Origin of the sequence: Haloplanus sp. XH21, from assembly GCF_023276355.1 — an archaeon.
Lineage (GTDB): Archaea > Halobacteriota > Halobacteria > Halobacteriales > Haloferacaceae > Haloplanus > Haloplanus halobius.
In genome coordinates this window covers 1,560,517-1,615,337 of record NZ_JALLPL010000001.1, presented here as the reverse complement: position 1 = coordinate 1,615,337, position 54,821 = coordinate 1,560,517, and the positions used below count along the sequence as shown (strand labels likewise).

The following is a 54,821-nucleotide window of genomic DNA, read 5'->3' as shown; positions in this document are numbered from 1 at the left end:
ACGAGTACAACCCCGAGATACTGAGTTTCGCGCACGAACCGCGGTCGGCCCAGGAACTCAGCGACGAACTCGACATTCCGATCGCTACCTGCTACCGGCGGATCGAGGAACTGACGGACGCGGAGTTGCTCGAACACCACGACCGCGTCCTCTCGGACGAACGACGCCGGGTCAACGTCTATCGCCGAAACGTCGAGGAAGTGGTCGTGGATTTCACGGACGACGAGATATCCGTCACCGTGGAGGAACGCCAGGAAGTCACCAGCCGTCTCGACGAGGCGTGGCGGACGCTTTCGCAGTGATCACTCGGGGAACGGGTCGTTCTGCTGGCCCATCATCGAGAACCCGGCCGCGCGTTCGTGGACGGTGATGCCACCCTCGTCGATATTCATCGGGAAGATGTCCGTCTCGATCTGTTGCTTTCGCATCTTGGCCACCCAGAGATACCGATTGACGCCCGACTCCGTGGGCGTCTGTATCAGGTAGATGTTACCGTCGGTGAGGAAATTCTCAAGACCGATATCTTGCTCCGGGAACACCGCGGACTGCTCGGCGATGAGCAGCGATGTCAACCCGTTCGCCTTCAGGATGTCGGAGAACTTGAGCAGGTACGTCCGCTTCTCCTTCTCGTCCTCGAAAAACAGTTCGAACATCGTCAGCGAGTCGAGCACGAGCCGTTCGTACTCCGTCTCCTCGAAGGCCGCCAGCAGTTGGTCCAGCGTCGCGTTGAAGTCGTTGTGACGGAGGAGTTCCTGCTTGTCGTAGACCAGGATCTGTCCGTCGTCGACCAGTTCCCGCCAGTTCTCGAAGCCGATGGAGTCGGCCGCCTGCGCGATGTCTTCGGCGTTTTCCTCGAAGGAGAGATAGATGCCCTTCTCGTCGAAGCGCGTGACGCCGTTGTAGATGTACTGGAGCCCCAGAATACTCTTGCCAGTTCCCGGATTCCCACTGATCAGTACGGTCGCGTTGTTGACGATGCCACCGCCGAGGATCGAATCCAGCCCCTCGATGCCGGTTCGTGTCAGCTCCGTCATTGCCCGTAGTTGCGGGGACGGACTGAAATAGGTTCCCAACGGGTGTCGAATCGCACCCGCTCAGACGGGTGCGGTAACGGACTGATCATCAGTCGGCCGCGGGCAGGTCCAGCGCTCGCCCGGAGCCGCTGGAGACGTGACGATCCCACAGGACGAGCGTCGTCGGCAACACGAGGATCGAGGCCAGATACGAGTAGAGCACGCTCAGCGCGATCAACAGCCCGAACTGCCCGAGGATGGGCGAGATGGCGAGCCAGAGGACGCCGAGCCCCGAGACGGTGGTCAGCATGCTTCCGGTGAGCGCGCCGCCGGTACCACGGACGGTGGCGAGCAACGCATCGTCGACATCGGTCGCGGCGTCGTACTCCTCGACGAAGCGATGGAGGAGGTGCGCCGAGTAGTCGATTCCCAGCCCGATGGCGATAGAGAGGCTCGTCCCCGTGAGCACGTTGAACGGGATGTCGAGATAGCGCATCGTCGAGGCGAGGGCGGCGACGGTGACGAGGATCGGCAGGACGTTCACCAGGCCGAGGGAGGGGCGCCCTTCGAGCGCCCCATACACCAGCACCAGAAACGCGGCCGCGGCGACGAGCGCGACCACGAGGCTCCGGAACGCCGACTCGCCGATCACGTCCGAGACGGCCTTCAGGACGATGACGTTCCCGGTCGCCGTCGCCTCGAACCGCACCCGGTCGGCCACCTGTCGGGTGTCGTCGGTGACGGCCTCCTGGCTCGCGTCGGCCTCGACCGAATACTGGATGCGCGCGCTGGAGTAGTCGTCGGTGATGTAGTTCAGCGCCTGCCCGCGTGCGGGCGAATCCAGGAGCGCGGCGTAGACGGTCCGGAGATTATCGTCCGGAATCCCGTTGTCGTTCCGGTCGTTGCGCGCGACCAGGGCCGCGAATTCGGGGTCGCGATCGGCGTAGTCCCGAATGACGGTCACGATGCTCGTTTCCCGGGCGTGGCCGTCGTCAGCGACGAAACTCGACGGTGGGTCGTCGCCCGCCCGCCACAGCGCCTCCAGCGCGTAGTCCTGATGTAACGGCCCCTCGACGTACACCGTCGTGGTGTCCTGCTCCCCGGTCTGGAAGTTTCGCTCCAGGAAGTTCGTCGTCTGGGTGACGGTGTAGTCGCCGGGACGGAACGGTTCGGGCACGTAGTCCAGGTACGCGGGCGGCTCCTCGGGCGGGAGGAAGTCGTCCTGGGTGAACCGGCTGTCGACGCCGGCGCCGTACTGGCCCATGACCGCCGTCGAGACGAGGACGACGACGAGAAAGAGCTTCGGCGCCGCGCGGGCGACGTGGACGCCCACGGGGAGGACCCGGCCGAGCAGGGACTCCTCGTCGCCGAGCGCCGCGGAGCCGAACTCCGGGATACCGAGGCGTTCGCGCCACGTGTCGGCGACGACTTTTGTCGCCGGCAGGAAGACACCGAACACGAAGAAGGTGAAGACGATCCCGACCGCCGCGACGATGCCGAGTTCGCGAATCGAACTCAGCCCGCTGCTCAGGTTGGCCGCGAAGCCGAGCACTGTCGTTCCCGTGACGATGAAGAAGGCGACGACGAGCTGATCCGTGGTGATGCGCATCGCCTCGCGAACGCTCACGTCGTCGACGTGTTCCTCGCGGTAGCGGTTGATCGCGTGGATGCCGAAGTCGATGCCGACGGCGAGCAGCAGCGGCGGAATCGCGATGAGCAGCTGCGAGAACGCGATGCCGGCGAGTCCCATGAAGCCGAAGGTCCAGAGCATCGTCATCGCGAGAGCGATCAGGCCGAGCAGGAGGTCGACCGGGTCGCGGTAGGCGACGATCAGGAAAAACAGGATCAGCGCGATGGCGGCCGGGATCACCAGCGCGAGCGAGTCGTTGATGACGTTGCCGAGTTCCTCGGAGATGATGCCGCTCCCGAAGACGGTGATGTCGCCGCCGACCGAAGAGACGACGTATGCGGCCTGGAGCTGGATCGACGTGAGCGGGCTGGTGCCGCTGGTTCCGGCGCCTTCGCTCCCGCCACCTGGCAAGCGGTGCGAGACCGTGCCGATAGTGGCCGACGCCGACGCCGACCGGGCGTTGTAGTCGTCGCTGAGCAGGGACCGTAGCCGGGGGTTGCCAGCGACCGTCTCCCGGACCGCGCGGTCGATTTCCCCGGGCGTCGACCGTTCGACCGCCCGAATCTCGTCGGCGAGGGAGTCCGCCTCGGGGTCGAGCGTGCGAGCGACCGACCGCGCGACACTCGCCGTCCCCGACACCTGCAAGTCGTCGTGGTCGGTGAGGCGGTGCTGTGCCCGGAGCATCCGCAGGAGTTCGGGCTTCGAGAGGACGTTCGTCCCGGAGTGGATCAACTGCGTCGTCCCGCTGCCGTCGTCGAAGGTGGTGCGCTCGAAGTTGTCGTTCACCTCCTGTAGTGCTTGCTCCGCGGGGACGTCCTCGGTGAACTGGTCGGTGCCGGAGTCGGTGCCGCCACCGCCGAGGCCGACGACGAACAGCCCGGAGATGAGGAGAAAGAGCAGGATAACGCGGCCGGGACGGTCGACGATCCACGCGTCGAGCGCGTCGACGTACCGCTCGGCGTCGATTCGGAAATCGGGACGGGACACGTATCGGTCAGTTGCCCCCGTCGCGCCGGCGATACCAGACGGACAGGCCGAGAACGACCGCGAGCGCACCGACGGTGAGCGGGACGACCGGCGGGCCGCGTTGCGCCGGCGGTTCGGCGGTGATCGGCAGCCGATACGTCCGCGAGACCTGCGTGTCACCGTCGGGGAGCGCGTACTGGAAATCCAGCGAGACCGGGTACGCCTTCCGGAGGGCGTTCGGACTCGTGCTCAACCCGATGGTGATCGTTCGCGTCTCGCCGGGCGCGAGCGTCGAGACCAGCGCCTCGTCGTCGCCGCTGCTCAGCGGCGCCTGGACGAAGGCCTTGGCCTCCACGTCGCGGAGGGGTTCGTCACCCTGATTGGTCACGCGGATGTCGAGTGTCGTGGTGCCGCCGGCGACCACGGTCCGGTTGACCGCCTCGACGACGAACCGATCACGCTGGGGCGCGATGGCGACGCGTTGCTCCAGCGCGTCGCTCCGGCGGATGTCGTCGCGCTGGTTGCGATACCGCACGGAGACGTTGAACTGCTGGGTGCTGGCGCTCGCTGCGTCGCTGACCGAGACGTCGAAGTCGAACTCGCCGGCTGCTCCCGGCTCGAGCGTGTCGAGGGCGTACTCTCGGGACTCGATGTCGATGTTGGGGTTCGACGAATGGAACACCACCACTGGCTGGCGGGCCACGTCCGGCCCCTGGTTGACGACCGTGCCGGTGAAGGTCCCGTCCTCGCCGACCCGGAGCGTCGCGTTCGCGTCGCGGAGCGCGAAGGTCTGTTCGCGCGCGGGGCGGAGGCCGACCGCGATGGGTTCCGACGTGCGCGCGATGCCGTCAGTGTCCTCGTGTTCGACGCGCGCCGTCAGACTGTAGTTGCGCAGTGTGGCGTCGTTGGCGACGGCGACGGTGTAGTTCACCATCGCCTCGGTGCCGGGATCCCATTCGCCGACGTAGCCGGTGGAGGCAGTCGACTGACTCCCCAGCGTGAGTTCGTCGGTCGACGACGAGAGCACGACGCTCGCGTCGCGTGCCGGGCGCGTGCCGTCGTTTTCGAGCGTCACCGAGAGCGTGCCCGTATCGCCGACCTGGGCCGTCGTCTCGGAGTTCACGAGGTCGAACTGCGCCTGGTCGCGCACGCGAACCGTGATATACTGCGTCTCCTCGCGGGTGAGATCGTTGTACGTCGGTGCGCTGATGGCGTCGTACTCCACGCTGACGGTGTAGCCGTAGGAGACGGTGACGGGGATGCGGTACCGCCCCGGTTCGACATCCTCCGGGACGGTGAGCGAAATGGGGCCGACGGGCGTCGTCCCCTGCGGAACGTCACCGACGGCGACGCGGCCCGTGTTGACTTCGAACGGCGTGCGACCGGCCTCGACTTCGACCGACGCGCCACGGGCGGTCGTGACTCGCTGTTCGTACTCCGCGGGACCGCCACGGGTCAGTTGGCCGTCGTTCGAGAGCACCAGATCGAGTTCCGTCCGGGTACCGGGTTCGACTTCGGTCGTCGAACTGTACAGATCGATGTCGGGACGACCGATGACGGTCCCGGACGACGACTGGCCGGCGGCGATTCCGGTCGCGGCGACGGTGGCGGTGACGACGAGGACAACGAGGAGGGCGTTCCGGTGTGGTGCGGTCATGGATTGAGCGGCGCAGGGGCGCTGATGTTCGCATAGATAGACGGAATGAACTATATAGCTTGTGAATGAACGTTCATTCACCGTGGCATTCGATCACCCCTTTCGCGACGACGCCGACGAGACGCGGACGGCGATCATGCGGGCGACCTACGCAGCGCTGATCGAACACGGGTACGAGAACCTCACGATCCAGCGGATCGACGAACAGTTCCCGAAAAGCAAGTCGCTCATCTACCAGCACTACGACGGCAAAGACGAGGTGCTGGTCGAACTCCTGGAGTATCTGCTCGACCATTTCGCCGCACAGATGCCACAGCCGGCGACCGAGAACGCCCACGACTGCCTCCGGAACGTGCTCGATTTTACTCTCGCGCCCGATCCCGAGCCGGAGCGCGCCGAACTCACGAACGTCATGGTCGAACTCCGGGGGCAGTCGCCCCACAACGAGACGTTCCGAACGTATTTCACGGCCAACGACCGGCGGTTCCGCGAGCAGTTCACCGACATCATCCAGCGCGGTATCGAGGAGGGCGTCTACCGGCCGGTCGACCCCGAACCGGTCGCGGAGTTCATCCTGACGGCGATCACGGGTGCCACGAGTCGGCGCGCGACCACCGACGACGGCGCCGATACGGCGGCCGTGCGGGCGGAACTGGACGCCTACCTCCGCGCGCGGCTACTCCGGGAGTCGGGGTCGAACGAGGATCATTGACCTCCTCCCACCCCTGAAGGGGTGGGATTCCCCGATGGGGATATTAGGGTTGCGCGTTTCCTCGGCGGCTTAAATACGCTTTCGCGTGGCCAGCGTCAACGGTCACTGCCCAGTTGTTACCAAGGGCGTGTTTTCCAGCGCGTGTAGCTCGGTCAAACGAGCCTTCCCACCTGCACGTGGCAGGCGATCGCGAAGCGGTCGGCAGGGTGTTCAGCCTGCTGGGCCGCACGGTTTGCGTCACCCGAAGTGTTACGCCGTGCATGGGTCACCCTCTCTCTGACTGATGTTCTCCGCCGCGTTCAAATCCGCGTGCCGCACATAGCCACAGTGCTGACACTCGAACTTGCTCCCGTCACGACCCACAAGTTCACCACACTGACTACACTCCTGACTTGTGTTCTCAGGGTCAACCTTCTCGACACGAATCCCTTCTTTCTCGGCCTTGTACGTGATGAACTGTTGGAGCTCGTAGAACGGCCACGAATGAACGCCGTACCACTCGCTACCGTCACGGATGTTTTCGAGGTCTTCGAGTTTAATGAGGGGATTCTCGAACTGACTGGCATATTCGACAAGCCGTTTCGAGAGGGTGTGGTTCATGTCTTGGATGCGACGGTACTCCTTGTTACCCACGCGAGTTCGGGCGCGATGCGCCCCAGTTTCCTGTAGGGAGTCGCGCAGGGAACGGTAGTACCGCCGCACAAACTTGTGTTCCTTGCCACTCACAAGGAACGAGTCAGCACTCGCATCGTCTGGCGTTGCAGCGAGGATGTAGTTGTGGCCAACGTCAACACCAATGGGTGTTTCCTCCCCATCTTGTCGCTCGTCGTATTCAATGGTGAACGAGCAATGCCAGTCGTCACCTTCACGCCAGACACTGAGTTTCGTCTTCTCAGCGTCGCCATCAAGTAGGGCTTGGACGGGTTCTTGGATGCTGTCGTGTACGTGAATTGGCGTGTACCACCAATCACTAATGCAGGGAAATCCAATGATAACAGAGTCGTTCTCTGTCGTGTGGATTTCCCAGTTTTGGTTGTTGACTTCGATAGGCTGTTCGCCCGTGTACTCGATGGGTTCGTCGTCGTAGTCGCTTTTCGCGTTGCGGATGGCTTGGTTTTGGAGTGCTGAGTAGAGTGGGTTGTCGATGTCGCCAGTTGTCACGGACGGGGGGAGCGTGCCGTCTTCCCAGCCGTCTACAAGCCGTTGTTTGCATTCGCGGAGGATGTGGGTGACGCGTTGCCACTCTTGACGGCGAGAGCGGCTGGGATTGCGGAACGTGGTTTCCACGCTTACCTCGACCATTACACGTGTAACGGGACGCGGACGGCCGAACCGAAACGTATCCGTCGCTGGCGCTCGTGTGTCGAGGTATCGATGGACGTCCTGATCTACGGCGCCGGGAGTCTGGGGAGTCTCGTCGGGGGACTGCTCGCGCGCGTCCACGACGTGACGCTCGTCGGTCGTGATCCCCATATCGCCGCAATACAGCGGTCAGGCCTCCGAATCACGGGCGTCGAGACGCTCGACGTCCGGCCGGCAGCGACGACGGCGGGCCGAGACGCCAGCGCGGACCTCGCCGTCGTGACGGTGAAAGCCTACGACACGGAGACGGCGGCCCACGACCTCGCGACCGGCGATGTCGGCGCCGTCCTCTCCCTGCAGAACGGCATGGGCAACGAGGACATCCTCGCGGCGCACGTCGACGCACCGGTGCTAGCGGGGACGGCGACCTGTGGCGCCCGCCTCGCGGAACCGGGCCACGTCGAGTGGCTCGGCCGGGGGACGGTCACGGTCGGCGCCTGGCGGCCGCCGGACGCGTCCGAACCCGTCGCCAGGGTCGTCGAGGCGTTTCGCGCGGCCGACGCCGACGCGTCGGTCACGACCGACGCGCGGAGTCGCCTCTGGGAGAAGTTGGCGGTCAACGCCGCGATCAACCCACTCACAGCGCTCGCGCGCGTCGAGAACGGGGCCGTGGCGGAGACGGACGCGCTCGCCGAGCTCGCGGCGGCGACGGCGACCGAGACGGCCCGCGTCGCCCGCGCCGACGGGGCCTCGCTCACCGACGCGGCGGCGGTCGAAGCCGTCGAGACCGTCGCCCGCGAGACGGCGCGAAACCGGTCGTCGATGTACCGCGATATCGCGCGGGGGCGGCGCACGGAGATCGACGCGATCAACGGCTACGTGGTCGACCGGGCGGCCGAGGCGGATCGCGCGGTGCCGAGCAACCGAACGCTCGCGGCGCTGATCCGTGGCTGGGAGGTCGGTGCGGGACTCCACGAGGGCTAGGATTAATTCCCCGGCGTGCGAGTCGCCGACGATGCCAACGGTACAGGAGATACGGCGGGCGTCGGCGGGGGACGAACCGCTGACGATGTTGACGGCGTACGACGCGCCCACGGCGTCGATCGTTGACGCGGCCGGGATCGACGTCATTCTGGTCGGCGATAGCGTGGGCAACGCGATGCTCGGCTACGACTCGACGCTCCCCGTGACGCTCGAGGAAATCGAGAGCCACACCGGCGCGGTGGTCCGCGCGACCGAGGACGCCCTCGTCGTCGCCGACATGCCGTTTTTGAGCTACGGAACGACCGAGGGAGAGGGAATCGAGAACGCGGGCCGACTCGTCAAGGAGGCAGGCGCCAACGCGGTGAAACTCGAATCCGGTCCGCACACCGTCGATCTCACCGAGCGACTGGTCCAGCTGGGGATTCCGGTGATGGCGCATCTCGGCTTGACGCCGCAGCGACGCAATCAGATGGGGTACGTCCGTCAGGGGACGACCGACGCTGCGGCGGCGGAGATTCGCGATCTGGCGCGGCGCCACGAGGCGGCCGGCGCGTTCTCGCTGGTGCTCGAACACGTCCCCGCCGACCTGGCCGCCGACGTGACTGCAGACCTCGACATCCCGGTGATCGGTATCGGGGCCGGCCCCGAGACTGACGGGCAGGTGCTCGTCGTGACGGACGTCATCGGGCTGTCCGACTCCAGTCCCCCGTTCGCGGAACAGTTCGGCGACGTGCGCGGGGAGATGGAAGCGGCGGTGGACGCGTTCCGGGAGGCCGTCGAGGACGGCGACTTCCCCTAGTCCGGGCCGCGGATCGCCGTCGCGAGAAGCGGTCGCATCAGTCCGACGACGGGCGCGTCGGCGCTGTCGGTCCAGATGGCGCGGTGATTGCGAACGCCCGGGAGGTCGGAGGCGGCGTCGGCGCTGACGAGGAGGGCGTCCCCGTCGACCATGAGGACGCTCGTGACGGCGCCGGTCTCGATGGGGTAGGCGTCCCACCAGGTCCAGGTTTCGACGACATCGGCGTCGTCGAGGCAGTCACGGAGGCGGTCACGGATCGGCTCGCCCGGCGACCCGACCACCACCGTCACGCCGCGGTCGGCCGCGTCCGTCAGCGCGTCGACCAGTTCGTCGCCGAGCAGTGCCTCGACGCCGACGGCCAGCAACACCTCATGTTCGGCGTCGTCGACGAGCGTCGCGAGCCGCTCCGAGACGGCGGCTTCCCCCTCCATCGACCAGACTTCGCCCGCGCCGGTCGAGCGGTCAGGTGAGCCGAGGCGCGGGAGGACAGCGCCGAGACGGTCGAGGCGACTCCGGCACTCGCGTTCGAGCAGGTCGACCGCTTCGTCGGGTGAGACGGCCCGGAAGCGCCGAGGTTTCGACTCTTGGACGCTGACCAGTCCTCGGTCCTGCAGGGCGTCCATGCTGTCGTAGATGCGTGCGCGCGGTACGTCCGCCACTTCGCTCACTTCCTTTGCCGTCCCCTCGCGGAGGCGCATCAGGGCGACGAACGACTTCGCCTCGTACTCCGTGAGTTCGAACGTCCGGAGCGTGCCGACTGCCTCTTCGACGAATGAGTCGCTTTCGGCGTCGGGTGATGGGTTTTGCGTCACTACGAGTCTCCCGTGTCGTCCCCGAGTTGGGATGACACCACCAAAAAGAGTCGGGTCAGACAGTGGCCTTCGTTGGCACGGCACGCGAGTTGTTTCTATTGGAATCAAAACATAGGAGAAACTATTAAGATACTACCAGTACAACCCGCAACTGAAGCGCGACCGACTGCCACGCGCCGCTGACCCCAATCATGAGCCAGGAGTTCCGAACCCTCCGAGAGACCGGCGGGGCACAGCACACCACGACCGAGAGCCGGACCGACCAGCGCGTCTGCCCGGAGTGTGACGCATCGCTCGTCGTCGAGGAAGACGAGATCGACCACGGCCCCGAGTGGCGCGCCTTCGACTCCAGCGAACGCGCGGAGAAGAGTCGCGTCGGGGCGCCGACGACGAAACTCCTGCACGACGACGGCCTCTCGTCGGTCATCGACTGGCAGGACCGGGACGCGAACGGGCGCACTATCGACGGGAGCAAGCGTCGCAAACTCCAGCGACTCCGGACGTGGGACGAGCGGTTCCGCTCGAAGAACGCCCAGGAGCGCAACCTCAAGCAGGCGCTCGGCGAAATCGATCGGATGTCGTCGGCGCTCGGACTGCCGGAGAGCGTCCGCGAGACGGCGAGCGTCGTCTACCGTCGGGCGCTGGAGGACGACCTGTTGCGCGGGCGGTCCATCGAAGCGATGGCGACGGCGTCGGTGTACGCCGCCGCCCGCCAGGCGTCGGTCCCCCGGAGCCTCGACGAGTTCGAACCCGTCAGCCGGGTCGACCGCAAGGAGTTCTCGCGGGCCTACCGGTACATCGTCCGCGAACTCGGTCTCGCCATCGAACCCGCCAACCCCCTGGAGTATCTGCCGCGGTTCGCGTCGGACCTCGACCTCGACGGCGAGACGAAGGCGCGGGCGCGCTCCCTGCTCAAAGAGGGGATGCAGAACGACGTCCACAGCGGCAAGAGTCCGGTCGGCCTCGCGGCGGCGGCGCTCTACGCCGCCTCGATTCTCGAGGGGAAGAAAGTGACCCAGAAGGAGGTGTGTTCGGTGAGCGACGTTTCGGAAGTCACCGTCCGCAACCGTTACACCGAGTTGCTGGAGGCCGGCACCGACCCGGACGCCGCCCGCGGCGCCGTCTAGGGGCTGATCGCCGTCTCGACATCGGCCCCGACCCGGACGCCGCCCGCGGCGCCGTCTAGGGGCTGATCGCCGTCTCGACATCGGCCCCGACGATCGCATCCCGGAGTCGCGCCGCTTCGGCGCCCGCTTCCGCGACGTTCTCCATCAACACCGTCTCGCTCGGGAAGAGGTCCTCGCCGACCACGAGGCCGTGTTCGCGGGCCGTCGACCCCGTTCGCGTGAGATAGACGCCCAGTCCCGCGTCGGCGATGGCGGCTTCCTCCGTCATCCCTGGCTCGGGATGGGTGAACTCGACGTTCTCGACCGCTTTCGTCCCCAGAATCGCCTCGACGAGGCGTTCGTATCGGGGCGAGATACAGAGCGGGCCGGCGTAGTCGGCGACGAACGCGCGGTCCAGATCGGTGCCGGGCGGGACCACCTCCGGCGTCGCGAGCAGGGTGTGATACACCGTATCGCCGAGGCCGCTCACGACCCGAACGTCCGTCTCCCGGGGGTCGATCCGGTCGTTGACGTCGGCGATGGATTCGACGCCCGTCTCGCCGAGCGTGACCACCTCCTCCAACACGAGGTCGGCGCTGTCGAATCCGAGCGCGAACTCGTGGGTGCGGAGCGCCCGAAACGGCTCCTCCCGGCCGATCAGTTCCACCCGAACGCCGCCGATGTCGAGCGCGGCGCTATCGAAGACGATCCGGCGTGGCTTCCCCGCCCGGTCGTCGCGCAGGAGGGTGTACTCCGGCGCGTACGGATCGGTGACATCGCTGTACGCGGCGAGTCGGTCGTAGACGCTGCGCTCGGCCATCGCGCTCTCCTTGGTGATCGCTTTCTCGTACCGGAGCGTCGAGGAGACGTCGTCGGCGAGTTCGTCCGCGCCGGCGACGGTCGCGAAGCGTTCGAGAACCGCCTCCAGCGGCCGTCCCTTGCGGGGGACGGCGATCCGAACCGTCTCGGTCATTGTGGACTGAACGAGGGCGCGGGCTTTACCGATTGCGCTTCGCGCGTCGCGGCCGCAGTCACTCCTCACCCGGCCCGAAGGCGCTGTTGAGCCGTTCTCGGAACGTCTGGACGTCGGACAGTTCGTCCTGGATCTCGTCCAGTTCCGACTCGATGTCGTCGATGTCCGACCGGAACGACTCGACCGTCGTCAGTCGGTCGTCGACGTTCTCCATCCGCGTCTCGACACCCGATAGCTGGTCGTCGACCGAGTCGATCCGATCGGAGAGCTCGGCGGTGGTGTCTGACAGCGCCGTCAGTTCGTCGTGGAGGTCCTCTCGGTCGTCGTCGGCCGCCGCCAGCGACTCCTCCAACGATGCGACGCGATCTGCGAGGGCGCTTACCTCGTCGGACACCTCGTCGACCATCTCCTCTGCCGTGCCCTTCTCGTCGAGGAAGTCGGCGAGCGCGTCGCGGTAGGCCAGCAGGTCCTCGATCTGTGACTGGAGGCGACTGATTCGGGCGTCGGCGCTCGTCGGCAGTTCCCCGTCGAACGCGTCCTGCAGGACGGCGAGGTCGTCGTCGTCGACGTCGCCGGATCGGAGCTCGGCCGCGAGCGTGGCCGCCACCGAGCCGGCCGCGGCACCCTCAGCGGCGCCCACTCCTGCGTCCGCTTCCTCGGCATCGGCCGTTTCCGCCTCGGCGTCGACACCGTCCCGCGGATCGAGCGCCGCGGCGGCCTCGGCCGAACTGACGGTGTCGTCTTCCTCCTCCGTCTCGACGGCGGAGACGTCTTCGTCGCGAGCGCCCATCACGGTCTCGAGGCCCTCGTCGCGGGATCGGGGTTCGGGCGCGTCGTCGAGAATGGAGTCCGGTTCGCTCTCCAGCCCCGACAGCTCACCGTCCGACTCCCCGGAGAGCGCGTCGCGGACGACCTGGGTCGTCTCGCGGCCGAGGACATCACCCGCGTCGTCTCCGTCCTCGACTTCGACGAGTTCGACCGTCGGTTCGCCGAGGAAGGCCGCCGCCTCCTCCGGGTCGTCGATGCGGATGCCGTACACCGTGAGCACGTCCTCACCAGGATCGAACGTGCGTTCGTACGCGACGCGATGGTCGCGGTAGGCCGTCCAGTGGTCGCTGTCGTAGTCGGGGTGGAATCCGACCCCTTCCATCGCGAACGACTCGGGGATCTGATCCACGAGTCGGATGCGAACCGGGTAGTCGACGAGCGACTCGATTTCGAACGCGATGGCCGGAACCGGGAACCGATCGGCTTCGAACGTCTTCTCGACGCGCACCTCCCCCGTCGACACCGACACCTGGGTCTCGGGGTCTGGATCGTTCGCCATGCCCGATGACAGTCGGAGTAGTAGCATAAAACAACCGGCGGATCGAACGGACTACAGATCGACTCGGTCGCCGATTTCGACGATGTCCAAGCGCTTCGGATGGGGAAAACTGCGCGCGTGGGGGTGGAGGACGGTGGGGTCGGCGGTCAGCCCCTTCCACATGTCCCAGTGACTCGGGAGGAGGCGATCGAGTTCCAGCGCCTCGGCCGCGCGGATCACGCCGTTCTCGTCGGCGTACCACTGCGTTCGCTTCGGGGTCCCCGTCTCCTTGTCGGGGATCATGCCCGCAGACCCGAACGCCAGGATTCCGAGGTCGATGTCGAAGCGTTCGGCGAGCTGGGAGAACGTATCGGCATAGCGGGTATCGCCGCCGTGGAACACCGTCCCGGTCGGGTGTTCGATGACGTAGCCGACGGGATGGTCGGCGTCGGGATCGTTCACCGGGGCAACGTGGACCGTGAACTCGCCGATGTCGAACTCGTCGCCCTCGGCGACGGTCACGAACTGGTCGGCGACGACGCCCCACTCGTCGGTCCAGGCCTCGCGTTCGACGACGGCCATGCTGGCGTCGGGGGCGTAGTAGTCGGCCCCTGTCGACGCGAGGATGGGTGCCTGCGTCGGCCCGTGGACGTGATCGGAGTGTTCGTGCGTGGCCAGGACGGCATCGGCCGACGAGACGTCGCTGGGGTCGAACGGGACGGGGAGCATCCGGACCGTGCGTGGCGGATCGCCCAGGCCGAGGTAGGGGTCGATGAACAGCGTCGTGCCGTCGCGGCCCTTCAGGACGAACCCGTTGCAGCCGAGATACCAGATGGCCACCGTCTCGGGGTCGGCGTCGGCCACGGCGGTCGGGAGCCAGTCGTCCCAGTCGCTCTCGCCGAGTTCGTGTGACATGGGTGGTGGTCCGTCCGGTCGGCGTCTAAGCGTTGCGGTCGTGTGAGGGTGCCGCATTCCGACCAGACGCGCCAAGGGCAAACGGTAAATCAGTGGCATGCGCGTGGGGGTGTATGGAGAACGTAGCGATCATCGGCGCGTCGATGACCCAGTTCGGTCAGCGGGACGGGTGGATCCTCGACCTGCTGTCGGAGGCCGGGACGGCGTGTCTGGACGACGCCGGCGTCGCACCCGATGCCATCGACCACCTCTACGTCTCGAACATGGCGAGCGGCGAGTTCGAGGGGCAGACGGGGATCATGAACGCGCTCACGCACGACCTGGCGGCGATGCCGGCGTATGCGGCCCGCATCGATCAGACGAGTTCGAGCGGCGGGGCGGGCGTCAAACACGCCTGGCAGTCGGTCGCGAGCGGGGCCAGCGACATGACGCTGCTCGTCGGCGGCGAGAAGATGACCCACCGAACGACCGCCGAGGCGACGGACGTCATCGCCTCCATCACCCACCCGGCGGAGTACAAACACGGCGTGACGCTCCCGAGTTTCGCGGGGCTGACGGCGCGTCTCTATCTCGATACCTACGACGCGCCGCGCGAGAGTCTGGGGAAAGTCGCGGTGAAGAACCACCGCCACGGCGTCCACAACTCACACGCCCAGTTCCAGAAAGAGGTCGATCTGGAGACGGTACTGGAGTCGCCCATCGTGGCCGACCCGCTCCGCCTGTACGACTTCTGTCCCATCACGGACGGGAGCGCAGCGCTCATGTTCTGTCCGGAGTCCGTCGCCAAGGAGTACACCGACGACTACGTGCTCGTCTCGGGCGTGGGCGGCGCGACGGACACGCACGTCGTGCACGAACGCGCGGACCCGACGACGATGCGCGGCGTCGTCGAGTCGAGCGACATCGCCTACGACATGGCGGACCTCGGCCCGGAGGACATCGACGTGGCCGAACTCCACGACATGTTCACCATCCTCGAGTTCCTCCAGAGCGAGGACCTCGGGTTCTTCGAGAAAGGCGAGGGCTGGAAAGCCGTCGAGGAGGGGCGCACCGAAATCGGAGGCGACCTGCCGATCAACACTTCCGGCGGGTTGAAATCCAAGGGCCATCCGCTGGGCGCCAGCGGCGTCGCCCAGGTGTACGAAATCTACGAACAACTGCTCGGTGACGCAGGGAAACGACAGGTCGACGACGCCGACACCGGCCTCGCCTGCAACGTCGGCGGGTTCGGGAACTGCGTCATCACCACCATTCTGGAGGCAGCATAATGATGGAAGCATACCGCTACCCCGACGGCAGCATCACGTACCCCGGCCATCCGATCGGCCCGGGCGGCAAGAAACCGGTCGACTCGGTGGACCTCAGCGAACACACCGCCGAAGTCATCACGTGGACGACGAGCATGGCCACGCCGCCCGGCGTGCGCGAACCGAACACGCTCGCCATCGTCGAGTTCGACGTCGACGGCGAACCCGTGCGCGCCATCGGCGGCGTCACGACCGACGAGATAGAGATCGGCGACGAGGTGCGGCCGGTGTACGTCGAGGAACTGCGCGACCCCGAGGCCGGCATCCGCGAACCCGACGCCATCGACTGGGACGGCTACCGGTTCGAGCCGATCTGAGGAAGGAAGAGAGCGCCCGATTTTTCCGCGCGATACGCTCGATTACTCGTCGGCTTCGGGCAGGTCGTCGATGAGGACGATGGCTTCGCCGTCGATGACCGTCTCGCCGTCTTCGTCTTCGACGACCGTCGTCAGGCGGTACCGGCCGTCGCCGAGATCCTCGACGACTTCACAGATGGCGGTGACCGTCTCGCCGATGTCGACGGGGCCGAGGAACTGGAGATCTTGGGAGAGATAGATGGTCAGCCCGGGCAGGCGCGCGAGGGCGGCGCTGATGAGGCCGGAGGCGAGCGTTCCGTGAACGATCTGGCGGCCGAATCGCGTCTCCTCGGCGAAGTCGGCGTCGAGGTGGAGGCGGTTCGTGTCACCGCTGGCGTCGGCGAAAGCCTGAATCTCCGCCTCGCTGAGCGTCTTCGAGAACTCGATGCGGTCGCCGACGCTGACGACACCAGCCTCTTCGTCGTCGGTGTGTTCGAACGACCACTCCGCCTTGGAGTAGGTGAGTTCCGGCGACGGCGCCGGCTGCCGGTCCTCGTCGTCATCGTCCGTATCCGACAGCATCGCCTGGTTGGCGGCCATCACGCTGTTGTAGAAATGCTCCACGCTGTTCGAGAGGTGCTTCTGGGACTGCAGCCACGCGTCCGCGAGGTCCGTTGTCGACGTTCGTTCTGTCATTGGGTATCGTTGTGCGTCCGTGGTTAAAGACTGGTCGCTTCCCGCGACCGGTGGATCCGGTCGTGAGCCTGTGTGGCCGGCCTGACCATCAGATGTCTTTGAATGGTATAGAGTGGTAAACAAAGTAACGCTTATACCTCTGGGACGCGTTGGATGTGATAAGGATGACAGAAGACGAGGACGATGGATCGCCGATGTGGCCGCCCATGCCGTTCGGACAGCAGTTCCAGAACGCCGGCGAAGACGCCGTCGAGCAGCAGATGGAGCTGTTCAAACGCTTCATGTCGGGTAGCACCGGTGGTGGCTTCGACGGCTTCTCCCAGCTCGGCGCGATGAGCATGGGAACGGCGATGTTCAAGACCCGTGTGCAGAGCGGTGGTCGCATCAGCATCCCCGACGCCGAGCGCGAAGCGCTCGACATCGAGGACGGCGACATCGTCCAGACGATCGTCATCCCAGTCAAACAGAATTCGGAGTGAACTCCAATGAGTGCTAACAACCCCTTCAGTTCGGCGTTCGAGTTGCAGCGTACGATGATCGACCAGACCCGCCGTGCCGCCGAGACCAGCCTCGACGTGCAGCGGACCGCCACCGAGACCTGGTTCGACGCCGCCGAGTCGTTCCAGTCGGTCCAGCAGAGCGGCGTGACCCTCTCGAAGACGGCAATCGAGGCCTACCTCGACGGCCTGAAGTCGGTGCTCCCCGAGGAGTCCGTCGTCGAACTCGAAGCCGCCGTCGACGAGCAGTTCGAGGCTGTCGACGAGATCAACGAGGACGCCTGGCAGTCGTTCCTGCAGAGCCTGGAGGAAGCCGAGGCGTCCCTCGACGAGCTGAGCGAGACCCAGCGCGAACTGCTCACGGACAGCTTCGACGCGATCGAACAGCTGCAGGCCGAAGCCGAGGAGACGGCCGAAGACGCCGTTGCCTCCGCCGAAGAGCTGACCGAGTCGGCCTGACCGGAGTCTTTTCCCACCCGCTTCCTATTTGCATACAATGACCAACGACACCAACAGCACGTTCGACGGACAGATGGACGCGTTTCTCGAACGCATGACGGAGACGTATATGAACGCCCTCGACCAGAACCTCGACGCCCAGTCGGCCTTCCTCGAATCTTGGATGGATTCGATGGAGGACAGCCTCTCCGAGGAGCGCGTTCGAGAGGGGTACGAAGGGTCGATGCGCGCCTACGAGGCGTGGATGGACGCCGCCGAGACCTCCTTCGAGCGCATGGGCCAGTCGTTCCAGGGCGAGGACGTCGAGCCCGAGGAGTTCCGTGACATCTGGCTGTCCTCGGCCAACGAGGCGTTCAAGGAGATGATGACGACGACGGCCTTCGCCGCGGCGACGGGCCAGACCATCGACGAAGCGATGGACATGCGCCAGAACATCGACGAGGCCTCCGAGGAGACGCTCCACGCGCTCAACTTCGCCACCGTCGGCGACGTGCGCGAGGTTGGTGAACGGCTCGTCGAACTCGAGCGCCGCCAACACACTATCGAGCAGAAACTCGACCGCATCATCGACGAGCTATGAACCCCTTTACCTTCCCGCTGGACGCCCAGCGCGACCTCTGGAAGCGGTCGGCGGACGAGGCGGAGACCGTCGGCGCCATCCCCGATGGCCTCGAACGGATGACCGAGGTCGAGGTCGGCGAGACGCCGAGTGAGGTGGTGTACCGCGAGAACAAACTCGAACTCCACCACTACGAGCCGATGGTGCCGGAGGAGGAGCGCCACGACGTGCCCATCCTCTTCGTCTACGCGCTCATCAATCGGCCGTACATCCTGGACCTCCAGCCGGATCGGAGCGTCGTCCGCCGGATGCTCGAAGCCGGCTTCGACGTCTACCTGATCGACTGGGGCGAGCCCTCCGAACTCGACACGTCGCTCGCGCTGAACGACTACGTGAACCGCTACATCGACAACTGCGTCGACGAGGTTCGCGAGCGGTCCGGACAGGACGCGATCAACCTGCTCGGCTACTGTATGGGCGGGACGATGAGCGTCATGTACGCCGCGCTCCACCCCGAGAAGGTCCGCAACCTCGGCCTGATGGCCGCTGGGCTCTGTTTCGACGACACCGGCGGCATCCTCGAGATGTGGGGCGACGAGGAGTTCTTCAATCCCGAACGGATCGTGGACACCTTCGGCAACGTCCCTGCGGAGTTCTTAGACGTGGGCTTCGCGCTGATGGATCCCGTCCACAACTACGTCACCAAGTACGGCAACCTCTACGACAACATCGACGACGAGGAGTTCGTCGAGAACTTCGCCCGGATGGAACGGTGGCTCAACGACCCCATCGACGTCGCGGGCGCCGTCTTCCGGGAGTTCATCCAGGACATCTACCAGGAGAACAAGCTCTATCGCAACGAACTCGAACTGAACGGGGAGCGGGTCGCCCTCGACGAGATCACGATGCCCGTCGTGCAGGTCGTCGGCGAGTACGACCACCTCATTCCGCCCGAGGCGAGCAAGCCCTTCAACGAGAAGGTCGCCAGCGACGACACCGAGATCATGGAGTACTCGACGGGACACATCGGGCTCTCGGTGTCGAGTTCGAGCCACGAGAACCTCTGGCCCGCGGTGGCCGAGTGGTTCGCCGAACGCTCGGAAGCGGAACCCGGCTCGGAGCCCGTCGAGACCGAAACGGAGACGGCGCGGCCGGACGCCGCCGTCGCCGAAGACGTCGAGACGACGCCCGAAGACGCCACGAAGACGGACCTGCAGGAACTCGACGGCATCGGCCCCGCGTACGCCGAACACCTGCATACAGCGGGTGTCGTCTCGGTCGAGGATCTCGCAGACGCCGAACCCGCGGAACTCTCCGTCGATACCGGTATCGACGAGGGGCGGATCCGGCGCTGGATCGAGGCCGCCCGCGAACGCACCGACTGAGACGGAGTGCTGTACGTCAGTTCCACATCGACCGCCCGCAGTCGGACAGTCGTCGGGGTAAACAGTCACAGCAATCCGTATGAGATCGACGTCGACGGCGGCATCGATCTCTGAGCGGAACTAGAGGTGTATAATCACATATGCACGATTTCCATACTCTAGTGCATATGTTGGAAGCGTTTATTACTTAGTTCGCCAACAGTTAGGATGTCCATGAACTCACGGATGATCTCCCAGTCCACCGAACGGTTCGACATCCCCGAGCAGATCGCCGCCGCCGAATCCAAGCTCGTCTACCTCTTTCTCTCCGTCTCCGACGGCGCGACCGTCGACGAACTGCAGGCCTCGCTCGACATCCAGCAGATCACGCTGTTGCCCGTCCTCGACACCCTGTCGGAGCGCGGCCTCGTCGAACGCGTCGACGGGCAGTACGTCGCCGCGTAGTCTGCGGGCACCGATACTGTGATTACTCGGGCGCGGCACCCGCCTCATCGCCATTCTCGTCTGCGCCCTCGTCCTCTTCGCTCTCAATCGACTCCCGTATCGATTCCAGTTCGGCGTCCACGTTCACGGCCGCCTCGTCGTCCGTCTCGTCCGGTTCGGCGGCCGCTCCCTCTTCGCGCACGTCGATAGCGACCCCCGCCGAGCGCCGGCGCCGACGATCACGCTGCTCGTCCGCCGGCGACTCCGCTCGGTCACTGCGCGCTTCCGCCAAGCGGTCGTCGATTTCCGCCGTCAGGTCCTGCGCGTCCGCGAGCACCGATCCAGCTGCGGAGTCTTCGGGGAGGTCCGCGCCCGTCAACGCCGTGCGCAGATCGGCCAGGGCGTCGCGGAGCGTCTCGGTGTCGGGCGCGTCGGCGTCCGCCAGTCGGTCCCGAAGATGCGGACGGGTCTCGGGGCTCGATCGCTGGGACCCGGGACCGGCCAGGCGGAGCAGCGCCCGGAGGAGTTCCAGCGACCGCACCGTCGCTTCGAGCAACGCGATGAGCGTCGGGATCGTGTGTGACTCGGTGAACCGGAGGAGTTCACCGGGCGTCGGCGGTCGCGCCCGTCGCTGGCGGACATCCTCGTCGATGGCGGCCCGCAGATCCGTCAGCGTCCGTTCCAGGTCGGCGAGCAGGACCGCCAACTCCTCGTCGTCGCGGTTCGACATGCACGACTGTTCGGGACCGAGGGGCATATACTGTCGGTCCCACAGCGATATCAGTCACGGCGAACGGTCACCAGCGCCGCGACCAGCAGGGTCACGACGGCGACGACGACGCCGAACCCGGAGCCGGACGATTCCGTCGGCGTCGGAGTCCCCGTCGGCGTCGCCGTGGGCGTCACAGTCGGAGTCGGGGACGCCGTGGGCGTCGCGGTGGGGGTCGGCGTGGGCGTCGTCGTAGCAGTGGGCGTCGCCGTCGCCGTTGCGGTCGCCGTCGCCGTTGCGGTTGCCGTCGCCGTTGCGGTCGCCGTTCGCCCACCCGCGACGGTCACGGTCGTCGTCGCGGCGCCGGCCTCGATGTTGCTCCCCTCGACGGCGATACGATAGGTTCCGGAGTCGGCACCGCTCGTGTCGACGGTGACGCTATCGCCGCTCTCGGTGAGACGGCGGTTCCCAGCGAGGTCGACGCCATCCGGCGACTCTACGGTCACGTCGAGGCGGTCCGCCTCGGCGAAGTTGTACTCGACCCTGATCGTCACTTCCTCGAAGTCGTTCGCGTCGACCGTGTCGCCTTTGATGTTGACGCCTCGCTCGTTGCGCACCTCGAACTCGGTGACTCGCGGGCGCACGACGAGCAAATCGGCTTCGTCGTCCCCGTCGGCGTCGTACGATCCGGGGTCGATGCCGTCGAAATCGGCGTCTGCGGGAGCGACGCTGAACACCTCGTCGCCGTGTATCGAGACGAACGTCGTCTCGTCCGTGCCGACCGTGCCGCCGCCCGTGAGTTGGGCGTCGGAGATGTCGAGCGTTTCACTGACGTAGACGCGAACGGGTGGGCTCGTGTCGGCGGGTTCGTCTCGCGGTTCTTCGACGGCGACGCCGACGCTCGCGACGGTCCCAGCGACGAGAAGACCGATCACGACCGTGATGAGGGCCGAGCGGGTGACCGAAACGGGTGCCATACGGCTATCGTAGAGCAGCCGGACTAATGGATGCCGGGGATAACCAGTTTCCCCGCGCCCGGCGAATGGAAACGCTCTTTTGAGCGTCACACGGAACATGCCCGTATGACCGACGGGGACGACGAGACAGACCTTCCGGCCGAGACCCTCGACTCCCGCCTCGACGACGCCGCAGAGGCGCTGGAGGCTGCCGAGACCGAAGACGACCTCGACGCGGTCGAGGAGCGGCTGGACGACATCGCCGAGGACCTCGAGGCCGCCGACTTGCCAGCCCCCGAGGACGAAGACGAGGACGACCCCGATCCCCGCGAGGAACTCACCGACCGCCTCGACGACCTCCGGGCCGACCTCGAAGCCGCGCGCGGGCCGTACGCGTCCGATGTCGTCGACGCCATCGAGAGCGCGAGCGAGACGCTGACAGACACCCGCTGGACCGAGGACGGCGAGGGCGGGGCCGCGACGGCCGTCGCCGACTTCGTCGACAGTGCGAGCGAAACGCTCGCCGCCGACATTTCGGGCGACGACGCGGACGCCCTCGACGCCGTCGCCGAGGCTGTTGCGGATGCCGGTCTCGATCCCGACGAGGACGCCGAAACGATCGAGACGCTGCTCGACGCCGCCGACGCGCTGGAGTCCGGCCTCGAGGAAGCCGAAGAATGGGACGATCTGGAAACCCACGAACAGCTCCGCGCAGAGGGGTTCTACGACGTACTCGGCCACTACAAGGACTACCCGCCCGAGTGGGCCGCGCTCAAGGAGTGGGAACAGCGCGGCAACGTCGAGATGGTGTTGCTCGCGCTCGACAGTTTCCAGTCGGACTTCATGGAGCGCCACTGCCTCGAAGCCATCACCCGGATGAACGACGAGGAGGCCTTCGACGCCATGCACCAGCGCGCCGGCAAGCGCGACAAGCCCGGTATCAAGGCGCTCGGGAAGATGGGCGCCGAGGAGGCCGTCGACACGCTCGTGGAGTACATCGAAGGCGACGGCGACCCCGGGCTCCAGAAGGTGACGCTCAAGGCGCTCGGCGAAATCGGGAGCGAGGAAGCGACGCCCGCCGTCGCGGAGCGCCTCGCCGCAGAGAACGACCAGATTCGGCCACACGCCGCTCGCGCACTCGGCCTCATCGGCGACACGCGCGCCATCGACCCGCTCGCCGACGTGCTGGCCGACGACGAGAGCGACGAGGTCCGCGCCGCCGCCGCGTGGGCGCTCCGACAGATCGGTACCGAGCGCGCGCTCTCGTCGGCCGCCGAATTTGCCGACGACCGCGCGTATCTCGTGCAGCACGAGGCCGCGCAGGCCGACGAGGCACTGTCGGCCGAACAGGCGGCCTGAGAACCCCAGCAACCGAGAGCGGTCGTCGCGCCCGGACTCACTCCTCCGGCGGATACGACTGCCGCCCACCCGTCGAGTTGCGCCCGACGAGCGTCGCGACCGCGAGCGTCCGCCCCTCGTCGTCGGTGCGCGTCCGCTCCCGATAGTCCAGGATCGTCAGGTCGAGACACGCCCGCAGCAGGTCGTTCGCGCGGAACCGGTAGCGGTCGGTCGACGGCCCCATGTCGATTGGGTCGCTCGACCGCAGATGGTGTTCGTAGACGAGGACGCCACCCGGCGCCAGCGCCTCCTTGATGTCGGGCAGGCGATCCAGCGCAGCGAAGAAACTCACCGCGATGACGTCGTAGGCCGACTCCTCGAACGCGAAGTCGGCGATGTCCGAGCGGATCCAGTTCACGTCGACGCCGCGCGCCTCCCCGGCCCGCTCCGCGCGTTCGAGAGCCGCGTCGGAGACATCGACCGCGTCGACATCGTAGCCCGTCTCGGCCAGGAACAGCGCGTTCCGTCCGGTGCCGGTCGCCACGTCGAGTGCGCGACCCGCCGGGAGCGTCTCGATCCGGGACTGGAGCGCCGGTATCGGGTCGTCGGGTAACTCGAACTCCTCGTCGGTGCGGTACGTCTCGTTCCACCGCTCGCGGTCGTCGCTCACGTCTTGAGTCAGCGTCGCGGCGGTGTTAACGCCTCGGACCGCATCGAACCGACACGCCCATCTACCGCCGGGGAGAACGTCGACCGTGCCCGTCGGTCGCTACCGAAACGTCGGTCTGTTCGTCCTCCTCAGCGTGTTGTTCGGCTGCTCGTTCGTCGCGATTAAGGCCGGTCTGGGCGCTCTCCCGCCGGTCTTTTTCGCCGCCCTCCGGTTCGACCTGGCGGCGCCAATCCTTCTCGGCTACGCCGCATGGCGCCACACCGACTGGCGGCCGCGGTCCCGCGCGGACGTGGCCGGCCTCGCCGTCGGCGCGGTGACCATCGTCGCCGCGAACAACGGCCTCCTCTTTCTCGGCCAGCAGACGATCACGCCCGCAGCGGCGTCGGTGATGTACGGCCTCAACCCGATCCTCTCGCCCGCGTTCGCCTTCCTCCTTCTCGGCGACCGCCTGGATCTGCGCGGGCTGCTCGGCATTCTGCTGGGACTGGTGGGCGTCGTCATCATCGTCCAGCCGTCGCCGGAGACGCTCACCGCGGGGTCGACCGTCGGCCAGTTGCTCGTCCTCGGTGCGGCGGCGGCCATCGCCCTCGGGAGCGTGCTCATGCGACGCATCAACGCGACGATGGACAGCGTCCCGCTGACCGCCTGGGCGATGGGGCTCGGCGCCGTACTTCTCCACGCCTGGAGTTACGCCATCGGCGAATCGGTCGCCGGGACGACGCCGACGCCGACCGTCGTCCTCACGGTGATCGTGGTCGCCATCCCGTCGACGGCCTTTGCGTACCCCATCTACTTCACGCTCATCCGGCGGGTCGGCCCCGTCCGTGCGAACCTGGTGGCGTACGTCGTTCCCATCGTCGCCGCCCTCACCGGCTGGATCCTGCTCGACGAACCCGTCACCGTCGCGACGGCGGTCGGGTTCTGTGTCGTCGTCGCCGGCGTCGCGCTCCTCGAGCGCCGGATCGTCGCCACCGAACTCGCTCGGCTTCGGCGCGCGTGGGGGTAATGATCCAACAGCGCCCCGTCCACAACCCACGGGACACCGTTACAACAATCCATATAAGTCGCCCCAGCGGGCAGAGAAACGAGATGTCTCGACCACCCGCCGACGAGCGTCGACACTGGCTGTCGCTCCGGCGAGCGTACCGCTGGCTCCTGCTCGACGGGGACCGGGTCGTCGTCGCCGGCGTCGCGCTGGCGGTTGGCTTCGCACTCGTCGGCGTCGCGGGACATACGATCAGCGCCACGCTGGTCGGTGAGTCCAGCCACCAGCACACGACGGTGCCGCTCGTCGGCGCGCTGCTGAGCGGGAACTTCCTGCTCTTTTCGATCGTCGTCTCGGTGAACTCCCTCTTCGTCACCCAGGAGGAGTCGGCGCTCGATCGGGAGTTCGGCCGGATTCAGAGCATCGTCGAGTTCCGCCGACAGTTAGAGGACGTGCTCGATGTCGAGCACGTTCCCGCGGCCCCCGTGCGGTTCGTCCGACTGCTCTCGGCGGAGATACTGAGTCTCGCACAGGCCATCGACGACGACGTCCACGCCGCAGAGTTCGAACTGCGGGCCGACCTGGACGAGTATCTCGACTCCCTCGCCGAGGAGACGGGCGAGATGAACCGACGGCTCCGGGTGTCGTCGACGAACGCCGACATCGTCATCGCGATGATGGATTACAACCACGACCGGCAGATAAACGACCTCCGGCGACTGCGCTCGGCACACAGCGACAACCTCCCGTCCCGGACCGAGGAGTCGATCACCGAGCTTCTGCAGCTCCTGCAGTATTTCGCGACCGCCAGATCCTACTTCAAATCGCTCTACATCCGACAGGAGTTCGCGAACCTCTCCCGAAACCTCGTGTTCACGTCCGTACTCTCGGTGGCGACGACGGCGTCGTTCATGCATTTCTTGGGCGCCATCCCCACGACGCACCTGCTGGTCGCGACCGTCGAGGCCATCGCGCTCGCGCCGTTCGTCCTCGTCGGCAGCTACGTCCTTCGGGTGTCGGCAGTGAGCCGGCGCACGCAGGCCGCGGGGCAGTTCGTCGTCAGCGACAGCGCGACGGGGGATATCGAGGGAATCTCGCCGCCGGAGCGAGGCGAGTGAGACGGTAAGCCAGCACCGGTGGTCGCCCAGACGGGTCGGCGGTCCACCAGACAATAACCCGTATGAGGCGATCCAGATCTCATTCCGGGCGCACGTTTAAGTCGATTCCTCGCGTAGCGCTCACGTCCTACGATGTCAGGTGACGCGGCGTCGCAGGCCGACCGGGCCTTCGATCGATTCCGCCGGCAACTCGTCCGCACGTACGAGATGCTTCGGGGATCGACCGTCGACGCTCGCCCGTTCCGACCCGGGGAGGACGGCCCACTCGGAAGTTTCGACTGTCCGTCGGACGAAAACGAACTCGACCGGTACTGGGTGAACGCGCCCTTTGCCTACGTCGTCATCACCTACGACGCCGAGGAGAGCAAGCACCGCTACCACGCCGTCGAACCCGACCTCTCGACGTTCCAGTCGTCGCTTCTCGACCGCGTCAGAGAGGACATCCGCGATCCGCTCCTGTTTCGCGCCGAGGGGACGGAGATCGACGAGTCGGTGCTGTCGGCCGAACTCGAGTCGCTACTCGAGGAGTACGGTCTCGACGTGGACATGGAGACGTTTCACGCCCTCCGATACTACCTGGTCCGGGACTTCCGAGGGTTCGGTCGACTCGACCCCCTGATGCACGATCCGCACATCGAGGACGTCTCGTGTGACGGCTACGACCTGCCCATCTTCGTCTATCACGACCAGTACACCGACATCGAGACGAACGTGATCTTCGAGGAGCCGGACGAACTCGACAACTACGTGGTGCGGTTGGCCCAGCAGTCGGGGCGCCACATCAGCGTCGGCGACCCCATCGTGGGCACGACGCTGCCCGACGGCTCTCGGGTCGAACTCGCTCTCGGCGAGGAGGTGACGCCCCGTGGGTCAGCGTTCACGATCCGGCAGTACGCCGACGACCCGTTCACGCCGATCGATCTCATCGACTACGGCACGTTCAACGTCGAGCAGATGGCGTATCTGTGGCTGGCCATCGAACACAACAAGTCGCTCATCTTCGCCGGTGGGACGGCGTCCGGGAAGACCACCTCGATGAACGCCGTCTCGATGTTCATCCCGCCCCGATCGAAAGTGCTCTCGATCGAAGACACCCGCGAACTCTCGCTGTACCACGACAACTGGCTGTCGAGCGTGACGCGGGAACGCCTCCACGAGGGCGCCGACATCGACATGTACGACCTGTTGCGGTCGGCGCTTCGCCACCGCCCCGAGTACATCATCGTCGGCGAGGTGCGCGGCGAAGAGGCGGTGACGCTGTTTCAGGCGATGAACACCGGCCACACGACGTTCTCGACGATGCACGCCGACAGCATCGAGACGGTGATCAATCGCTTGGAGAACGAACCGATCAACGTGCCGCGCGCGATGATCCAGTCGCTCGACCTGCTCTGTGTCCAGCGATTGACCCGTCTCGACGGCGAGCGAGTGCGCCGGTCCAGCGCGATCAGCGAGATCGGCGGGATCGATCAGCGGACCGGCGAACTCGACTACTCCAACACGTTCACCTGGGACCCCGACACCGACACGTTCGACCGCTACGACAGTTCCCTCCTCGACGAGATTCAGGACGACCGCGGCTGGACGCGAACCGAGCTGTTGGAGGAGATCCGCAACCGGCGGCGGTTCCTCACCGCCCTCCGAGACCGCGGCATCACCGACTACCGGCAGTTCACCGCGCTCGTCAACGAGTATTACGCGGACTCCGAGCGCGTCCTCGAACGGATCCAGGGACTCGGGACCGACGCGTGATCGCACACCTCATCCCCCTGCTCGTGGTCGCCGTGCTCGTGTGCCCGCTCGTCCTGTCGCCGGTGAGCGAGCGGGCGAGCCTGCTCGTCTCGCGGATCGCCGTCCCAATCTTCGGGGACTACGTCGCCCGAAGTCCCCGCCGCTCCTGGCAGCAGTCGCGGTTGCAAGCGACCCACGTCGGCGCCACCCACCGGGTGTTCGCCTCGCGGACGCTGTTGATCAGCGGCGTCGCCGGCGTTGCCGGCGCCATCCTCGGGGTGTACACCGCCGTGTGGCTGGTCGATCTCTTCGCAATCAGCCGGGACGCCATCATCGCGTTCGTCCCCGCGCCCCTGTCCTTTCTCGGTGGCCTCACTCGACTGCAGGACCTGACGCTGCTCGGCCTGTTCGTGCTCTTTCTCTTCTTCGGGGCGACGATCGGTTCCGTCCTGGCGCTCGGAACGTACTGGGCGCGGTGGACGTATCTCGACCAGTTGGCCAGTGCTCGCGCGAGCGAGATAGAGGCCACCCTGCCCCGGACCATCGCCTTCGTCTACGCGCTCTCGCGGAGCGGGATGCCGTTTCCCGACACGCTCGACACGCTCGCTGAGAACGACGAGATCTACGGCGAGGCGGCCCGCGAAGTCGGCGTCGCCGTCCGGGAGATGAACACCTTCTCGACCGACATCCTGACCGCGCTCCGGAACACCGCCGAGCGGACGCCCAGCGAGGGACTGGAGGAGTTCTCGGACAATCTCGCGAGCGTCCTCGGGAGCGGCCGCAACCTCTCCTCGTTCCTCCGGGATCAGTACGAACGCTACCAGGAGGAAGCGGAGGCCCAGCAGCGACAGTATCTCGAACTCGTCGCGACGTTCGCCGAGGTGTACGTGACCGTCCTCGTCGCCGGCCCGCTGTTTTTCATCACCGTCCTCGTCGTCATCGGCCTCGTCATCGAGAACACGCTCCCGATCGTTCGGTTCGTCAGCTACGCCGGGATTCCGCTGGCGAGCGCCGGCTTCGTCGTCTACATCGACAGCCTGGTGCAACACGACACGGCGATGACGGACGTGGGACAGGATACGGCCGGATCGACGGCGATCGCCGGGCAGAACGCCGAGGGTGGCGGGACGAGCGCGCTCCCGCGCTCCGACGGTGGCGCAGTCGCCGACGCCGACCTCCCGAACGTCGAGCGTCTCGTCGCCTACGACCGCTTCAGCGCCGTCCGTCGGTGGCTGAACAACCCCCTTCGGAAGGTCCTCGAACGACCGAGGCTCAGCCTCGTGATCACGATCCCGCTCGGCGTCGTCTGGGTCCTGATCCGGGCCGCGCCGATCCCGCTCGGCCCGTCCGCGCTCCAGACGCTGGATCATCCCGTCATGGAGGCCACCCTCGCTATCATGGCGGTGTTCGCCCTCCTTCACGAGACACACAAGCGACGGATCCGCCGCGTCGAAGAGGCGGTGCCGGACTTCCTCGACCGCCTGGCGAGCGTCAACGAGGCGGGGATGACCGTCGTCGAGAGCATCGGGCGAGTCGCCGGCAGCGACCTCGGCGGCCTCGAAGACGAAGTGAACCGCACCTGGCGGGATATCGAATGGGGCGCAGACGCGACGACCGCCCTCCGCCGGCTTGCGGCCCGTACCCGGGCGCGGATGGTGTCACAGGCCGTCACGCTCATCACGAACGCCATGAACGCCAGCGGCGACATCGCGCCGGTCCTCCGCATCGCCGCCGACGAAGCTACCGAGACGCGGCGCCTCCGCCGCGAGCGCCGGCAGGAGATGCTCACGTACGTCCTCGTGATCTACATCTCGGTGTTCGTCTTCCTCGGCATCATCGCGGCGTTGACCGTCGCGTTCATCCCCGCCGTCCAGCAGACCGGAACCGTATCGGCCGGCCCGTCGGCACCGGGGACCGGATTCGGCGGGGCGTTCGGCGGCATAGAGGTGAACACCAGTGCCTACGAACTCCTCTTTTTCCACGTCTCCGCCATCCAGGCGGTCTGTTCCGGCCTCATCGCCGGCCAGTTGGCCGAAGGGAGCGTCGACGACGGCGTCAAACACGCCGCCGGCCTGCTCGCGCTGACGTATCTGGTGTTCGCCGTCCTGCTCCTCTGATACGGATTATTGTAACTGTTTACCGGTGAGTCGCTGAGACGGTCCAGCGACTCACCAGTAATGACTTACAATAAACCGTATGAGCGGGGCGCAGTCCGGGAGTGGTTTATGCCCGTGCGCCGAGCGTGGCGTATGGACCGGCCGGATCCGCGCGCCACCTACGACCGGATCGCGGAGCATTTCGCCGCCACGCGGGAGTACCCCTGGCCCGAAATCGAATCGTTCGTCGACGACGCCGACCCCGTGGCGCTCGGCCTCGATATCGGCTGTGGCAACGCCCGGCACGCCGAGGTGCTCGCCGAACGCGCGGACCGCGTCGTCGGCCTCGATGCGAGTCGTGGGCTTCTCCAGGCCGCCCGTGAGCGGCAGGACGCACGCGGATTCGACGCCGACCTCGTGCAGGGTGACGCCGCGCGACTCCCCGTTGCCCCGTCGCGGTTCGGTCTCGCCGTCTACGTGGCGACGCTCCATCATCTCCGCCCCCGAGAGATCCGTCTCGCCAGCCTCGACGAACTCTCGCGGGTGCTCGCGCCGGGCGGGCGGGCCCTCGTCAGCGTCTGGAGTACGACCCACGACCGCTTCGACGCCACGGAGGGGTTCGACACCACCGTCGACTGGACGCTCCCCGGCGGCGAGACGGTGCCTCGGTACTACCACGTCTACGACCCCGACGAGTTCGAACGTGACCTGACGGCGAGCGCGCTCGCCGTCCACGACAGCTTCCTCGCGAGCGGCAACTGTTACGCCGTCGTCGGCCCAGAGGTGGACTGATACGGAGTATTGTAAGTCATCACCGGTGAGTCGCCGACCCGTCTTGGCGACTCACCGGAAGACAGTTACAATAAACCGTATGAGACGGACGGTGGTCCGTCAGTTCCGGCGACCGTCGAGGAACAGGGGCGACGACCCGCACGGTCGGGACCGCGATACGCACAGACGTAGTAGACTTAACCCGCCAGCGATGCAAGTGGGCGACGATGACCGACAGCGACACCCAGACCGATACCGAGTACGACATCGCCGTCGTCGGCGGTGGCCCGGCGGGCCTGACCGCCGCCCTCTACACCACGCGCCTCGGTCACGACACTCTCGTCGTCGACCGCGGCGGCGGCCGCGCGGCGATGATGCAGGACACGCACAACGTCATCGGCGTCACCGAGGACACCTCCGGCGTGGAGTTCCTGGAAACGGCTCGCGAGCAGGTGCAGTCCTACGGCGCGACCTACCACCGCGGGTTCGTGAGCGACATCACCCAGGCCGACGACCGGTTCCGCCTGGAGACCGAGGACGCCACCGTCGACGCGGCGCAGGTCGTCCTCGCGACCGGATTCAGCGACGTGAAACCCGATCCGCCGCTCCCGCCCACGGGCCGCGGCCTGCATTACTGCCTCCACTGTGACGCCTACATGTTCGTCGACGAACCCGTCTACGTGATGGGCCACGGCGACAGCGCCGCCTACGTCGCCATGATCATGCTCAATTTCACCGACGAGGTCGACCTCCTCACCCGGGGCGACGAACCGACCTGGAGCGACGAGACGGGCGAGATGCTCGACGCTCACCCCATCGACGTCATCCACGAGGACATCACGGGCATGACTCGCGGCGACGACGGGTGGCTGGAGAGCTTCGAGTTCGAGGACAGCGTGGGACCGCGTCCCACGGGCAGCCGGACGGAGTCCGGCGACGGCACCGTCCGCGAGTACCGCGGCGGGTTCCCGATGTACGGTTCGGAGTACAACAACGAACTGGCGGTCAGTCTCGGGTGTGACCGCAACGACGACGGCACTATCGTCGTCGACGACCACGGCCGGACCAGCGTCGACGGCGTCTACGCCGTCGGGGATATGGTTCCGGGCCACAACCAGATCCCCGTCGCGATGGGGCAGGGCGCGAAAGCCGGCATCGCCATCCACATGGACCTGCGGGCGTTCCCGCGGAGCATCGAGGAGATAGCGGCCGAGGGGCCGGTCAGTCCCGACGAGGTGCCGGCCGTCTCGGAGTCGATTCGGGAGGCCGCGCGCGCGTTCCGGGAGTCCGAGGCCGCCGAATCGGCCGCGGACGACTGAGCCGTCGTGGCCGAGCAAACGTAACTGCCTTATCCCCCGACCCAGAAGCCTTGCGTGCGCGCCGGTGGTCTAATGGCAAGACTTTGGCCTTCCAAGCCAACGATCCGGGTTCAATTCCCGGCCGGCGCACTCACTTCGTTCGTCGCCGGCGCAGTTCTCCCGTTGACCGCGAGCGAGGAACGATAGCGACGAGCTAGCCGGCCGGGGGAACTGCGCGACGCCGCGGATTGAAGGAGGGAGTGAAGCGAGCGGAACGACCGTGGGTCAAATCCCGAATCGGGATTTGAAGTAGACGAGTCGCAGCCCGCGCAGCGAATGCGAGCAGGACCGTCTCGGCGTGGTTCAATTCCCGGCCGGCGCACTCACTTCGTTCGTCCGCCGCCCGTAGTCCCCTCGATCACTCGTCACCCGATCGCAGCGTCTTGAAACTCGCTCCGAAGATCAGGATTGCCGTGAGACCGACCACCGCGACCGAGCGCAGGAGAAAGTAGAGAAAGGAGGACGGGACGCCGAACTGGAAGAGGGTTACGACGAACGCGATGAGGGACCCGAGGCCCGCCGCCGCAAACACCCATGGAGTGGGTGCCTCCATATCCGCGGGGCAGGCAATCTCACAGATAAAACGGCTGCCTAGTTGCTTTTGCTGGCGCTGTGTGCAGTACAGCTACGGCTATACCGGCTCGGCGAGTCGGGACGACCGGCCGATGTCCCCAGGGTCGCCGCTCCCGTGGTCGGTGATCGACGGGACACGCTTACGAGGATCAGTCCTCGACGCTGGGATGCTGGTTCGGCTCCTCGGGGTGTGGTTCGGCGAAGTAGTCGCGCATGACTGCCAGCGACTCCGCTTCCCGTCGCCGTCGCTTCGCGTCGTCGATTTCCTCGCACCCTGGCGGGAGGTCCCGCCCGCGCCCGGTGAAATACCGGTCCGGCACGACCCAGTCGTGATAGAGGTCGACGTCCGAATCCTCGACGACCGTGACCCCGACCGTCGCGCCGTGGCCCGCGACGATGATGGCCTGATAGGGCTGGGCGGCAAGCCGCCCCGCGGCGTACAGCCCCGGAACGCCGGTCCGTCCGCGGTCGTCCGTCTCGACGAACGACTTGCCACGGTCGATGATTCCGACGCCGTCGATGTTCTCGAGGAAATCGACCGTGTTCTTCGTCGCGGCGACGACGGCCGTCGCCGTGAGCGTCTCGCCGGCCGCCGTTTCGGCGGCGAATCCGTCGTCGAGCGGGCGGAGATCCACGACCCGACCCTCGCGACGCTCACAGCCGGCGCGCTCGGCCTGATCCTCCATCATCTCCAGGAGGAGGCCACTACTGACGCCGGCGGGGAAGCCGGGATAGTTCTCCAGGTGGGCGTTGCGCCGGAGGATCGGATCACCGTCGGTGACGAGAAGCGTCTCCAGTCCTGCTCGAGCGGTGAAGAGACCGGCGGAGAGCCCCGACGGACCGCCGCCGACGATCAGCACGTCGTGGTCGGTGGTGTTCATCGCATCCGTCCGTCGGGGTGCGACGAGTATAGCAGGTCCGATATCGGGAGCGACGGCCCCGCACCTCGGCCAAAGGTTTAAATAACAGGTTCGCCACGACACTTATAATGGAACGTCCGAGCCGCCAACGTCAGCGGAGCCAGGAGACGGAACAGGAAGCGGACGAGTCCGTCGACTGCCCCGAATGTGGATCAGACAACATCGTCACGGACGCGGATCAGGGGGAACTCGTCTGTGACGACTGTGGGCTAGTGATCGACGAACGGCAGATCGACCGCGGGCCGGAGTGGCGGGCGTTCAACCACTCGGAACGACAGAGCAAGTCCCGCGTCGGCGCCCCGATCACCGAGACGATGCACGACCGAGGGCTGACGACGACCATCGACTGGAAGGACAAGGACGCCTACGGACGCTCGCTCTCCTCCGAGAAACGCTCGCAGATGCACCGCCTGCGCAAGTGGCAGGAGCGAATTCGGACGAAGGACGCGGGCGAGCGCAACCTCCAGTTCGCGCTCAGCGAAATCGATCGCATGGCCTCCGCGCTCGGCGTGCCGCGCTCGGTGCGCGAAGTCGCCTCCGTCATCTATCGGCGCGCACTCAACGAGGACCTCATCCGCGGACGCTCCATCGAGGGCGTCGCCACCGCGGCGCTCTACGCCGCCTGCCGACAGGAAGGCATCCCCCGCTCGCTCGACGAAGTCGCCGAGGTCTCTCGCGTCCCCCAGAAGGAGATCGGTCGCACCTACCGCTACATCTCGCAGGAACTCGGTCTCGAACTCAAACCCGTCGACCCCAAGCAGTTCGTCCCGCGCTTTGCCTCCGCGCTCGAACTGAGCGAGGAGGTCCAGGCCAAGGCGACGGAGATCATCGACGTCTCGGCCGAACAGGGACTGCTGTCCGGGAAGTCGCCCACCGGCTTCGCCGCGGCCGCCATCTACGCCGCCTCCCTGCTCTGTAACGAGAAAAAGACCCAGCGTGAAGTCGCCGACGTGGCCCAGGTGACCGAGGTCACTATCCGCAACCGGTATCAGGAACAGATCGAAGCGATGGGCTTCCGCTAGCGCCGGACGAACACCACGACTTCTCGGTTCCGTATCGACAGGCGATAGGTACTCGTCTCGTAGCCCTCCAGCCGTGGCGCCAGCGTCGACTCCTGGCCCGCGTCCGCGATCACGACGGGCGGGAGCGATCCGCTCGCAGCCATCGTCTCCACCCCGTCGACGCTGCGGACGCCGTCCGTCTCGGCCCCGACGCGTTCGAGATACCACGGGAGTGGCAGCCGGTTCCCCCACGTGTCGTCGACGGGTGGGCGGTCGTAGTCGGCGTCGCGTGCGGGGACGAACGTCGATCCGTAGAAGAGCACGTCGACGCCCTCGTTGCCGGCGATGGCCGTAGAGACATCGTCGACGAAGGGGTCCAGATCGTCGGCGGGCTGAGCGTGATGGGCGAGCGGGTTCGCGTCGGTCGTGGGACCGTACGCCGTTCCGGCGACACCGACGCCGAGTTGGCCGACGACCGCGAGCGCGAGCAGGACGGCGACGGCCGTCCCGACGGCGTCGTCCCGGTCGAGCGTCCGCGACGTGTATCGAACGAGCAGGCCGACGGCGGCGGCCGCGGGCACGAGCGCCGGGGCGACGGTGTGGACCGAGAGCCACGCCGCGCTCTCCTCGGAGATGACCGGGATGACGAACAGCGACGCCCCCGCCCAGTAGGCGTGGAAGGCGACGACGGGGCGGGTGTCGCCGGTGCTGTACCGATCGACGAGGAAGCCGACGGCCGCGAGCGCGACGACGACGGTCGACGCCGCGAGGAGCGTTCCGAGGTGGTCGCTCAGATACGGCAGGATCTGGTGGGTGCCGCCCTGCCGCCGGCCGACGACGCGCACGCCGTAGAACGCCTGTGGGGCGCCGAGGAACGCCGCCTCCAGCGTCGAGAGCGTCGGCCGGATCGACCCGTTGGATCGCGGCGCGTAGAAGTAGAGATGGACCGCGAGAAAGACGCCGATGGCGCCGAGCGCCGACCGGGGGGAGCCGCGGACGCGCAGGACCGCGGTCTCGAGGCGGTCGAGGGTGCCCCCGCCCTCGCCCACGAGTCGTCGCTGATCGAGCGTGAGCGCCGCGGCGACCAGCCAGCAGACGACGTAGCCCACGACGAACGCCGAACTGGCGAGCGAGAGCGCGAGCGCGGCGGCGCCGAGATACCGGTAACGCGCCCCGCCGTCGTCGAGGAGGCGAATCACGCAGCCGACGACGACCAGGCCGAAGACGGCGAGCGGAACGTCGCCCCGGAGGAATCGCCCGTAGTAGAGGAGGGCGGGACTCGCCGCGAGAAGCGCCGCGAACGCGACGGTCTCGGTGTCGCTGAGTTGATGGCGAGGCGGCGTACCGTCCGGCTCCACGGAGTCACGAAAGAGGAGGGCAACGAGTGGACTACAACCGCCGACGACGGCGACGACGGCGCGGGCCGTCGCGTCGGTTGCGCCGACGAGCGCGAAGACGTACCGCTCGATGATGTAGAGGAGAGGTCCGCCCGCGACGGGGCGGTATTCGAAGGCGCCGGTGTCGAGATAGCGGAGGCTCCAGTAGCCGACGCGAGCCTCGTCCCAGTGGAAGGGGCGCGAGCCGAGGCCGACGAAACGGGCAGCGAGGGCGAGAACGGTGACGGCGAGGACGGCGACGGCGACGCGGTCGAACCGACGACTCGCCTCGGAATCGGCCGCTGACATACCGGTCAATCCGCAGGGGTACCGGTCAAACTTTCGGCTTCGTCGCGTCAGAAAAGGGAGTGTGGTATGGCGTCGCGACGGCCGACGGTCGGTGGCGTCGCCGGTCGGGTGGCAGTGAGAGGGCGGTGCTCGGCATCGGGCGAACGCGAGGGGCCTGAGACGGATCGTTGTACCGGTGTCCCGGTGGTCGCCTCCATCGGCGACCGCCGGGAACGGACGGACAACAGCCCGTCTGAGCGCGAGCGGTCAGGCGTACTGCGGCCCCTCGTGGCTGGAGCCGTTGGCGTCGGGGTCGAAGATCTCCGCCCGCTCCTCTCCGAGCACATCGACTTCGGCCAACATCCCCCGCCGCGCGACGCGGCTGAGCGCGTGGTCGACGAGTTTGATGCGTTCGGGCACCGGCGTGTCCATCTCGCCGATCATGCAGCTTCCCGGCGGCACCTTCATCGTCTGGATGTTCTTATCGGCGTAGGCCTCGAAGTCACCGTCCTCGGGCACGCCTCCGTCGCGGTAGGCCCGCTTCCAGACGTTTCCGATTGGGTGGAAGTTGCTGGAGAGGTTCGGGCCGCCGTCGACCATGAACACCCGGACACGGTCGCCCTGATCGACCTCTATGGGGCCGCGGTTGGCGGCTGCCCAGGCGTACTTCTCCCCGTTCAGGAGGACGTACGTCGGCGCTTCGTTTTTCATCGACTCCATGTCGAAACGGTGCTTGCCCTCCTGCCCGGCCTCGCCGTCGGTGTAGACCTCGTGCTGCCCGAAGTAGAGTTCTTGATCGACCTCGGGCAGCCCGTTTTCCGGCTCGACGAGGATCATGCCGAACATGCCAGCACTGATGTGCATGTCGAGGTTCGGCACGGCACAGTGGTAGATGAACGCCCCCGGGTAGTCCGCTCGGAAGCGGAGGGCGTTCTCCTCGCCAGGTGCGACCGTCGTCGCTGCGGCCCCACCGCCGGTGCCGTAGACGGCGTGGAAGTCCACGTTGTGTGGGAGCACGTTCCCGGAGGGGTTCTCGATCGTCAGATCGACCGTATCCCCCTGCCGAATCCGAATCATTGGCCCGGGAATCTGCCCGTCGAACGTCATGAAATCGAACGTGACGCCGGGTTCGATCTCGGCAGTCACCTCTTCGGCGGTCAGCGTGATTTCGTGGGTGGTCGACTCGTCCCGGTCTATCGGCCCCGGAATATCGGTCGGATCGGCAGCGACCTGATCCGCTATCGAACCGGACTGCTGTTCCATTCGCTGCCGCTCGGTTTCGGCTTGCTCCGCGTTCGGTGCCTCCGCGCTACACCCCGCAACCGTCGCCGCACCGCCGACGCCGAGTGCCTGGAGCGTTCGCCGCCGGGTAGTTTCGAGCATTGGGTGTCACCTCTATTTGGAGCATGACTCCCCACAGGTATGAACCCGGACAGCGATTCCTACGGTCTGGCGTCCGGGGCGAATCCGTTCGGGACACACATAAAACGGATCTGGAGCGACGGGAAGCGACCCGACGGTCGATCAGTCACAGCCGATCGACGGGGGAGCGCCCCGTCAGCAACAGAAGATGAACGGGTAGACGAAGCTCACGCGGTCGCCATCCGATATCTTCGTGTCGAAGCCGTCGAGCACTTCGTTGAACTTCCCGTTGACCATCACTCGCGCGAAGGGCTTGGTCTGTTCGCCCTCGGGGTTCTTGTGCCACGTTCCGGGCAGGTTCTCGGGGGGTTTGGCCCACCCGCTGGTCGACGCTTCCGCCTCCGTCTCGGCGATGAGCATCTCCGCGAGCTCGGGGTGCTGATCGAAGAACTCCTCCAGCAGGTCGCGCAGGGTGTCGCCCTCGAAGGTGAACTCCTGCTGGGGAGTCTCCATCGCGTCGCGGACGTGCCCCGTCGCACGGAGCGCAACGGTCGTCGTCTGCGGGGTCGTACTCTCGGTGTCGGTCGTCGTGCTCATGACAGCTACTCCTAGGCGCTTTCACCCCGAAAAGGTATGTCCGAACATGTTCGATCCGGGGTGAGAGGCCGCACTGACGGCTCTATTCCCGATTCGTTGGGAGAGGCGGGGAGCCTAAGTGATTCCTCTCTCGAGAGGGGGCCATGGTGCGCGATCCGTTGTCGGGCGCGGCGTCGCCCGACCTGCAGTCGGTTCTCGACGCGCTCGACGATCCCGACTGCCGGACCATCGTCCAGCACCTGGACGAACCCATGACCGCGACTGAAGTGTCAGAGGAGTGTGAAATACCCATGTCGACCACATACCGAAAACTGGACCTGCTGACCGAGGCGTCGCTGCTCGCGGAGAGCACGGAACTCAGGCCAGACGGTCACCACGCGACCCGATACGAGGTGGATTTCGAGACGGTCGAAATCGAACTGACCGAAGACCGAACACTCGACGCGTCGATCAGTCGGCCGTCCCGGACGGCGGACGAGCGCCTGGCGTCGCTGTGGGGGGAGGTTCGAAAGGAGACATGAGTCATCTCGATATCGCGCTCACGGCCGTCAAGACCGCGACGCTCCTGTTCGGGGGTCTCATCACCTTCCTCGCGTTCAAGGCCCACCACCGGACTGGCTCGCCGGCCCTCCGCGCGCTCGGCATCGGCTTCGGCCTCATCACCGTCGGCGCCCTGCTGGCTGGCGTCGGCCACCAGTTCACCTCGCTCTCGCTCGCTCAGTCGATCGTCATCGAGAGCGCGCTCACGCTCGTCGGATTCGCGGTCATCGTCTACTCGCTGTACGTCGAGTAGGCCCCCGCCACCGATCCAGCCGTCCGTCTCAGTACACCACGTACAACATGGCGTAGACGACGGTGCCGAGCACGAACGAGATCAACCAGAGGCTCGCGGCCACGCGCCCGACGCGTGCGTGGGCCGTCCGCGTCAGCGCCTCGATGGGACGCGTCGTCGCGAGCAACAACACGTAGTACAGCAGCGGGATGCAGACGACGGCGAGTAGGATGTGGACGGCCAGCAGAGGCAGGTAGAGCCACTGATAGACCGTCTCCGGTCCGGTGAACGTCGACGGTCCTTCCATGATCACCTTGTAGAGGTAGAGAACGAGGAAAGCGACGAAGAGCGCGGTCGAGAGCAACATTGCGGCGCGGTGCCGTCGGAACCGTCGCCGGCGCGCGAACCGAACGCCGGCGAGGATGGCGACGACCGCCACGACGCTGATGGCGGCGTTGACGTGTGGAATCGACGCGATTACGGCCGCCGGTGCCCGTGGGATGGCGCCTCGCGGAATCACGCCGAGGACGGCACCGAACACCAGCGACAGCGACATTACCGAGAGGAGCGCCGTGAGTTCGGGGACGCGTTCGCGTGCGTTCATTATAGATCCGTTCGGAGCGATCACCATATGCCCGTCGGAGCGACACGTCACGCGGCGAACGAATCACCGGCGGGCAAAAGGAAAGCCATTTCAAATACCCCCGTCAACGGTGGTATGCCGTAAGACAGAATCCGCGAGCGTGGGTAGCCAAGCTAGGCCAACGGCGCAGCGTTGAGGGCGCTGTCCCGTAGGGGTCCGCCGGTTCAAATCCGGTCCCACGCATCGCACGAGCGGGTCCCTCGACCCGCCACTCACCACCGCGGTGACGATGCCGGTGATTCCCATCCGGGGCATCACCCACGCACAACTTCGTTCCGATACTCTCTCTCCGAGCGGCGGCACTACGAACCGCAACCCGCTTGTCCACCAAGCCGAAAGAACGGCTAGATGCCCCGCGACGGCGACCACTCTCGACGCGCCGTGCTGAAAGCCGCAGTCGCACTCGGAAGCGCGAGCGCCCTGACTGCCTGTCTCGACCGCAACAGCGACCCCGTGCCGACGGGTGATCCGGACGCCAAACCCCCGCGCCAGCACGCGTGGCGGGAGTACGTTCGCCACGACGACCACGGCAACACGCAACTCCCCCGCCACCAGATCCTCCTCTATCTGACCCTCGACGGCGACGACCCGCCGTCCGACGCAGACCGCCGGGCGCTCGCCGAGGCGCTCGACGGTCTCGACCACGCCTACGAGTGGAGTCACGAGGGACTGCTCCACTCCATCGCCTACTCGCGGTCGTATTTCGACCGGTTCGACGACCCGCTACCGGAATCCGTCGACCTGCCACAGCCGACCGCACTCTCACCCTTCGAGTCGCCCACTTTCGACCGCCAGGACGCCGTACTCCACCTCGCGAGCGACCGGGCCGATGTCGTGCTCGCGGCCGACCGCGCCCTGCGCGGCGAACGCGGGTCCGCCAACGGCGTGACCATCCCCCCGCTGACCGATGTCGTGACGGTCGACTCCCGCCGGACGGGGTTCGTCGGGGCGGGTCTCCCCGCCGAGAACCAGGACGCGGCGGGCATCCCCGACTCCCGGCCGGTCCCGGAGGCTGCGCCGCTGTTCATGGGGTTCGAGGCGGGCTTCCGCGGGAATCAGGCGACCGAATCGGCCGTCACGCTCACGGACGGTCCCTTCGCCGGCGGGACGACGAAGGCCATCGCCAACCTCCGGCAGCGCCTCGACGACTGGTACGGCGAGCAGTCCGCCGACGAGCGCGTGATGGAACTGTTCAGCCCGGGACACGTCGAACACGACCTAGTCGAGGGCGTCGGCGACAACCTCGGCGCCGACAGCGGCATCGACCAGTTCGTCGACGACATCGAGGGCCACGCACGGGAGTACGGCCGCGTCGGCCACGCCCAGAAGGCCGCGCGCGCCAACCGCGACGAGGACGGCACCGTGCGCCTGCTCCGGCGGCATTTCGAATCGACCGACGACATCGGCTCCGACCAGCGGGTCGCGAGCCTGCATTTCCCCACGCTGCAGCGCCGGATCAGCGAGTTCGAGGCCGTCCGCCGGGCGATGAACGGCACCGATATGACGGAGCTAACCCCGGCCGTGCGCCAGCGGGTCAACAACGGCATTCTGGAGTACATCTTCGTCCGCCGACGAGGGTACTTCCTCGTCCCGCCGCGCCGGCACCGGTCGCTGCCGGCGCCCCGACCCGAATGACGATGGAGTCGGCGGACGGATCAGAACCGGTTTTCACGCCCGGCCACAACGGAGGGGTATGAACCGTCGCGAACTGCTCCGGACCGGCGCAGCCGTCGCCGGGGCGATGTCGCTCACTGGCTGTTCCGGACTGGTCGAGACGCGGCCGGCCGGCGTCCCGCCCGTCATCGAAGACCGCCCGGACGGCGTCTACAAACCGACGCACGTCGAGGGGATGGCGATGATCGGCACGGAGACCACCGGCGACTACGCCTTCGGTCTCACGTACAGCTACCCCCACCGGTTCTGGAACGTCAACGGCGACAGCGTCTCCCGGACCGACATCGAGGCCGACGACGCGGTCCACCTGATGGCGAGCGTCTGGGACCCCGAAACGGAGACGGTCCTCCCGGAAACCGGGCTGTCGATCGAAATCTATCGCGACGACTCGCTCGTCTCCCAGGAAGTGATCTACCCTATGCTCTCACAGCCCATGGGGACACATTACGGTGCGAACTTCGGTCTCGACGGCGACGGCACCTACACCGTCCTATTGAGCGTCGGCGGCGTGTCGACTCGGCGGACGGGTGCCTTCCGTGACCGGTTCGACGACCCGGCGACGGTGGAGTTCCCCTTCGACTACAGCGAGGCGGCGAAAAACGAGATCGAGTTCGAACAGTTGGCGGACGCCGGAACGCCCGGTGCGATCCAGCCGATGTCGATGGCGGCGCTTCCGAACGGCGTCGCGCCCGCCGAATCGGCCCTTCCGGGGACGGCTCTCGGCTCGGGCCTCAGCAATGACGCGCGCCTGGTCGTGACGGCCCTTGAGTCACCACCCGCTGGCGTCGACGGCGACGGCATCTACCTCGCCGTCTCGGCGCGCACCCGATACAACCGGATGGTGATCCCGGCGATGGGACTCGCGGGGACGCTCACGCGCGACGGCGAGACGGTGTTCGACGGCGAGTTTACTCGGACGATCGATCCCGACCTCGAGTACCACTACGGCGCCCTCGTCGACGACATCGAATCCGGCGACGAACTCACGCTCTCCGTAACCGTCCAGCCACAGGTCGCTCGTCACGAGGGCTACGAGACGGCCTTCGGCGGTCTGGACGACGGAATGTCGGATGTGACGGTGCGGGTTCCGTGACGCGTCGGGCGAACGACAAGGGATTTACCCGTCGACTGCGTGGGTTTGCGTATGGCTGGCCCAACAACTGACGCCCTCGCGTGGGTCGTCATCGGCCTCTTTCTCAGCGGCGCCCTGCTCCGCCGCCGGGAGAGCGACCACGCTCGGACGGCGACGGTGGCCGCCTGGGCCGTCTTCGCCGTGTTCTGGGCCGCGCTCGTCCCGCATTTCGCGTTCGTCCAGAGGAGCTTCGTCGAAGGCTTTCTCTCGCTCGTCGCGGTCCCCGCGTCGCTGTACGTCGGCTGGCTCCTGTACGACGGCCGTGACTCCCTCTTCGTCCTCTCGAAGGCCATCGCCGTCATGGGTGTCGTCTACCTCCCCTTCGAGACGATTCCGGCGCTCACGGTCGCCGGTCTCGCGCTCCCGTCACCCCGACACGTCCTCATCGCTCATACGACCGCCCAGACCCAGTGGGCGATGGAACTGCTCGGCTACAACCCGACCCTCGTCGAGGGCGATCAGGGGTATCTCAACACGTTCAAGTTCGTCACCGACGGCGGCCACACCATCCTGTTCTCCATCATCCTCGCGTGTACGGGGCTGGGGAGCATCGCCATCTTCGTCGGTCTCATCGCCGCCGTCGAGGCGCCGCTGAGTCGGAAGCTCCGCGCGCTCGCCATCGCCGTCCCCATCATCTACGTCCTCAACATCGCCCGGACGACGTTCATCGGGTTGATGTTCGGCAAGCAGTACATGCAGTGGTTCGTCGACGAAGTGCTCTTCCTGTTCGGCGGCACCGACCCCTACAAGGTCTCCTTCTATCTCTCGGACCGGGTCATCAGTCAGGTGCTCGCAGTGGTCGCCCTCGTCGGCGTCACCTACCTCGTGGTGCGGGAGCTGCCCGAACTGGTGACCATCGTCGAGGACGTCCTCTACGTCATCACCCGTGAGGAGTACGACCTGCGCGAGGCGCTGGACCTGCCGGACCCGAACGAGGTCGGCCCGGGCGCCGACTAGTCGAGCAGGGCTGCCGGCGCACCGCCGAGCGTTCGGAGCGCGTCGGCCTCGACGTGATGGCTCTCGCCGGGCAACACCAGCAGATGCAGCGGATCGCCGAAGTCACGGGTCGCGAGCGCGGACAGGCGGTCGGCGTCGACGACCGGATCGGGACTCCCGGCGCGCGCGACGACGACGCCGAGGGCGTCGGGCCACTCCTGGGCAAGGAGGCCGGCGGCCACGTCGGCCGTCATGTACGTCTCGCCGGCGTCGTCGCCGCGGCCATCGTCGACCTTGATGTCCAGATAGACCAGCGTGTGGAGGCCGCGTTCCTTGTTGGCCTCGACGGACTCGACGACGGAGGCTGGAACGTCGTCGCCGCCGTGGGCGCGTGGGAAGGGGAGCGTGACCGCCTTGCCGAAGCGGTAGTTCTGGAGGCCGGTGAGCCCCGAGGCGGCGGACTGGGCGGTGACGCCGTGGACGACTCGGGTGTCGACGCCGCGGTCGATGGCCCGCAGACGGAGGTCGACGTGCGTCGTCGAAATCATCGCGTCGCCGGCAGTCAGGAAGACGGCGTCGCCCTCGGCGGCGGCATCGAGGATGGGACCGGGATCCTGTTCGACGCCCGCCCGGTCACGCATCTCGATGTCGACGCCGTGGTGGGCTTCGAGTTCGTCGACGGTGGTGCCGACGAGGCGACTCGTGTAGAACTCGGCGAACGCACGGTCGGCGGCGCGGAGGGCGTCGCGTCCTTCGACCGTGATCGAGCGTTCGTCGTAGAGACCCAGACCGACGAAAGTGAGCACAGGCGTTCGTACTCGGGCGACGAGTAAAAAGCGAGGCGTTTGCCGCGCTACCGGCAACCGAAACCAACGTTCTTTTTGTTTTCGTGGTGCGTGGTAACGGTATGCCAACACGTCGCGGCGTGACCGCCAGCGCGGTCGGACTCCTGACGATGACCGCTGGCTGCGGGTTCATCACGGGCAGCGAATCGCTCAGTTTCAGCGCCTCGCCGGCGACCGTCACCGACCAGGCCATCTCCGAGACCGGCTACGAGGAGGTCACCGTCACCGATCAGGTCGTCACCCGCGAGTTCAGCGTCGCGGGCCAGACTCGGGAAGTCGAAGTGACGAACCAGCTCGCCCAGTACGAGCGACAGGTCGATCTGGGTCCGCTGGGTTCGGAGCGGGCGGCCGTCTTCGTCGCGTTCACCAGCCCACAGGTGGAAATCGCGACGGAGTCGTTCAACCCCATCGCCGACATGTCCGAACGGGAAGTCCTGCAGCAGTTCGAATCGCAGTACGAGAGCATCAGCGTCGGCGACGCCGTCGGCGAACGGACGGTGACCATCGTCGACCAGTCGGCGACCGTCACGAAGTTCGAAGGGACGGCCACGCTCGCCGGCGCCGAGGTCGACGTCTACCTTCACGCCGCGACCGTGCAGCACGAGAGCGACTACGTCGTCACCGTGGCCATCTACCCGCAGCAACTCTCGGACGAAGAGGAGAACGTGGTCACCCTGCTCGAAGGCCTGGAACACGCCACGAGCGAGTAACTCGCCAGACTGAACGGCTCTCAGGTGCGTCTCGCGCGCGCCTGCCTCACGTCGGCACCGTCGCGCACCAGATCCTCACAGTTCGGGCAGACGCGGGGCTGGGTCATTCCGGTCGGCGCGAACACACGGACGTAGTCGTCGGTAACGAACGAACCACAGTTCTGACAGCTCGGCATACGTTCACATGAGTGCAGGGAACGAACATGTACGTTACGGCCATCTGCTCGTACTGTCGGCTGTAACTGGATCAAGATATTCACCGCCGAGGGTGGAGAAATCCTCGAAAGACTCACAGCCGACAGTATCAGGAATCGTTTGAAGTACGGTGGGCGCGAACCGTCGGCCATGTACGACGCGATACTCGTTCCGACGGACGGGAGCGAAGGGGTCGACCGCACGCTCGAACACGCGCTGGAGATGGCCCGGAACCACGACGCGACGGTCCACGCGCTGTACGTCATCGACCGCCGCTTCGAACTCGCGGCCGACGAGGACCGCGACGACCTGATCGAGCGACTGCGTGACCGTGGTGAGACGGCCGTCGCCGCCGTCGCCGACGCGGCCGCCGACGCCGGCGTCGACGTCGTGACCGACGTACGCGAGGGAATCCCCTACAAGGCCATCCTCCAATACGCCGACGAGGCAGGGGTAGACGTCATCACGATGGGCACCCACGGACGGACCGGTCGGGACCGCCTCGCACATCTCGGCAGCGTCACCGAGCGCATCGTCGAGAACGCGACAGTGCCGGTGTTCGTCGTCAATATCGGCGAAGAGTAACGCGGCGGCTAGTTTTCGCGCTCCTGCGCGTCGACGACGGCGACGCCGGCGAGGTTGACGATATCCTTGACTTCGTCGCCGCGCTGGAGGACGTGGACGGGTTTGTCCATCCCGACGAGCATGGGCCCGATGGCGTCGGCACCGCCGAGACGCTGGAGGAGTTTGTAGCCGATGTTTCCGGCCTCCAGGTTCGGGAAGATGAGCACGTTCGCGGGGTCGTCGAGTTCGGCGAAGTCGTACGTGCCCTGGAGGATGTCCTCGACGACGGCGGTGTCGGCTTGCATCTCGCCGTCGACGGGGAAGTCGACGCTGGGGTCTTCCCGGAGCATCCGCGCGGCCTCACGGGGTTTGCGCGTACCCTCGTTGTCGACGCTCCCGAAGTTCGAATAGGACAGCATCGCCGCGCGCGGTTCGACGTTGAACCGCCGGGCCAACTCGCCCGTGTGCCGGCCGATCTCGGCCAGTTCGGCCGCGCCCGGATCCTGATTGACCGTCGCGTCGGCGACGAAGATCACCCGGTTGCGGAAGGTGAGCATGTAGACGCCGGCCGCGTACTCGGCGTCCTCGGCCGTGCCGATGACCTGTAGCGGCGGCCGGAGCGCCGAGGGGTAGTGGTGGGTCAGCCCAGTCAACAGGGCGTCCGCGTCGCCCATCTCCACCATCACGCTCCCGAGGAAGTTGCCGTCGCGGACGAGTTCGCGCGCTTCCCGCTCCGTGACGCCCTTGCGCTTGCGGATCTCGTACAGGCGGTCGGCGTACGCGTCGAGTTCGTCCGCGCCGGGATCGACGATTTCCGGCTCGAAATCGAGGCCGAGGTCGTCCATCGTCTCCCAGATGGCGTCGCGGTCGCCGATCAACACCGGCTGGGCGATGGCCTGTTCGGTGATCTGGTAGGCGGCGCGGATCATCTTCTCGTCGGTCCCTTCCGCGAGGACGACCCGCTTCGGCTCGCTTTTGGCCTTGTTGAGCACGACCCGCATCATCTCTCGGGACTTGCCGAGGCGGGCCTCCAGCTCCTCGCGGTATGCGTCGAGGTCGATCGATTTCCGCGCCGCCCCGCTGTCGACCGCCGCCTGCGCGACGGCGGGGGCCACCTCGAACATCACGCGCGGGTCGACTGGCTTGGGGAGGATGTACTCCGGCCCGAACTGGAGCGGCTGGTCGCCGTACGCCTTCACGACGGCGTCGGGGACGTCCTTGCGCGCCAGGTCGGCCAGCGCACGGGCGGCGGCGACTTTCATTTCCTCGTTGATCTCGGTGGCGCGCACGTCGAGCGCGCCGCGGAAGATGAAGGGGAAGCCGAGGACGTTGTTGACCTGATTCGGGAAGTCGGAGCGGCCCGTGCCGACGATGACGGTGTCGTCGCGGGCCTCCTTGGCCTCGTAGTAGTCGATCTCGGGTTCGGGGTTGGCCATCGCGAAGATGATGGGGTTGTCGGCCATCGACCGCACCATCTCCTGATCGACGATCCCGCCCACCGAGAGACCCACCAGCACGTCGGCGCCCTCCATCGCGTCGGCCAGATCGCCCGCGGGGCGGTCCTGGGCGAACTGCGCCTTGTACTCGTTGAGCTCGCCCGCGTCCGCGCGCTCGGTCGTGATGACCCCCGTGGAGTCACACATCGTGATGTTCTCGCGGGGGACGCCGAGCGAGGCGTAGAAGTTGCCGGTGGCGATGGCACTCGCGCCGGCACCGGAGATGGTGACCTCCAGGTCGTCGAGTTCCTTGTCGAGGATATCAGCGGCGTTGACGAGTCCCGCCCCCGTGATGATGGCGGTGCCGTGCTGGTCGTCGTGGAAGACGGGGATGTCCATCTCCTCGCGGAGGCGCTCCTCGATCTCGAAGCAGTCGGGCGCCTTGATGTCTTCCAGGTTGATCCCGCCGAAGGTCGGCTCCATGGCCCGCGTCGACTTGATGATGTCCGCCGGGTCGTCGAAGTCGAGTTCGATGTCGAAGACGTCGATGTCGGCGAAGCGCTTGAAGAGGACGCCTTTCCCCTCCATGACCGGCTTCGACGCCTGCGCGCCGATGTCGCCGAGGCCGAGCACGGCCGACCCGTTCGAGATGACGCCGACGAGGTTCCCCTTCGACGTGTACTCGTAGGCGAGCGACTCGTCCTCGTGGATGTCGGAGCACGGAGCGGCCACGCCGGGCGAGTACGCCAGGCTCAGGTCACGCTGGGTGTTCGTCGGTTTCGTCGTCGAAATCTCTATTTTCCCGGGAGGGTCCTGTCGGTGATACTCCCTGGCGTCGTCGTCAAGTCCCATAACCGCGACCACAGAAGGGGTGGACAAAAAACTATCCGTGAGACGTCGAGATGCGCTTCGACGGCCGTCGACGGGAGCCGTGGAGACAGACGCCATCGCCGGAGGACACACGCCGATCCGCCATTCCCAGTTCTCGAAAGGTTCGGACAGGCCTAAGTACGCCCGGTGCCGAGACGCGCGTATGCGCCGTTCGAAGGTCCGAGAGGCGATCACGTTCTCGCGATTCGCCGCGTTCACAACGGGCCTGACGCTCTCGCTCGTCATGCTCGGTATCTACACCGCCGCCACGGGGTCCGGACTGGCCTGTTCGGCCCAGTGGCCGCTCTGTGACAACGGGCTCCTGCCCCAGACGATCCCGAGTTTCGTCGAGTGGTTCCACCGCCTGGTCGCGATGGTGACCGGGTGGTTCATCCTCGGGACCGCGGTCTGGTCGTGGCGCCGAACCGACCGGCGTGCCAAAGTCACGGCGACGCTCGCGGTCGTACTCCTGCCACTCCAGATCAGTATCGGTGCCGTGACGGTGACGCTGAACGGGCTCCTCCCGTCGGGGTACTCCGCCCCGACGCAGGGGGCACATCTCGTGGTCGCGCTCGCGATCTTCTCTCTGCTCGTGTGGACGACGCTCTCGGCGCGGCCGGAGACGTCGCCGTCCCTGGGAGGGGTCCAGCGGGCCCTCTCGATCGCGCTCGGCGCGCTCGGCGTGGCCGCACTCACTAGTCGCGTCGTCACGTCGATTCCGTACTCGCCGGCCGCACAGGCCGTCTTCTACGGCGCGGCACTCATCGCCGTCGCGGCGCTCCTGGCGGCGACGCGGTGGCTCGCCGACTCGGCCGTCTCGTGGCTCCGGTTCGCGACCGGTAGCGCCCTCGCTTTGCTGTTCGTCGGGATGCTCCTCGGCCGTGACCTCGTCTTCTACACGCCGACCGTTCGCCTGTTCAACGCCGCTGTCTTCCTTCTGGCGGGGGGCGCCGTCGTCGTCGCGTCGGTGCTCTCCCGGCGGGCACACACCGACGGAACGACGGGGTCGACCGTCAGAACTCGGTGACGACTTCGACGCCCGTCGTCTCGTAGTCCGTCATCGCCGCCAACCGCTCGGGCACGTCCTCGAGAGCCACCTCGCGGCGGACGATCCGTCCGGGTTCGATCGCTCTCGACTCCAGCAGACGGAGGAGTTCGTCGTATCGCGTCGGGGGCATTCCACGGGCGCCTCGGAAGTCCGCCTCGATCATCGCCATTCGTTCGACCGGGAGCGACACCTCGCCGCGCTCCTCGTCGGTCGTCAAGCCGACCTGGACGTGCGTTCCACGGCGACGGAGGGAGAACACCGAGTTGCGACAGGTCTCCGCGATCCCTAGCGCGTCGACCGAGACGTGTGCGCCGCCGTCGGTCGCGCTGCGCACGTCCGCGGTGACCGCCTGCGGCTCACGACCGTCGGCGCTCACCACCGCGTCGGCGCCGAGGTCGGTCGCCAGATCCAGCGCCGCGTCGCGGATGTCGACCGCGACGACGCGCGCACCGAGGGCGTCGGCGATGTGAACCGTCGAGAGACCGACCCCGCCACAGCCGTGGACGGCGACCCAGTCGCCGGCGCCGACCTCCCCACGTGCGGTCAGCGCGTGGAAGGCGGTCATGAACCGACAGCCGAGCGCCGCCATGTCCCGCGCCGAGACGCTGTCGGGGAGGGCCATCGCGTTGTAGTCGGCGTGGGGAACGTGGACTTCCTCGGCGAACGCGCCCTGGGCCTCGGTCTGGAAGCCGAGGGCGAGGCCGTCCTCGCAGACGTTGCCGTGGCCGCTCAGGCATTGGGGACACGAGCCGTCGCCGAGGTTGAACGGGACGGCGACGCGGTCCCCCTCGGTGAGCGTGTCGACCCGGTCGCCGACATCGACGACGCGCCCGGCCGGTTCGTGGCCAAGGATCTGTCCGTCGACGACGCGGTCGCCGACCCACTCGCCGTGGCCCTGCCAGGCGTGCCAGTCGCTCCGGCAGATGCCACACGCCTCGACGGCGACGACGACGCCGTGAGGCGCGGGATCGGGACGATCGACATCGGTGATTTCCAGCGGTTCGCCGTGCTCCCGGAGGACTGCAGCGCGCATGGCCCAGTCCACGACACACCGGCGTAAATATCGTCACGTTTGGAACTGTTTGCAGGCGTGCACTGACGTACAACGGCGACCATCGTTACATGAAATCCGAGAGGCCGGCCTGTCCGTCGTCATCGTCGGCGTCGGCCTCGGCTGCCGTGCCGGTGTCGTCAGCGGTGTCCGCCTCGACATCGGCCTCACTGTCGGCGTCATCGGTCGGCTCCGCCGTCTCCGCGCTCGCCCGCCCCCCACCGAAGGCCTCCGAGTGAGCCTCCATCGCGGACTCGCGCAACTCCTGGGCGTCGGCGACGATGGACTCCACCTTGTTCGTCGTCTCGCCGCTCCCCGTGACGAACGACACCGCCGCCTCGTCGAAGTCGTAGTAGGCGGCCATCGCCACCGTCAGTTCGCGGGGCTTGCAGTGGTGGGTCATCGCCGCGAGGAAGGGCAGCACCTCCCGGCGGGTGGTCGCCATGCTGAACCCGCCACTCTCGGCCACCTTGCGCACCACTTCGTCGGCGGTCGAATCCGACGACGGCCAGAACTGCGGGCGGTTGAACCGCGTCCACCCGCCCTTCGACCCGTCGCGCGACGCCGCCACCCCCCCCGCGAGGGCGTCGGTCGCGTAGCGCCAGTAGCCGTACTCCTGGCTGGCGCGCACGCGGCCGAGCCACCGGTCGGCGTCGGCGAGATGGTCGTACGCCCGGGCGAGTTCCTGCCCCTCGTACACCTTGGTGACGTTCTCCGCGACCCACTTCGTCAGGTCGTCGGGCGTCTCGTCGACGCGGTAGGCCGACTGGATCGCCTCCTCGGCCGACTCCTCTTTCAGTACCGCGTCGAGGAAGGGGAAGACGTCGAGGCTGCGGTCGCGGTCGCTGGTCGCCACGTCGTCGACGGTCAGCCGTTGGCCGCCCTCGGCGGCCGCCTGGAGGTCGTTGACCGCCGAGCGGAGGTCGCCATCGTTCACCTCGGCGATGCGGTCGAGGGCGTCGGCGTCGAACTCAATGCCCTCGCGTCGGCAGATGTCCCGGAGCACGGGGACGATGGAGCGCGCGGAGACGTCGCGGAACTCGATCTCCTGGCAGGCGTTTCGCAACCCGCGACTCATCTCGTAGAAGTCGTTGGCGAGGAGGACGATGGGCTGGCCGGCGTCTTTCACGACGCGCGTGAGCGCGCTCGCCCCGCCGCGGTCGTAGTTGCCGTGCATGTTGTCCGCCTCGTCGAGGATGACGAGTTGGCGCCCACCGCCGTCGCCCTCCGTCGATCCGGCGAGCGTCGTGTTTTTCGACGCCCGGCCCGCGAACCGCTCGATGACGTCTGCCGTGCGCTGATCGGAGGCGTTGAGTTCGACCGTCTCCCACCCCATGTCGGCCGCTAGCGCGTGGGCCGCGGACGTCTTGCCGACGCCCGGACTGCCGTGGATGACGACCGCCTCGCGGTGGTCGTCCCAGGTCTTCGCCCACTCGGCCAGGGCGTCGCGGGCCTTGTCGTTCCCGCGGACTTCCGACAGCGTCGATGGGCGGTATTTCTCCGTCCAGTCGCTCATTATCGGACGAAGGCGGAGGGCGCGTTTAGTGGTTGCGGAGCACCGACTCGAACGCGCTGTCGGCGACACGGGTCCAGGATCCACGACAACATTGGTCGCACACTTATGTGTCACCGCCGCCGATCCGAACGTGTCCGCGGCCTCTCCCCCCACCACCAACTGGATAGGCAGTTCGAACGCGATCGGTCCGTCGTTCGGGGCCGCGGTCTCGTTTCTACGAAGCCGATCGTCGGACGCCGAAAAAAAGTCGCGAAGCGGCGTTAGTCGCGTCGGGCCAGCAGTCCGATAGCCAGCAGCGCTCCGGCCGCGGCGATGACGCCGAACCCGGGTCCATCACCCGACGTGGTCTCTGCCTCGGTCGCGGTGTCCGTCATCGCTTCCGTCGCCGTCGGCGATGCCGTTGCCGTTTCGGTCTCCGTCTGCGTTGCCGTCGTGGTTGCGGTCGGCTCCGCCGTCGCGGTCGCGGTCGCCGTCGCATCGTCACCGGCCACGACGGTTATCGCGTCGGTGGCCGTCGTCTCGCTCGTCCCCGTCGAGGAGTCGTTCGCCACGAGCCGCAGGTCGTAGGACGTCGTCTCCTCGACCGGCGGGTGAGTCAAGCTGAACTCGTAGGTGGCGGTGATGTCGTCGGTCGGATAGTCGGCGTCCTTGCTGACCCCGGTTCGGAGCGTGTCACGGACCCCGTCGTCGTCCGGACCGTCGACGATGCTCGTACTCGAACTCACGGGGACCGTCGCGTCGCTGGTTCGATTACGGAACTCGGCGGACGAAAACGAGAGGTTCCCGGCGTAGGCGTTCGGGAACTCGACGAACAGCACGTCGGTCTCGCCGTCGGCACTGATCTCGTTGGCCTGATACTCCAGCGTGTGGGTCGTCGTCTGTCCGGCCTGGGCCTCGCTGTTGGTGAGCGAGGTGACCGCAAGCCCGCTCACGGCGACGGTCATCCCGCTGATGAGCGCGAGACCGAGACAGGCGAACCCGATGGCAGTGACTGCTCGACGATAGCGGCCAGGAAGCTGTGACATGATGAAGCGACTGCGTGTTCCTCCGAGCGTGTGATAAAGGCCCTGAGATAGATCCGTGCGCAGACGCCGCGCGGAATCGGTGATGGGACTCCGGCCCAAGTCCTTTTCACCGCCACCGACGGATGGCACCGTATGTTGACCATCGATCCCGACGCCGGGTTCCGGGCGTTGTTCGAGCGACGCCGGCTCAACGCCGTCCTCGGGTGGCTGTTCGTGGCCGCGCTCTGCCTGATCGGCGGGGCCGCCGTGCTGGAGGGCCGGGTCCTCTGGGCGGCGTTCACGCTCGCGCTGGTCGTACTCGCGGTGCTTCCGGCCGTCGCCTTTCGCCGCGTCGATGCGATGGTTCCCTGGGAAGTGCTCGCGTTGGCCTCCGTTCCCGCGCTGGGTCGCATCCTCGTCGCCGGGCAGACCGTGGGGGACGTGACGCTCACGGGGCGGGTGACGACGTACGTCGCCGTCGCCGCCGCCGCGCTCATTATCGCCGTCGAAATCGACGTGTTCACGCCCGTCCGGATGAACCGCGCGTTCGCCGTGCTGTTCGTCGTCATCGCCACCGTCGCCACCGCCGGCGTGTGGGCCGAGGCCCGGTGGCTCTCCGACATCTTCCTCGGGACCCAACTCCTCCTCGACGGCCGCCCGGAGCACGCCGTCGAGGAGGCGCTCATGTGGGATTTCGTCGCCGCGACCATCGCGGGCGTCATCGCCGGCGTCGTCTTCGAGTTCTACTTCCGACGCTACGACACGAGCGACCGATACCCCGCCGGCGCCGTGCCGACGGAGGGAACGTAGATGCGCCTGCGCGAGTACCTCGGGGTGAGCGAGCGCCGGCAACGACAGCTCACCCGCGTGATGCAACTTCTGCTCGTCGGCCTGGTCTTCATCGGTCTCGAGCGCGGCAATCCCGGCATCGTCATCAACGCGACCATCGGGTTCGGGGTGACACACCTCCCTGCGGTCCTCGAACGCGACTACCACATTCCCATGGATTCGGCGCTGACGCTGTGGATCACGGTCGCCGTCTTCCTTCACGCTCTCGGGACGGCCGGGCTCCCCGGCGCGTCGACCAACCTCTACCGGAGCGTCTGGTGGTGGGACCACATGACACACACCCTGTCGTCGACCATCGTCGCCGCCGCGGGGTACGCCACGGCCCGCGCCATCGAACTCCACTCAGACGCCGTCTCGCTCCCCGAACGGTTCATGTTCGTGTTCATCCTGCTGTTCGTCCTCGCGTTCGGCGTGTTCTGGGAGGTCATCGAGTTCGGTGTCACGCTCATCGCTTCGGCTTCGGGATCTCAGAGTATTCTCGTCCAGTACGGCCTCGACGACACGATGCTCGACCTGCTGTTCGATACGCTCGGTGGGATCATCGTCGCGGTGTGGGGGACGGCCCACCTGACCGACGTGGTCGGTGCGCTCTCGGAGCGCTTCGGCCGCACGGACGCGTAGCCGGGAGTCGGCTGTGGATTTAAGTCGATCGTTGGTGAAGGTGTGACAGGAGTCCTGACCAATGGTATTCAAGAAGATCACCCTGATCGGACGGAGCGAGGAGAGTTTCGACGACGCGGCCGACGACGCCATCGACCGGGCCACCGAGACGCTCGACAACGTGAAATGGGTCGAAGTCGAGGAGCTCGGCGTCGAGGTCGCGGGCGTCGAGGACCGCGAGTATCAGGCCGAAGTCGTGGTGGCGTTCGAACTCGAGGACTAGCCGACTGATACTATCGGCTGTACCCGTTTCGAGAGATTCGCCCTCTCGGGGTGGCGAATATCTGTGTCGACGTACAGCTGGCAGTATGAATCGGACAGATTGAAACCGCCCACCGTCGTCAGTCGATACATGACGCTGGTGGTCGTCCCGGTCCGATACCCGCTCACGAGACATTCCCGGGCGACGCTCTCCGAGGCGGTCCGTATCGCGGAGGAACGAGACGCCGATCTGACCGTTCTTCACGTCGACCTCTATCAGGAGGGGCGGGAGGTCACGCGGACCGATCTGAAGCGGTCGGTCGAACGCGAGTTCGGCACCATCGACCGCGCGCGCTACGTCGTCCGGCGGGGCTTTCTCGTCGAGGAGACCATCCTCGACGAGGTGGCGGCCGAGGACGCCGACGCGGTCGTCATCGGCTCGAAACAGGTCAGCCGGTGGCGACGCACGTTCCGCCGGTTTCTCGACGATCCCGACATCGACACCTTCCTGCGAGAGAAACTCGACTGTGACGTGATTACGGTCAACACGTCCTGACGGTCACTCGGTCGGCGGTTCACCCGTCGGCGCGTCGTCGCCGGTCGACCCCGTCGGCCCGCTGTCCTCGCGCCGCCGGTCGATATCTGGACGATCGGACGCCTCCTCGACGGCGACCCGCGCCTGGCCGCTCGTCTCGTCGAACAGCAGGTGTTGGTGAGGGTAGGCGATCTCCACGTTCGCGTCCTCTAGTCCCTCCCAGATGCGCTCGCGGACGGTCGACTCGACGCGCGGGATCTTGTACGGCGTCCGCACCCAAAATCGGAGCACCAGCCGGACCCCGTTGTCGGCGTAGGCGTCGATCAGGCAGGTCGGCTTCGCGGGGTAGCGCGCGCTTCCGATGCGGATGTCCGGACCGCCTTCGATGACATCGTCGCAGTTCCGCGCAGCCCGTTCCATGAGTCGTCGGGCCTGGTTGAGGTCGCCCTCGTAGGTGACGAGCAGCGGGATCGACAGGCGGGTCCGCTCGTCCTCCGCCGAGAAGTTGGTCACGTCGCGTTCCCGCATCTGGGA

The 54,821-nt window shown here is 66.7% G+C and carries 57 protein-coding genes and 2 tRNA genes (2 of these 59 only partly in view); 34 read left to right on the top strand and 25 right to left on the bottom strand.

Annotated features, from left to right (window positions below; translation table 11 throughout):
* Window positions 1-302: the 3' portion of a winged helix-turn-helix domain-containing protein gene (locus MXB53_RS08315; protein ID WP_248896911.1), read on the top strand. 34 nt of this gene lie to the left of the window's left edge; 302 of the gene's 336 nt are visible here — the last part of the coding sequence; the start codon falls outside the window, past its left edge; it ends in the stop codon at window positions 300-302.
* On the opposite strand, the gene MXB53_RS08310 is transcribed toward MXB53_RS08315, so the two are convergent.
* From MXB53_RS08310 to MXB53_RS08300, 3 genes are all read right to left on the bottom strand, one after another.
* Window positions 303-1,034: an RAD55 family ATPase gene (locus MXB53_RS08310; RefSeq protein ID WP_248896910.1), complete on the bottom strand. Its 732-nt coding sequence runs from the start codon at window positions 1,032-1,034 to the stop codon at window positions 303-305. It lies immediately after the preceding gene.
* A gap of 88 nt (window positions 1,035-1,122) precedes the next feature.
* Window positions 1,123-3,609 carry an efflux RND transporter permease subunit gene (locus tag MXB53_RS08305; protein WP_345779723.1) on the bottom strand — a complete coding sequence of 829 codons (2,487 nt, stop codon included), beginning with the start codon at window positions 3,607-3,609 and terminating at the stop codon, window positions 1,123-1,125.
* A gap of 28 nt (window positions 3,610-3,637) precedes the next feature.
* Window positions 3,638-5,266 carry a COG1361 S-layer family protein gene (locus MXB53_RS08300; protein WP_248896908.1) on the bottom strand — a complete coding sequence of 543 codons (1,629 nt, stop codon included), beginning with the start codon at window positions 5,264-5,266 and terminating at the stop codon, window positions 3,638-3,640.
* A gap of 82 nt (window positions 5,267-5,348) precedes the next feature.
* On the opposite strand from MXB53_RS08300, the gene MXB53_RS08295 reads away from it, so the two are divergent.
* Window positions 5,349-5,978 (top strand): TetR/AcrR family transcriptional regulator, encoded by a 630-nt coding sequence (locus MXB53_RS08295; protein WP_248896907.1) that lies wholly within the window; start codon window positions 5,349-5,351, stop codon window positions 5,976-5,978.
* A gap of 249 nt (window positions 5,979-6,227) precedes the next feature.
* Here the strand turns inward: MXB53_RS08295 and MXB53_RS08290 are convergent, their stop codons facing one another.
* Window positions 6,228-7,280: a transposase gene (locus MXB53_RS08290; protein WP_248896906.1), complete on the bottom strand. Its 1,053-nt coding sequence runs from the start codon at window positions 7,278-7,280 to the stop codon at window positions 6,228-6,230.
* A gap of 72 nt (window positions 7,281-7,352) precedes the next feature.
* On the opposite strand from MXB53_RS08290, the gene MXB53_RS08285 reads away from it, so the two are divergent.
* Entirely contained in the window at window positions 7,353-8,264 is a 912-nt protein-coding gene (locus tag MXB53_RS08285; RefSeq protein WP_248896905.1) for a ketopantoate reductase family protein, read from the top strand.
* 31 nt (window positions 8,265-8,295) lie between these two features.
* On the top strand, window positions 8,296-9,063 hold the full coding sequence (panB, locus tag MXB53_RS08280; protein ID WP_248896904.1) for a 3-methyl-2-oxobutanoate hydroxymethyltransferase: 768 nt from the start codon (window positions 8,296-8,298) through the stop codon (window positions 9,061-9,063).
* Here the strand turns inward: panB and MXB53_RS08275 are convergent.
* Window positions 9,060-9,875 (bottom strand): TrmB family transcriptional regulator, encoded by an 816-nt coding sequence (locus tag MXB53_RS08275; protein ID WP_248896903.1) that lies wholly within the window; start codon window positions 9,873-9,875, stop codon window positions 9,060-9,062. The two genes, panB and MXB53_RS08275, sit on opposite strands and share 4 nt — an antisense overlap.
* A 191-nt stretch (window positions 9,876-10,066) precedes the next feature.
* Between MXB53_RS08275 and MXB53_RS08270 the strand changes: the two genes are divergently transcribed.
* Window positions 10,067-11,002: a transcription initiation factor IIB gene (locus tag MXB53_RS08270; protein ID WP_248896902.1), complete on the top strand. Its 936-nt coding sequence runs from the start codon at window positions 10,067-10,069 to the stop codon at window positions 11,000-11,002.
* Window positions 11,003-11,057: 55 nt separating this feature from the next.
* Here the strand turns inward: MXB53_RS08270 and MXB53_RS08265 are convergent, their stop codons facing one another.
* Genes MXB53_RS08265 through MXB53_RS08255 form a run of 3 tightly spaced genes read right to left on the bottom strand, consistent with a single transcriptional unit; the run spans window position 11,058 to window position 14,175 of the window.
* Window positions 11,058-11,954 (bottom strand): phosphoribosyltransferase HisG-related protein, encoded by an 897-nt coding sequence (locus MXB53_RS08265; RefSeq protein WP_248896901.1) that lies wholly within the window; start codon window positions 11,952-11,954, stop codon window positions 11,058-11,060.
* A 58-nt stretch (window positions 11,955-12,012) separates the two neighbouring features.
* Window positions 12,013-13,281, bottom strand: a complete 1,269-nt coding sequence (locus tag MXB53_RS08260) for a hypothetical protein (RefSeq protein WP_248896900.1) — start codon at window positions 13,279-13,281, stop codon at window positions 12,013-12,015.
* A gap of 51 nt (window positions 13,282-13,332) precedes the next feature.
* Window positions 13,333-14,175, bottom strand: a complete 843-nt coding sequence (locus tag MXB53_RS08255) for an MBL fold metallo-hydrolase (RefSeq protein WP_248896899.1) — start codon at window positions 14,173-14,175, stop codon at window positions 13,333-13,335.
* Window positions 14,176-14,288: 113 nt separating this feature from the next.
* On the opposite strand from MXB53_RS08255, the gene MXB53_RS08250 reads away from it, so the two are divergent.
* Window positions 14,289-15,443 (top strand): thiolase domain-containing protein, encoded by a 1,155-nt coding sequence (locus MXB53_RS08250; RefSeq protein WP_248896898.1) that lies wholly within the window; start codon window positions 14,289-14,291, stop codon window positions 15,441-15,443.
* A gap of 2 nt (window positions 15,444-15,445) precedes the next feature.
* Window positions 15,446-15,799 carry an OB-fold domain-containing protein gene (locus MXB53_RS08245; protein WP_248898090.1) on the top strand — a complete coding sequence of 118 codons (354 nt, stop codon included), beginning with the start codon at window positions 15,446-15,448 and terminating at the stop codon, window positions 15,797-15,799.
* A 42-nt stretch (window positions 15,800-15,841) separates the two neighbouring features.
* Here the strand turns inward: MXB53_RS08245 and MXB53_RS08240 are convergent, their stop codons facing one another.
* Complete coding sequence (locus MXB53_RS08240) at window positions 15,842-16,474, bottom strand: MaoC family dehydratase (protein WP_248896897.1); 633 nt, start codon at window positions 16,472-16,474, stop codon at window positions 15,842-15,844.
* Between the two features lie 164 nt (window positions 16,475-16,638).
* On the opposite strand from MXB53_RS08240, the gene MXB53_RS08235 reads away from it, so the two are divergent.
* The 5 genes from MXB53_RS08235 (at window position 16,639) to MXB53_RS08215 (ending at window position 19,818) form a co-directional block, all read left to right on the top strand.
* Complete coding sequence (locus MXB53_RS08235; protein ID WP_248896896.1) at window positions 16,639-16,953, top strand: AbrB/MazE/SpoVT family DNA-binding domain-containing protein; 315 nt, start codon at window positions 16,639-16,641, stop codon at window positions 16,951-16,953.
* 6 nt (window positions 16,954-16,959) lie between these two features.
* Entirely contained in the window at window positions 16,960-17,430 is a 471-nt protein-coding gene (locus MXB53_RS08230) for a hypothetical protein (protein ID WP_248896895.1), read from the top strand.
* Window positions 17,431-17,467: 37 nt separating this feature from the next.
* A complete protein-coding gene (locus tag MXB53_RS08225) occupies window positions 17,468-18,010 on the top strand; it encodes a poly(R)-hydroxyalkanoic acid synthase subunit PhaE (protein ID WP_248896894.1) in 543 nt (180 codons plus the stop codon).
* A complete protein-coding gene (gene phaC, locus MXB53_RS08220; RefSeq protein WP_248896893.1) occupies window positions 18,007-19,374 on the top strand; it encodes a class III poly(R)-hydroxyalkanoic acid synthase subunit PhaC in 1,368 nt (455 codons plus the stop codon). The genes MXB53_RS08225 and phaC overlap by 4 nt, the downstream gene beginning before the upstream one ends.
* 213 nt (window positions 19,375-19,587) lie before the next feature.
* Window positions 19,588-19,818 (top strand): hypothetical protein, encoded by a 231-nt coding sequence (locus MXB53_RS08215; protein WP_248896892.1) that lies wholly within the window; start codon window positions 19,588-19,590, stop codon window positions 19,816-19,818.
* A 22-nt stretch (window positions 19,819-19,840) separates the two neighbouring features.
* Here MXB53_RS08215 and MXB53_RS08210 read toward each other — a convergent pair whose 3' ends face one another.
* Together MXB53_RS08210 and MXB53_RS08205 are read right to left on the bottom strand one after the other, a co-directional pair.
* Window positions 19,841-20,527, bottom strand: a complete 687-nt coding sequence (locus MXB53_RS08210) for a DUF7547 family protein (protein ID WP_248896891.1) — start codon at window positions 20,525-20,527, stop codon at window positions 19,841-19,843.
* A 50-nt stretch (window positions 20,528-20,577) separates the two neighbouring features.
* The gene (locus tag MXB53_RS08205; RefSeq protein WP_248896890.1) at window positions 20,578-21,483 is read right to left on the bottom strand and encodes a PGF-CTERM sorting domain-containing protein; all 906 of its coding nucleotides are present in this window, start codon (window positions 21,481-21,483) and stop codon (window positions 20,578-20,580) included.
* A 105-nt stretch (window positions 21,484-21,588) separates the two neighbouring features.
* Between MXB53_RS08205 and MXB53_RS08200 the strand changes: the two genes are divergently transcribed.
* The gene (locus MXB53_RS08200) at window positions 21,589-22,821 is read left to right on the top strand and encodes a HEAT repeat domain-containing protein (RefSeq protein WP_248896889.1); all 1,233 of its coding nucleotides are present in this window, start codon (window positions 21,589-21,591) and stop codon (window positions 22,819-22,821) included.
* Window positions 22,822-22,858: 37 nt separating this feature from the next.
* Here MXB53_RS08200 and MXB53_RS08195 read toward each other — a convergent pair whose 3' ends face one another.
* Entirely contained in the window at window positions 22,859-23,470 is a 612-nt protein-coding gene (locus tag MXB53_RS08195) for a class I SAM-dependent methyltransferase (RefSeq protein ID WP_345779700.1), read from the bottom strand.
* An 85-nt stretch (window positions 23,471-23,555) separates the two neighbouring features.
* On the opposite strand from MXB53_RS08195, the gene MXB53_RS08190 reads away from it, so the two are divergent.
* The 7 genes from MXB53_RS08190 (at window position 23,556) to MXB53_RS08160 (ending at window position 31,619) form a co-directional block, all read left to right on the top strand.
* Window positions 23,556-24,476: a DMT family transporter gene (locus MXB53_RS08190; protein ID WP_248896888.1), complete on the top strand. Its 921-nt coding sequence runs from the start codon at window positions 23,556-23,558 to the stop codon at window positions 24,474-24,476.
* 83 nt (window positions 24,477-24,559) lie between these two features.
* Window positions 24,560-25,573, top strand: a complete 1,014-nt coding sequence (locus MXB53_RS08185; RefSeq protein WP_248896887.1) for a DUF7972 family membrane protein — start codon at window positions 24,560-24,562, stop codon at window positions 25,571-25,573.
* A gap of 132 nt (window positions 25,574-25,705) precedes the next feature.
* The gene (locus MXB53_RS08180) at window positions 25,706-27,325 is read left to right on the top strand and encodes a type II/IV secretion system ATPase subunit (RefSeq protein WP_248896886.1); all 1,620 of its coding nucleotides are present in this window, start codon (window positions 25,706-25,708) and stop codon (window positions 27,323-27,325) included.
* Window positions 27,322-29,421 (top strand): type II secretion system F family protein, encoded by a 2,100-nt coding sequence (locus MXB53_RS08175; protein WP_248896885.1) that lies wholly within the window; start codon window positions 27,322-27,324, stop codon window positions 29,419-29,421. Before MXB53_RS08180 ends, MXB53_RS08175 begins: the two co-directional genes overlap by 4 nt.
* Before the next feature lie 132 nt (window positions 29,422-29,553).
* A complete protein-coding gene (locus MXB53_RS08170) occupies window positions 29,554-30,192 on the top strand; it encodes a class I SAM-dependent methyltransferase (protein ID WP_248896884.1) in 639 nt (212 codons plus the stop codon).
* 206 nt (window positions 30,193-30,398) lie between these two features.
* Entirely contained in the window at window positions 30,399-31,490 is a 1,092-nt protein-coding gene (locus MXB53_RS08165) for an NAD(P)/FAD-dependent oxidoreductase (RefSeq protein WP_248896883.1), read from the top strand.
* 58 nt (window positions 31,491-31,548) lie between these two features.
* Window positions 31,549-31,619 (top strand) — tRNA-Gly (locus tag MXB53_RS08160).
* 268 nt (window positions 31,620-31,887) lie between these two features.
* Here the strand turns inward: MXB53_RS08160 and MXB53_RS08155 are convergent.
* Window positions 31,888-32,082, bottom strand: coding sequence for a hypothetical protein (locus MXB53_RS08155; RefSeq protein WP_248896882.1), 195 nt, complete (start codon window positions 32,080-32,082; stop codon window positions 31,888-31,890).
* A gap of 169 nt (window positions 32,083-32,251) precedes the next feature.
* On the bottom strand, window positions 32,252-32,983 hold the full coding sequence (locus MXB53_RS08150; RefSeq protein WP_248896881.1) for an NAD(P)/FAD-dependent oxidoreductase: 732 nt from the start codon (window positions 32,981-32,983) through the stop codon (window positions 32,252-32,254).
* 107 nt (window positions 32,984-33,090) lie between these two features.
* On the opposite strand from MXB53_RS08150, the gene MXB53_RS08145 reads away from it, so the two are divergent.
* Complete coding sequence (locus MXB53_RS08145) at window positions 33,091-34,044, top strand: transcription initiation factor IIB (RefSeq protein ID WP_248896880.1); 954 nt, start codon at window positions 33,091-33,093, stop codon at window positions 34,042-34,044.
* On the opposite strand, the gene MXB53_RS08140 is transcribed toward MXB53_RS08145, so the two are convergent.
* The 3 genes from MXB53_RS08140 to MXB53_RS08130 form a co-directional block, all read right to left on the bottom strand.
* Window positions 34,041-35,708 (bottom strand): flippase activity-associated protein Agl23, encoded by a 1,668-nt coding sequence (locus MXB53_RS08140; protein WP_248896879.1) that lies wholly within the window; start codon window positions 35,706-35,708, stop codon window positions 34,041-34,043. The two genes, MXB53_RS08145 and MXB53_RS08140, sit on opposite strands and share 4 nt — an antisense overlap.
* Window positions 35,709-35,954: 246 nt before the next feature.
* Entirely contained in the window at window positions 35,955-37,070 is a 1,116-nt protein-coding gene (gene nirK, locus MXB53_RS08135; protein WP_248896878.1) for a copper-containing nitrite reductase, read from the bottom strand.
* A gap of 174 nt (window positions 37,071-37,244) precedes the next feature.
* On the bottom strand, window positions 37,245-37,646 hold the full coding sequence (locus MXB53_RS08130; RefSeq protein WP_248896877.1) for a MoaD/ThiS family protein: 402 nt from the start codon (window positions 37,644-37,646) through the stop codon (window positions 37,245-37,247).
* A gap of 143 nt (window positions 37,647-37,789) precedes the next feature.
* Between MXB53_RS08130 and MXB53_RS08125 the strand changes: the two genes are divergently transcribed.
* Window positions 37,790-38,167 (top strand): winged helix-turn-helix domain-containing protein, encoded by a 378-nt coding sequence (locus MXB53_RS08125; RefSeq protein WP_248896876.1) that lies wholly within the window; start codon window positions 37,790-37,792, stop codon window positions 38,165-38,167.
* Complete coding sequence (locus MXB53_RS08120; protein ID WP_248896875.1) at window positions 38,164-38,439, top strand: DUF7521 family protein; 276 nt, start codon at window positions 38,164-38,166, stop codon at window positions 38,437-38,439. The genes MXB53_RS08125 and MXB53_RS08120 overlap by 4 nt, the downstream gene beginning before the upstream one ends.
* 28 nt (window positions 38,440-38,467) lie before the next feature.
* Here the strand turns inward: MXB53_RS08120 and MXB53_RS08115 are convergent, their stop codons facing one another.
* Window positions 38,468-39,022: a DUF420 domain-containing protein gene (locus MXB53_RS08115; protein ID WP_248896874.1), complete on the bottom strand. Its 555-nt coding sequence runs from the start codon at window positions 39,020-39,022 to the stop codon at window positions 38,468-38,470.
* 137 nt (window positions 39,023-39,159) lie between these two features.
* On the opposite strand from MXB53_RS08115, the gene MXB53_RS08110 reads away from it, so the two are divergent.
* The 4 genes from MXB53_RS08110 to artA all read left to right on the top strand — a co-directional run bounded on the left by MXB53_RS08110 (window position 39,160) and on the right by artA (window position 42,824).
* A tRNA-Leu gene (locus tag MXB53_RS08110) sits at window positions 39,160-39,244 on the top strand.
* A gap of 165 nt (window positions 39,245-39,409) precedes the next feature.
* On the top strand, window positions 39,410-40,696 hold the full coding sequence (locus MXB53_RS08105; protein WP_248896873.1) for a DUF7405 family protein: 1,287 nt from the start codon (window positions 39,410-39,412) through the stop codon (window positions 40,694-40,696).
* 58 nt (window positions 40,697-40,754) lie between these two features.
* Window positions 40,755-41,828 carry a DUF7350 domain-containing protein gene (locus MXB53_RS08100; protein WP_248896872.1) on the top strand — a complete coding sequence of 358 codons (1,074 nt, stop codon included), beginning with the start codon at window positions 40,755-40,757 and terminating at the stop codon, window positions 41,826-41,828.
* Between the two features lie 51 nt (window positions 41,829-41,879).
* Window positions 41,880-42,824: an archaeosortase A gene (gene artA / locus MXB53_RS08095; protein WP_248896871.1), complete on the top strand. Its 945-nt coding sequence runs from the start codon at window positions 41,880-41,882 to the stop codon at window positions 42,822-42,824.
* On the opposite strand, the gene dph5 is transcribed toward artA, so the two are convergent.
* Window positions 42,821-43,609 carry a diphthine synthase gene (gene dph5 / locus MXB53_RS08090; protein ID WP_248896870.1) on the bottom strand — a complete coding sequence of 263 codons (789 nt, stop codon included), beginning with the start codon at window positions 43,607-43,609 and terminating at the stop codon, window positions 42,821-42,823. The two genes, artA and dph5, sit on opposite strands and share 4 nt — an antisense overlap.
* Before the next feature lie 101 nt (window positions 43,610-43,710).
* On the opposite strand from dph5, the gene MXB53_RS08085 reads away from it, so the two are divergent.
* Window positions 43,711-44,358, top strand: coding sequence for a DUF6517 family protein (locus tag MXB53_RS08085; RefSeq protein WP_248896869.1), 648 nt, complete (start codon window positions 43,711-43,713; stop codon window positions 44,356-44,358).
* 20 nt (window positions 44,359-44,378) lie between these two features.
* Here MXB53_RS08085 and MXB53_RS08080 read toward each other — a convergent pair whose 3' ends face one another.
* Window positions 44,379-44,534 carry a DUF7563 family protein gene (locus tag MXB53_RS08080; RefSeq protein ID WP_248896868.1) on the bottom strand — a complete coding sequence of 52 codons (156 nt, stop codon included), beginning with the start codon at window positions 44,532-44,534 and terminating at the stop codon, window positions 44,379-44,381.
* A 169-nt stretch (window positions 44,535-44,703) separates the two neighbouring features.
* Here MXB53_RS08080 and MXB53_RS08075 point away from each other — a divergent pair, with 169 nt between their 5' ends.
* Window positions 44,704-45,138, top strand: coding sequence for a universal stress protein (locus MXB53_RS08075; RefSeq protein ID WP_248896867.1), 435 nt, complete (start codon window positions 44,704-44,706; stop codon window positions 45,136-45,138).
* Between the two features lie 8 nt (window positions 45,139-45,146).
* On the opposite strand, the gene MXB53_RS08070 is transcribed toward MXB53_RS08075, so the two are convergent.
* Window positions 45,147-47,405, bottom strand: coding sequence for an NADP-dependent malic enzyme (locus MXB53_RS08070; protein WP_248896866.1), 2,259 nt, complete (start codon window positions 47,403-47,405; stop codon window positions 45,147-45,149).
* Window positions 47,406-47,586: 181 nt separating this feature from the next.
* On the opposite strand from MXB53_RS08070, the gene MXB53_RS08065 reads away from it, so the two are divergent.
* Window positions 47,587-48,450 carry a COX15/CtaA family protein gene (locus MXB53_RS08065; protein WP_248896865.1) on the top strand — a complete coding sequence of 288 codons (864 nt, stop codon included), beginning with the start codon at window positions 47,587-47,589 and terminating at the stop codon, window positions 48,448-48,450.
* Here MXB53_RS08065 and MXB53_RS08060 read toward each other — a convergent pair.
* The 3 genes from MXB53_RS08060 to MXB53_RS08050 all read right to left on the bottom strand — a co-directional run bounded on the left by MXB53_RS08060 (window position 48,437) and on the right by MXB53_RS08050 (window position 52,063).
* Entirely contained in the window at window positions 48,437-49,504 is a 1,068-nt protein-coding gene (locus tag MXB53_RS08060; protein ID WP_248896864.1) for a zinc-dependent alcohol dehydrogenase family protein, read from the bottom strand. The two genes, MXB53_RS08065 and MXB53_RS08060, sit on opposite strands and share 14 nt — an antisense overlap.
* 85 nt (window positions 49,505-49,589) lie before the next feature.
* Window positions 49,590-51,038 (bottom strand): replication factor C large subunit, encoded by a 1,449-nt coding sequence (locus MXB53_RS08055; protein WP_248896863.1) that lies wholly within the window; start codon window positions 51,036-51,038, stop codon window positions 49,590-49,592.
* A gap of 260 nt (window positions 51,039-51,298) precedes the next feature.
* Entirely contained in the window at window positions 51,299-52,063 is a 765-nt protein-coding gene (locus MXB53_RS08050) for a PGF-CTERM sorting domain-containing protein (protein WP_248896862.1), read from the bottom strand.
* 132 nt (window positions 52,064-52,195) lie between these two features.
* On the opposite strand from MXB53_RS08050, the gene MXB53_RS08045 reads away from it, so the two are divergent.
* The 4 genes from MXB53_RS08045 to MXB53_RS08030 all read left to right on the top strand — a co-directional run bounded on the left by MXB53_RS08045 (window position 52,196) and on the right by MXB53_RS08030 (window position 54,308).
* Window positions 52,196-52,852 (top strand): hypothetical protein, encoded by a 657-nt coding sequence (locus MXB53_RS08045; protein ID WP_248896861.1) that lies wholly within the window; start codon window positions 52,196-52,198, stop codon window positions 52,850-52,852.
* The gene (locus tag MXB53_RS08040; protein WP_248896860.1) at window positions 52,853-53,512 is read left to right on the top strand and encodes a DUF2238 domain-containing protein; all 660 of its coding nucleotides are present in this window, start codon (window positions 52,853-52,855) and stop codon (window positions 53,510-53,512) included. It begins immediately after the preceding gene.
* Window positions 53,513-53,573: 61 nt separating this feature from the next.
* The gene (locus MXB53_RS08035) at window positions 53,574-53,774 is read left to right on the top strand and encodes a dodecin (RefSeq protein WP_248896859.1); all 201 of its coding nucleotides are present in this window, start codon (window positions 53,574-53,576) and stop codon (window positions 53,772-53,774) included.
* 129 nt (window positions 53,775-53,903) lie between these two features.
* A complete protein-coding gene (locus tag MXB53_RS08030) occupies window positions 53,904-54,308 on the top strand; it encodes a universal stress protein (RefSeq protein WP_248896858.1) in 405 nt (134 codons plus the stop codon).
* A 3-nt stretch (window positions 54,309-54,311) separates the two neighbouring features.
* On the opposite strand, the gene MXB53_RS08025 is transcribed toward MXB53_RS08030, so the two are convergent.
* Window positions 54,312-54,821 carry the 3' portion of a mechanosensitive ion channel family protein gene (locus tag MXB53_RS08025; RefSeq protein ID WP_248896857.1) on the bottom strand. The gene runs 507 nt beyond the window's last position, so the window shows 510 of its 1,017 coding nt (coding positions 508-1,017); its start codon lies beyond the right edge, outside the window — the gene reads right to left on this strand; its stop codon occupies window positions 54,312-54,314.

Coding starts and splice junctions, on each gene's coding strand:
- MXB53_RS08310 (WP_248896910.1), bottom strand. CDS start 1,034: ATGACGGAGCTGACACGAACCGGCATCGAGGGGCTGGATTCGATCCTC.
- MXB53_RS08300 (WP_248896908.1), bottom strand. CDS start 5,266: ATGACCGCACCACACCGGAACGCCCTCCTCGTTGTCCTCGTCGTCACC.
- MXB53_RS08290 (WP_248896906.1), bottom strand. CDS start 7,280: ATGGTCGAGGTAAGCGTGGAAACCACGTTCCGCAATCCCAGCCGCTCT.
- MXB53_RS08285 (WP_248896905.1), top strand. CDS start 7,353: ATGGACGTCCTGATCTACGGCGCCGGGAGTCTGGGGAGTCTCGTCGGG.
- panB (WP_248896904.1), top strand. CDS start 8,296: ATGCCAACGGTACAGGAGATACGGCGGGCGTCGGCGGGGGACGAACCG.
- MXB53_RS08270 (WP_248896902.1), top strand. CDS start 10,067: ATGAGCCAGGAGTTCCGAACCCTCCGAGAGACCGGCGGGGCACAGCAC.
- MXB53_RS08265 (WP_248896901.1), bottom strand. CDS start 11,954: ATGACCGAGACGGTTCGGATCGCCGTCCCCCGCAAGGGACGGCCGCTG.
- MXB53_RS08260 (WP_248896900.1), bottom strand. CDS start 13,281: ATGGCGAACGATCCAGACCCCGAGACCCAGGTGTCGGTGTCGACGGGG.
- MXB53_RS08255 (WP_248896899.1), bottom strand. CDS start 14,175: ATGTCACACGAACTCGGCGAGAGCGACTGGGACGACTGGCTCCCGACC.
- MXB53_RS08250 (WP_248896898.1), top strand. CDS start 14,289: ATGGAGAACGTAGCGATCATCGGCGCGTCGATGACCCAGTTCGGTCAG.
- MXB53_RS08245 (WP_248898090.1), top strand. CDS start 15,446: ATGGAAGCATACCGCTACCCCGACGGCAGCATCACGTACCCCGGCCAT.
- MXB53_RS08240 (WP_248896897.1), bottom strand. CDS start 16,474: ATGACAGAACGAACGTCGACAACGGACCTCGCGGACGCGTGGCTGCAG.
- MXB53_RS08235 (WP_248896896.1), top strand. CDS start 16,639: ATGACAGAAGACGAGGACGATGGATCGCCGATGTGGCCGCCCATGCCG.
- MXB53_RS08230 (WP_248896895.1), top strand. CDS start 16,960: ATGAGTGCTAACAACCCCTTCAGTTCGGCGTTCGAGTTGCAGCGTACG.
- MXB53_RS08225 (WP_248896894.1), top strand. CDS start 17,468: ATGACCAACGACACCAACAGCACGTTCGACGGACAGATGGACGCGTTT.
- phaC (WP_248896893.1), top strand. CDS start 18,007: ATGAACCCCTTTACCTTCCCGCTGGACGCCCAGCGCGACCTCTGGAAG.
- MXB53_RS08215 (WP_248896892.1), top strand. CDS start 19,588: ATGAACTCACGGATGATCTCCCAGTCCACCGAACGGTTCGACATCCCC.
- MXB53_RS08210 (WP_248896891.1), bottom strand. CDS start 20,527: ATGTCGAACCGCGACGACGAGGAGTTGGCGGTCCTGCTCGCCGACCTG.
- MXB53_RS08205 (WP_248896890.1), bottom strand. CDS start 21,483: ATGGCACCCGTTTCGGTCACCCGCTCGGCCCTCATCACGGTCGTGATC.
- MXB53_RS08200 (WP_248896889.1), top strand. CDS start 21,589: ATGACCGACGGGGACGACGAGACAGACCTTCCGGCCGAGACCCTCGAC.
- MXB53_RS08185 (WP_248896887.1), top strand. CDS start 24,560: ATGTCTCGACCACCCGCCGACGAGCGTCGACACTGGCTGTCGCTCCGG.
- MXB53_RS08180 (WP_248896886.1), top strand. CDS start 25,706: ATGTCAGGTGACGCGGCGTCGCAGGCCGACCGGGCCTTCGATCGATTC.
- MXB53_RS08170 (WP_248896884.1), top strand. CDS start 29,554: ATGGACCGGCCGGATCCGCGCGCCACCTACGACCGGATCGCGGAGCAT.
- MXB53_RS08165 (WP_248896883.1), top strand. CDS start 30,399: ATGACCGACAGCGACACCCAGACCGATACCGAGTACGACATCGCCGTC.
- MXB53_RS08155 (WP_248896882.1), bottom strand. CDS start 32,082: ATGGAGGCACCCACTCCATGGGTGTTTGCGGCGGCGGGCCTCGGGTCC.
- MXB53_RS08150 (WP_248896881.1), bottom strand. CDS start 32,983: ATGAACACCACCGACCACGACGTGCTGATCGTCGGCGGCGGTCCGTCG.
- MXB53_RS08145 (WP_248896880.1), top strand. CDS start 33,091: ATGGAACGTCCGAGCCGCCAACGTCAGCGGAGCCAGGAGACGGAACAG.
- MXB53_RS08140 (WP_248896879.1), bottom strand. CDS start 35,708: ATGTCAGCGGCCGATTCCGAGGCGAGTCGTCGGTTCGACCGCGTCGCC.
- nirK (WP_248896878.1), bottom strand. CDS start 37,070: ATGCTCGAAACTACCCGGCGGCGAACGCTCCAGGCACTCGGCGTCGGC.
- MXB53_RS08130 (WP_248896877.1), bottom strand. CDS start 37,646: ATGAGCACGACGACCGACACCGAGAGTACGACCCCGCAGACGACGACC.
- MXB53_RS08125 (WP_248896876.1), top strand. CDS start 37,790: ATGGTGCGCGATCCGTTGTCGGGCGCGGCGTCGCCCGACCTGCAGTCG.
- MXB53_RS08120 (WP_248896875.1), top strand. CDS start 38,164: ATGAGTCATCTCGATATCGCGCTCACGGCCGTCAAGACCGCGACGCTC.
- MXB53_RS08115 (WP_248896874.1), bottom strand. CDS start 39,022: ATGAACGCACGCGAACGCGTCCCCGAACTCACGGCGCTCCTCTCGGTA.
- MXB53_RS08105 (WP_248896873.1), top strand. CDS start 39,410: ATGCCCCGCGACGGCGACCACTCTCGACGCGCCGTGCTGAAAGCCGCA.
- MXB53_RS08100 (WP_248896872.1), top strand. CDS start 40,755: ATGAACCGTCGCGAACTGCTCCGGACCGGCGCAGCCGTCGCCGGGGCG.
- artA (WP_248896871.1), top strand. CDS start 41,880: ATGGCTGGCCCAACAACTGACGCCCTCGCGTGGGTCGTCATCGGCCTC.
- MXB53_RS08085 (WP_248896869.1), top strand. CDS start 43,711: ATGCCAACACGTCGCGGCGTGACCGCCAGCGCGGTCGGACTCCTGACG.
- MXB53_RS08080 (WP_248896868.1), bottom strand. CDS start 44,534: ATGCCGAGCTGTCAGAACTGTGGTTCGTTCGTTACCGACGACTACGTC.
- MXB53_RS08075 (WP_248896867.1), top strand. CDS start 44,704: ATGTACGACGCGATACTCGTTCCGACGGACGGGAGCGAAGGGGTCGAC.
- MXB53_RS08070 (WP_248896866.1), bottom strand. CDS start 47,405: ATGGGACTTGACGACGACGCCAGGGAGTATCACCGACAGGACCCTCCC.
- MXB53_RS08065 (WP_248896865.1), top strand. CDS start 47,587: ATGCGCCGTTCGAAGGTCCGAGAGGCGATCACGTTCTCGCGATTCGCC.
- MXB53_RS08060 (WP_248896864.1), bottom strand. CDS start 49,504: ATGCGCGCTGCAGTCCTCCGGGAGCACGGCGAACCGCTGGAAATCACC.
- MXB53_RS08055 (WP_248896863.1), bottom strand. CDS start 51,038: ATGAGCGACTGGACGGAGAAATACCGCCCATCGACGCTGTCGGAAGTC.
- MXB53_RS08050 (WP_248896862.1), bottom strand. CDS start 52,063: ATGTCACAGCTTCCTGGCCGCTATCGTCGAGCAGTCACTGCCATCGGG.
- MXB53_RS08045 (WP_248896861.1), top strand. CDS start 52,196: ATGTTGACCATCGATCCCGACGCCGGGTTCCGGGCGTTGTTCGAGCGA.
- MXB53_RS08040 (WP_248896860.1), top strand. CDS start 52,853: ATGCGCCTGCGCGAGTACCTCGGGGTGAGCGAGCGCCGGCAACGACAG.
- MXB53_RS08035 (WP_248896859.1), top strand. CDS start 53,574: ATGGTATTCAAGAAGATCACCCTGATCGGACGGAGCGAGGAGAGTTTC.
- MXB53_RS08030 (WP_248896858.1), top strand. CDS start 53,904: ATGACGCTGGTGGTCGTCCCGGTCCGATACCCGCTCACGAGACATTCC.